Raw genomic sequence first — 57671 nt, forward strand, 5'->3', positions numbered from 1 at the left:
GAGCGATGTCCGTTCCAATACAACGGGGCATTGCTATCTGGAATTTGTGCAGAAAGATCCTCGTAGTAATAATCTCGTAGCCAAAGCACGGGGGATGATTTGGAATAATATCTACCGCCTGCTAAAACCCTATTTTGAGGAAAGCACCGGACAGCTATTTACCTCCGGTATTAAAGTGCTGGTGAAAGTAACTGTCCAGTTTCACGAATTATACGGGTACAGTCTGACGGTGCTTGATATTGATCCTGCTTACACGTTGGGAGATATGGCTCGTCGTCGTCGGGAAATATTATTGCAGTTGGAAGAAGAGGGAGTCTTGACGTTGAATAAAGAACTTGAAATGCCGGTTCTTCCTCAACGTGTTGCCGTCATTTCTTCGGCTACTGCGGCCGGATATGGAGATTTCTGCCATCAGTTGCAACACAATCCGGGGGGATTCTATTTTTATACAGAACTTTTTCCGGCTTTAATGCAAGGCAATCAAGTTGAAGAGTCTGTATTGGCGGCTTTAGACCGTATCAATGCCCGCGTCAATGAATTTGACGTAGTGGTCATTATTCGTGGCGGTGGGGCTACTTCCGATTTATCTGGTTTTGATACTTATCTATTAGCAGCTGCATGTGCACAATTTCCATTACCTATCATTACCGGTATTGGTCATGAACGCGATGATACAGTGCTTGACTCTGTGGCTCATACCCGGGTAAAGACTCCTACGGCTGCTGCCGAGCTTCTGATTCATCAGGTAACGGAAGTAGCAGAGCATCTGGAGGAATTATCTGTACGTCTTCAACAGGGAGCTTATATGCTTCTTGATCAGGAACAACGAAGGTTGGAGGCGCTCCAAATCCGTATTCCCAGTCTTGTTCACCGCAAACTAGCGGACGCTCGTTTTTCTTTGCTGGCAGCAAAGAAAGATTTATCGCAAGTGACAAAAGCATTGTTGGCCCGTCAGTCTCACCGGTTGGAACTTTTGCAACAACGAATAGCAGATGCCTCTCCGGATAAACTCTTGAGCCGGGGATACAGTATTACAATCAAAGACGGGAAAGCGGTGACGGATGCATCTTCGCTGAAATCGGGAGATCGCTTGATAACCCGGTTGCTGAAAGGAGAAGTGCAATCTGTGGTGGAAAAGTAACTATCCGTCGACTGTGTATTTGTAAGAACATTCATCATTAACCATTAAATATCAATCATCGTGGCAGCAAAAAAAGAAACATATTCCCAAGCAATGGAACGTCTCGAAAAGATCGTTCGCCAGATAGATAATAACGAACTGGATATCGATATTTTGAGTGAGAAAATAAAAGAAGCCAATGAGATTATTGCCTTTTGCAAGGATAAACTGACAAAAGCCGACCGGGAAGTCGAAAAATTATTGCAAGAAAAGAGGCTATCTGAAGAATAAAAGTTATTTTTGCGTTTCAATGCAATAGAAAATAAACTAATACATAACAATATGAAAGAAATAGACTGGGCGAATCTGTCGTTTGGATACATGAAGACAGATTACAATGTGAGAATCAACTTCCGTAATGGTGCATGGGGAGAATTAGAGGTTAGTAGTGACGAACACCTCAATTTGCACATGGCGGCAACCTGTTTGCACTATGGTCAGGAAGCCTTTGAAGGACTGAAAGCATTCCGTGGAAAAGATGGTAAAGTACGTATTTTCCGTTTGGAAGAGAACGCTGCCCGTTTGCAATCTACTTGCCAGGGAATTCTGATGGCAGAACTTCCGACAGAACGATTCAAAGAAGCAATTTTGAAAGTCGTAAAACTGAATGAACGTTTTATTCCTCCTTATGAAACCGGTGCTTCTCTTTACATTCGTCCGCTGTTGATCGGAACAAGTGCCCAGGTAGGTGTACATCCTGCTGAAGAGTATATGTTTGTTGTGTTCGTAACTCCGGTAGGTCCATATTTCAAAGGTGGTTTCTCTACCAATCCGTACGTTATCATTCGTGAGTTCGATCGTGCCGCTCCTCATGGAACAGGTATTTATAAAGTGGGTGGCAACTATGCAGCCAGTCTTCGTGCTAACAAGAAAGCACACGATCTGGGTTATTCCTGCGAGTTCTATCTTGATGCGAAAGAAAAGAAATATATCGATGAATGTGGTGCTGCCAACTTCTTCGGTATTAAGGATAATACTTATATCACTCCGAAATCATCTTCTATCCTGCCTTCTATTACCAATAAGAGTTTGATGCAGTTGGCAGAAGATATGGGTATCAAGGTGGAACGCCGTCCGATACCGGAGGAAGAATTGGAAACATTTGAAGAAGCAGGTGCTTGTGGTACTGCCGCAGTAATCAGCCCGATTCAGCGTATCGATGATTTGGAAAACGGAAAATCATACGTTATCTCTAAAGACGGTAAGCCGGGACCTATCTGTACAAAATTGTACAATAAGCTGCGTGGAATCCAGTATGGCGACGAACCGGATACACATGGCTGGGTGACGATTGTAGAATAACTATATATAATGAAATAACACATTTATCAATTAATATTATTCACTATGTTAAAACTAAATTCAGAACTACGTGCTCAGGCACGTGAGGCACTTCGAGGAAAGTGGCCTATGGCAGCCGTTGCTGCACTTATTTATTCAGTTATTGCCGGTGGATTATCTGCTATTCCTGTGATTGGCGGATTATGCTCATTGTTTGTCGGACTTCCGGTTGCATACGGCTTTGCTATCGTGATGCTTGGTGTATTCAAAGGCAAAGAAATTGATTTCGGAGTGTTATTTGAAGGCTTCCAGGACTATGGACGTATTTTTGTAACGAAGTTGCTTCAGGGTATCTATACCGCTTTGTGGATGTTGCTGTTGGTTGTACCAGGAATTATCAAGCACTATTCTTATGCAATGACCGACTATATCTTGAAAGAAGAACCCGAAATGAAAAACAATGCAGCTATTGAGAAAAGTATGGCTATGATGGAAAACAACAAGATGAAACTGTTCATGCTTGATTTGAGCTTTATCGGTTGGGCTATCCTTTCTCTCTTTACTTTCGGTATCGGATTCTTTTTCCTGCAACCTTATGTGCAGGTTGCTCATGCAGCTTTCTATGAAGATTTGAAAGCACAACAAGGTGGAAATGTAGAAGTAAACGTTGAGGTGAATGTTGAGATTTAATAACACGAATCATTCAATATTATAGAAGAATGGAGCATGGAGAAATCTGTGCTCCATTTCTTTTTGTCGGTTGCGTCAAAATCAGTACCTTTGCGGCCTAATCAGGATTGATATGGGAAAGAATAAATTAGAAAAGTTTGCCGATATGGCGAGTTATCCACACGTGTTCGAATATCCTTATTCGGCAGTAGATAACGTGCCTTTTGACATGAAGGGAAAATGGCATAAGGAGTTTTTTAAGAACGATCATCCGATTGTGCTCGAACTAGGCTGCGGACGTGGTGAGTATACCGTCGGCCTGGGTAAGATGTTTCCCGAAAAGAACTTTATAGCAGTTGATATAAAAGGTGCCCGTATGTGGACGGGAGCAACGGAGTCATTACAGGCCGGAATGAAGAATGTCGCTTTCCTGCGTACCAATATTGAAATCATTGAGCGTTTTTTTGCCGAAGGCGAAGTAAGTGAAATATGGCTTACCTTCTCTGATCCGCAGATGAAGAAAGCAACCAAGCGGTTGACTTCTACCTATTTTATGGAACGGTACCGTAAATTTTTGCAGCCGAATGGCATTATCCACCTGAAAACGGACAGCAATTTCATGTTTACCTATACTAAATACATGATTGAAGCGAATCGTCTTCCAGTTGAGTTTATGACCGAAGACTTATATCATTCCGATTTGGTAGATGATATTCTCGGTATCAAGACTTATTATGAACAACAATGGCTCGAGCGTGGTTTAGATATTAAGTATATCAAATTCCGGCTTCCGCAGGAAGGTCAATTGCAAGAACCGGATGTTGAAATAGAACTCGATCCTTATCGTAGCTACAATCGTAGCAAACGTAGCGGATTAAGTACAAGTAAATAGTTTTGTGCAGGAACAATCGCCTTAAAAGTGAACTGACACTTAATCGAATGGTGATTTTAAATAGTAAATAGTAAATCGTCAAATAGTAAATAAAATGACTCTCTATCCTAAATTGATATTAGATGCATTGGCAACGGTGCGTTATCCCGGTACGGGAAAGAATCTGGTGGAAGCGGAGATGGTTGCCGATAATCTTCGTATTGATGGCATGACTGTCAGCTTTTCATTGATCTTTGAGAAACCGACTGATCCGTTTATGAAATCAATGTTGAAAGCTGCGGAAACAGCTATTCATACGTATGTCTCTCCTGATGTGCAGGTAACGATTACAGCGGAAAGTAAGCAAGCTGCCCGTCCGGAAGTTGGCAAGCTTCTTCCACAAGTGAAGAATATAGTCGGCATATCTTCCGGTAAAGGTGGAGTAGGCAAGTCTACAGTGTCTGCTAATTTAGCCGTTGCTTTGGCTAAATTAGGTTATAAAGTCGGTTTGCTTGATGCCGATATTTTTGGTCCTTCTATGCCGAAGATGTTTCAGGTGGAAGATGCACGCCCTTATGCTGAACGTATCGACGGTCGTGATATGATTATTCCGGTAGAAAAATATGGAGTGAAATTATTATCTATCGGTTTCTTTGTCGATCCGGATCAGGCAACTTTGTGGCGTGGTGGAATGGCTAGTAATGCGTTGAAACAGTTGATTGCTGATGCAGCTTGGGGAGAACTGGATTATTTTCTGATAGATCTTCCACCCGGAACCAGTGATATTCATTTGACAGTTGTTCAAACACTGGCCATGACAGGGGCGATTGTTGTCAGCACTCCGCAGGCAGTAGCTTTGGCAGATGCCCGTAAGGGAATCAATATGTTTACCAACGATAAGGTAAATGTGCCTATCCTTGGTTTAGTTGAAAATATGGCTTGGTTTACTCCTGCCGAACTACCTGAAAATAAATACTATATCTTCGGAAAAGAAGGCGCAAAGAAGTTGGCTGAGGAAATGAATGTTCCTTTGTTGGGACAGATACCTATCGTACAAAGCATTTGCGAAGGGGGAGATAATGGTACACCTGTTGCGTTGGATGAAGATTCCGTGACCGGACGTGCTTTCTTATCCCTGGCTGCCAGTGTCGTTCGTCAAGTAGATAGACGGAATGTAGAGATGGCTCCGACTCAAATCGTGGAAATGCATAAATAAGTGGAATCTGGAGTTGGATAGCTTTGCAGTAAGTTATCCATAGGATATAAAACGAGCTTCTGTAGTCTTCTCAAAAACTATGGAGGCTCGTTTATTTATTGGGATCATATAGAATTCGTTGTTGGCGGATTCTCTTCTACAAAATAGTGACGCTATCCAATACAAATAGTGACGGTATATGACAACGATACCGTCACTATCCTAAGCATATACCGTCACTATTTTTTTCTATATCAATCAGGAACCTTGCGTTCATTTATGGCGTCTGTCGGCAACGATTTCTGTTTGGTCCATTTTTAACTTTGAATTACTTATTCAAAGCTTTCATAAGCTCTTTTTTCATGGTGTCTATTCCAGGAAATCCAGTTTGTTTGAAGGTGATATTACCTTCCGGATCAACAATGAAATAAGTGGGAACTCCCCGGATATTGAAGCTGGACATCAGAAAACTCCATTGTTCATTTGTCACACGGAAATGCTCACCATGAATGTCGGTAATCATATTTTCCCAGGTGCCTTTGGGTGAAGTTTCGCCTGTGATGTAGAGGTAGATAATATCCTTGTTTTTTAATTCCTCTTTCATTGGAGTGATGGCTTTATTGGCTGTGCGACAAGGGCCACACCAGGTTGCCCAAAAATCAACTAACAGCGTATGTCCCCGGAATTTAGAGATAATAGATGGGAATAAGTCCTCATTGGAGACTTGTCCCGTCTCGTTTACAGTGAAGCCTGTCTTTCTTTTATTTAATTCTATTTTCTTTATTATTTCTTTGTTCGTTTGAGTAAGCATCTCTGCATATGCCGGGGAAGAAAAAGTTTTTAGTTCGGCATTCTGCTCTGCCGTTAACGGGGTAAAATCCTTTATGGACTGATACAGCTTATTAAATTTAATGTTATCGAATAAGGGTCCTTGTCCCGTTCCCAATGTCTCTTTAAGTACATCTGAAGAATTTGGCAGAAAACTTATCAGGTATATTGTTGATGCGTAATATTTACCGTATAGGGCTTTCAGAGTGTTGATAGAAGTGAACTCTTTCAATATGTCATAGTATCCTGCAGGAATATCGATACGGGTATTGTAGAAATACTCGTCAGTCTGTTCCTTATTCAGTTTATTAACAGCGATATATGCTGATTTTAGTTCTCTCTCTGTTAAGGCGATCTTACCTGTTGCAGCCAGATCTACCTGAATATTTAATAGCTCTTTACATGCATTGCTGTATGAGGATTGTGCAATTTTTTTTCGAATGGATGGAAGATGCTCCAGTACATAAGCCTTGTATTCATCTGCGCTTTTCCCGGCAATGTCGTTGTACATGTCCATGTAATAAACGCTTTTTAATACAATATCTATATTTACGGAAGCTAATTCTTGTTGTAGGCTAGCCAGATAGCCATTAAAGTATATAGGTTCTCCATACGTTTTATCCTTTCTTTGCAGATGCGCCTGTCTACGGCATAGTTCCTTTGTATTGATGATGAGTGATGTCTCTTCGTTGGGAGCTATCAGACACTCGATCCAACCAAAAGGAAGTTCTAATGCTACACTTGTAACGGACGCTACTTTGACCTCCGCCTGAAAAGTGCCGTCTTCTTTGATCTTTATGATATTCTGTTCATTGTGGACATTCAATGCAGGACTTTCTATATGCATCTTCACTTGCTTTATCATATCTTTCTGATAGTCCAGCATTTTCCCTTTGAGTGTAGCAGTCCCATAAACTAACTTAGGAGTAGGCAATATCGCTTTCTTGTTTATTTTGTGTACGACTGCTTCTTTGGGAAGTTTTTGTTTATAGAATGTATCTTTGTCTAATTGTATTCCCCATATCTTATAGGCCCCGTCGAAGTCCCCTTCCGAAAAATCCAGGCTGGTTACATTTTCAGGTATTGGGGGAAATAAGAGTTGAAATTCCGCTTCTCCCGATTCCGGCATCCAGAATTCCTTATCCAATGTGATTCCAACTCCCTTTCGGATGGGATAAAGTATCCCGTTATTATCTTTCAGAAAACTGCCTGTTGCTATTTTAATCCAGTATTTAGGACGATAAAAAGCCTTTATATACACTGTTGTCACTGTATCACTCATGACAATTTTATCAATCTCAATACTATTGGAACTCCATGCTAGAAAAGGAGGCCGCTCGATAACTCTGTCTTTGGCTTGTATGGTGCAGATTGTGCAGAATATTAAACCGATAATCCATGCGAATCTTTTCATGTGAATCATGTTTTATTACACGAACAAATATAAGGATCTTTTTATAACTATCCTTGTGAAAATCGGAAAAAGAAATGACTTTTTTCAGCACCGGGGAAAGATACGTCCGGCACCGGGGAGGAGAGAGTTCCCCACCGATGAACGCCCCTTTCCTCACCGATGAGGAAAGGGAGCGGTATCGGGAAAGTTATTTATTGTAACCGGAATGTGATAGGGAGGGTATACTTAACCGGGACTGCCTGTCCTTTTTGTATTCCCGGTTCCCATTTAGGCATGTTGCCCACTACACGAATGGCTTCTGCATCCAGTGACGGAGATACGCTGCGTAATACTTTTACGTTTGACAAATTACCGTTTACTCCGATAATCATTTGTATGATCACTCTGCCTTGTTCTTTGTTTTTTTGAGCAATGACAGGATATTTGATACTTTTAGCAAGATAATGCATCAATCCGCCTTGTCCTCCCGGAAATTTGGGCATTGTTTCTACTACCGTGAAAACTTGGTCTGCGTTTTCTCCTTTCACGCCCACTGCTCCCGGAGTTGAATCTTCCTGTGGTTCATATCCCACTACAACTACTTCATCCAGATCAGATTGTTTGATTTCTTCCGCCTTGGGTGGTTCAGGATCGGATAGTCTGAAAGCAACGGGAACTGTAAACCTTACATTTACTGCTTCCCCTCTTTGTTTGCCAGGTTGCCATTTAGGCATGGCGGCAATGACACGCATAGCTTCTTTGTCGAGATACGGATTGACACTTCGTTCTACTTTTGTGTCGGCTATACTTCCGTCCTTTTTAACAGTAAAGCTTACAATTACACGTCCTTGTGCGCCGATTGCATGTGCTTCAACCGGATATTTGACATTCTTCGACAAGTAATCCATCAATGCCTTCATCCCTCCCGGGAAATCCGGCATTTCTTCTACAACCTGAAAGACAACGGAATCCGGTACACTTTTAATTTGAGTTTCCGTTATTTTCTTTTCTTTTGTACCCTGCGGAAGAGTGATTTCTTTTGCAAATTTTTCAGTAGTACGTGCTACCATTTCGATGTTACTGACAATCATCAAGATGGCAGCCAAGGGAAGCAACATCAGATATTTTGTTCTTCCTATTTCTTTCGTTCTTCGTTTATTCATCATTTTAATACGATTTTTGAGTGGTAAAACATTGAAACTATTTGATAAATTTGCTGCAGCCTTGTGATGTGCCAGTCCCAATAAGTGGTACTGGTATGATTTACTATCATGTCCCGTCTCCAATACACGATGGTCTGCCATGTATTCGAGGTTTCCTCTGACTTCCCGTTTCATTAACCAGATAAATGGGTTGAACCAGCAGAATATGCACATTATTTCGCTGAAAAGCACATCCACCGAATGGTATTGACGGGCATGTGTCTCTTCATGCGTAATGATTTCACTGATTTCAGATTCCGTATGTGATTGCGGGTGTATGAATATCCAGTGGAAGAAAGAAAAAGGACCTGTTTCTTTCTTTAATAGATGTACGCGTACTCCTTGTATATTGTTTTTTGAGCATTGGAAATGCAATCGGATGATGCTACCCAGTTGTATGAAGAAACGCGCGGCAAGTAATAACATTCCGCTCCAATAAATAATTTTTGCGAACTGTATGATAACCTCTTGCCAATTTATGACAGTTTCTTGTGAAGGAGTAACAACTTGCTCCGGAAGCAGGATGGTTGCATAAAGATCTGCCATTGCCACCATCGGTTCGTGGGCTTTTATCCATCCCTGAATATTCAATAGGGGGTAAAGCAAAGAGATGGCAAAGAAACATAACAAAGCCATTCTGCGCCAGTGGAAGAAGGTGTCTTTATGGAAAAACAACCGATAGAATGCGTAGAACAGAGCTATCGCTACATTTATCTTTAGAAAATAAGCTAGTTCCGGAGTCATGATGATGAATGTTTTCTATTAATCTTCTTTTCCTTTTTCAATAAGATCGATAATGTCTTTGAGATCATCGGTCGAAATCTTCTGGTCTTTGGCAAAGAAAGAAACCATTTCTTTGTAAGAGTTCTCAAAGTAGTTACGAACTACACTACTCATGAAATGACGTTTATATTCATTTTCACGAATGGCGGGAGTATATTGGTAGGTGTTACCCACACGTTTCGGTGTGACATATCCTTTCCGCTCCAGGTTCTTTACGATAGATGCTACTGTGGTATAAGGAGGTGCCGGTTGCGTATACTTTGCAACAATGTCTTTTACGAAACAGCATTGTAACTCCCAAATGTAGATCATTACTTCTTCTTCTTGTATAGTTAACTTTTCCATGGAGATGTTGTTTAATTACGAATACTTCGCAAATCTACGAATATTTCGTAAACATGCAATAGTTAGTCGGTTAATAATTGTAAATGTATAAATCTTGCAAGAATATTTTGATTGTGATATTATCCTGAAAATATTTAGGCATAAAAACAGACTGGATGAGCATTATTTTTGCCTAAATAGTCACACTTTAATAACATTTATGTAATAAATATAATATCTAGAATTTTTTTATATAAAATAAATGAAATATATTTGCGGCTACAAAATATACGTTAAATATGGAAGGGTGCGTTTCAATGCTTTAACCGGTTGCGAATAATTCCCCGCACTTAAAACAAAACTATTAACTAACAATGCTGACCAAAGGGAAGAGGAAGGCAACTAAAAAATGAATGATATGAAAAAAGGTTTGATTTTTGTGCTATTTGCACTTGTTTCTATCGTTTCTTATTCTCAGATTTCTTGGAATGCCAAAGTAGGTATGAATATGAGTAATCTTACAGGTTTGGAAGAAAACTCTATGAAAGTAGGCTTTAATGTTGGTGTTGGAATGGAATATCAATTCACTGAAATGTGGTCTATTCAGCCATCTTTGATGTTTTCTACTAAAGGTACAAAGCAAGATTTTAGTGAGGACGGATATAAAGATGAATACACTTATAATCCAATGTATTTAGAATTGCCTATCATGGCTGCTGCAAGATTTGCTATTGCAGATAACCAGAATATTGTAGTAAAAGCTGGTCCATATCTTGCATACGGTATTGGTGGTAAGGTTAAAAATAGCTGGTCTGATGGCGATGAAAGTGGAGAAGATAAATATGATATCTTCAAAGATGTTAAAGATGAAGATGGTGACATTGTAAATAAGGCTGCTAAGAAGTTCGATTTTGGTATTGGAGTTGGTGTTGCTTACGAAATCAACAAGTTCTTTGTTGACCTAACTGGTAGCTTTGGATTGACTAAACTTTCAGATGGCATTAATGCTAAAGGCGAAAAGACAAGTGTAAAGAACATGAACTTCTCTATCGGTGTAGGTTACAAGTTCTAAACTTATTATACTCTCTTTATAATATCTCTAAAATCCCTCGTTCTATACTCTCTTGGAACGGGGGATTTTTATGTTCTTATTCGAAAAAAAACGGCATACCCTCTATGGAAAGTTTACACCGTAAACTCTCTCTCTTGTAATTTTCACTCATTAATCACTTATCTGCTTGGATAAGTTTTCTTTCTCTTTTAATTCTTTGTATCGCTCTATTGCATGTTTGCGGCTCATTAGTATTTGCCAGCGGTATACCCAACAGGTGGTAAGGAAATAAATGCCGGCTTGCAACCATAAAGCTTTATATTCAAAAGCTACTTCACTAAGAGTAGCTCCCATATTATTGATTTTTACAAAGCCGTTAATTCCAAAGGTAGAGGGGAAGATGTAAGATACATACTTCCAAAACGGGGGAATAGCTGCTCCCGGCCAAGAGATTCCGGAAATAAATAACAAGGGGACTGACGTGAATACAAAAATCAGCATGCACGTCTCCCGGTTGCGGATAGCAATGGAAGCTGTCATGGCAAAGAAAATACAAGCCGCAAGGTAGGGGACAACAAATAATACTAATGAACTGGGTTGTCCGATCTGGTTGAGGCTAAACAATCTTGGAACCACATAAAGTACATAGAAAGCTACCAATATATAAACCAAGAAATAACTCAAGCCTTTTCCTAATACAATTCGTAGCGTTCCGTTGTAATGGCGGTTAATAGGTACAAGGTCTTTAAACCTGTTGTTTTCACGTGCTGTTCCCGCAGCGAGACCGATGCCGAGTAATAATGTTTGTTGGATAATCAATACTAGCACGGCAGGAATCAGGAAAGCGGCGAATCCGGCAGTCGGGTTGAAGATGGAAATCTCTTCATATTCGATCGGATAAGCGGTGATTTCATCCTGTCGGTCGGTTGTATTTCCACTGCGTGCAATCTTGATATCCTTATTCATATTCAGAGAAACCGCCGTGTTGGCAAGAAGCATCGATTTATAATACAACAACCCGCTCATGTCGCAATAGATGCTCACTTGTGTCTGTTTCCCTTTGGCGATATTGTCACTAAAATCCGAAGGGATATAAATGATGCCGTATGCACGTCGGTTTTTCAGCATTTGTTTGGCCTCTTCCATATCGGCACAGTAAGAGACGATTTGAATATCGGGCGTAGCATCTACCTTACGCAGATATTCGCGGCTAAGAGATGAATGTGAATCGTCTACAACAACAGCAGGAACTTCACGCACTACTTCATTATCATAGATGAAGCTATATAGCAACGGATAACCTAATGGGACGAGTATAAAGAATATCAGTACCCCCTGGTCGCGGAAAGTTGTCTGAAACTCCCGTTTCCAGATATAAAACAGGTCATTGATGCCTTGAGCTATCTTATCTTTTAATTTTATATCTTTCATTTAGGGTATATATTTATAGTAAACCAATGCTTCCTTCAGGCGGTGAACCACAAAGAAGGGGAGCATCATAAATATTAATAGTGCCATATAGTTGGTCCATGAGTAAGCCATACTGTACCCGTTAAGCGCCTGGTCGACATAAATAAGGAAATAGTGCCGCAACGGGAATAGATTGCTCAAAGCCTGTAAAACAGGATGCATAGCCATGACCGGGAATGAAAAACCGGAAATGGAGAACGATATGACTCCCCACAGGGAAGCAAAGCTTAATCCGAGTCGTAGAGTAGGCAGGGTTCCTATCATGACAATACCACAACATTGGGATGCCAGTACGAGACACAGCGTGGCAAATATCATTGGAAATATACCGCTGTTGCAAGGAAAATGCAGGAATCCATACAGGTATACATTATAAAATATCCCCATGATGAAAAAGACTACAGTGTGGGGAAGCAACTTTCCGGCCAATGCAATATAAATGGAGTTGTTACTCATTCGTAACCATTCGCGAGCCGTACGGTCTTTGATTTCTACGCCGATTGAATAAACAGTTACCATAAATATTAATAGCATGAGTACTCCCGGTATCAGTGTATTGCATAAGTATACCGAATAGTTCAGCCACGGATTATTCAGTGGGTGCGTGTCGATAACAATTGGTTGCAAATACGCCATAGCTTGATCCTCTGTTGCACCTTTGGCGTACAACATGGTCCTTGCAGCGGCTCCCGAAGTGAGTTCTCCCATCATTTTCATGTCTCTGAACAATAGAGAACCTGCGATCAGGTAGGAGTAATTGGTGTAGAAGGAGATTGTCGGTTGACGTTGGCTCTGTGCCTCTGCCGATAAACCTTTGGGAAGGTAAAAGAATCCATAGATTTTCCCCTCCTGCATGGCAATACGTGCATCTGTCACATTACTGTAATGAGCTACAATCCCTGTTTGTGAAAAAGCATCCAGGTTGCGGACAATATTACGGGAAGTAGACGAATCATCCATGTCTACTACTCCTGCTGGAAGATCCTTAGGAAGTCCTGAATCCATTAAGGTAGTGAAAAATATATAGCAAAACAGTGGCGCGATGACCATACAGAAGAGGTAGAGCGGGCGTGATACCAATCGCCGGCACTCTCTTTGCATGACCTGCCACAGGGCTATATATTTCTTTTCTCTCTCTTTCATGATTACTTGTCAATGATAACAGACATACCCGGACGGAGATTTTCTACCTTCTCTATCGGAAAAGCTTTCACTTCGAATGTTTTCAGGTCGAACTGTCCGGTTGTTTTGGTCGCTTTCCAGGCGGCATAAGTGCCTAAGTCTTTCAGATAATATACTTTGAGATTGATCTTTTTGTTATCCAAAGCAGGAATGACTGCCTCGAACTCCGACCCCATTGTTAGATTTTTGAGCAGATCCTCGCGTACATTGAATGTTATCCACATATCGTCGAGTTCAGCAATATTCATGATAGGAGCGCCGGTACCCACCAGTTCGCCTACTTTCGGGAAAATCTCTGAAACTTCTCCCGCAGCTGGAGCAATAAGATAAGTCTCCTTAATATATGATTCAACTTCGGCAACAGCACCTTTTGCCCGGTTTACCAAAGCTTCCGCAGCCATCTTATCTTCACGTTCCGCTCCGTTCTTTGCCATGGTGTATTGCGCTTTGGCTGCTTTTTCTGTAGCAATGCTTGCATCCCGTTGCGCAGTGACTTCATCCAATTTCTGTGCAGGCATTACTCCCTGCTCATAGAGATTCTTTATGCGTTGATATGATTTCTCGGCAATGGTGACGCCTGCTTGGGCTTTTTGCCACATTTCATAAGCTGCCTGGATTTGTTCCTGACGCGCGCCCTTGATTGCTTTTGCGTTTTGTGCCTGTGCGGCAGCTTCGGCAGCACGTGCCTGTTCCATTTTTGCCACTACGTCAGGAGCTTCCAAAATGGCCAGCGTATCTCCTGCATTGACACTTTGCCCTTCTTTCACGCGAAATTCCAATATACGTCCCGGAACTTTGCTCGAAACGCGATACTCGGTAACTTCAGCCTGCCCCTGTATGATTTCAGGACCTTTGCGAAGCATGAAGAAGCCAACGACTGCAACGATTGCAATAACTCCCAGTAGAGTAAGGAATGCAAGCAGCATATTGCTGTTTTGTGATTTTATAGGTGCCATATGATTTATGAATTATGATTTATGTTTTATGATTTATAGATTGTGAGTTGGTTAGGGATTGGGGTGTCTCTGATTGGGTCCTTAACTTTATTTTTTCGAATCTTATTTATTTCAGTGTTCCCAAAGACTTCTTCAGATAGATTTCTGTTAATTTCACATCTATTTGTGCGTCAATCTTTTCTGAATGGGCGGACAGCCATGCCGTTTGTGCTTCGAGAACATTACTGGTGGCAATCACTCCCTCTTTAAAACCAAGCGTTGCATAGCGCAGATTCTCTTCCGCTTTTTCCATGTTTTTGGAAGACATTACCAGTTTCTTTCCAGCCTCCTTTACCTTGAAAGCGGCTTGATTGACCTGCAACTCTATTTTTTCGCGTGCGTCCTGAAGCTGGTATTGTGCAATGCGGGCTTCGGCTTTTGCCGCTCTGGTTTTATAAATACCTTCTCCCCAGTGCCATATAGGTATCTGTACCATCACTCCCACATTCCACATGCCTTTGAATTTGTTTTCAAAGCTGTTGAAGACAGAAGGATTGGTTACCATATAATTCCCCATCAATGCGATGGAGGGAAGATGTTCGGCACGGGTTACGTTTACTTTCTGTTTATAAATCTGTGTCGCTAATTCGAGACTACGTATTTCCGGACGATTCTCATAAGCGGTAGATAAATCGAAATGAGGGTCTGTTGTCAGTAATGGAATATCTTCCATATTTTCATCTGCCAGAGTGATGGGTGAGCTAAGATCAATGCCACATAGTTGACACAACAACATTCGGGCAAGGCTCAATCCGTCTTCCACTTTGGTGAGTGTCATTTCCGCTTCATTAACCTTGACGCGTACAGATAAACCATCCGCTTTGGTGGCTACTCCTTCATTAATCATTTTTTCCACATCACCGTCCAGCTGTTGCAAGAGCTTTAAATAGCCTTCTGCCAACTTCTTCTTATTAACCAGTGAAATAACTTGCCAATAAGCCTGATCTGTACTCATGATTACTTCCTGCATGCCACCGTGGTGTTGTTCTTGAGCCAACTCTTCGGCATACTTTGTTATTTTGTTGTACGCCCGGATTTTTCCACCCATGTATAAAGGCTGCGTTAATGTAATGGCACCGGCATAAACATTTCTCGTATCTGTGCGGAGCGCATCCACTAGAGAGTTTCCTGCTTGGTCAAGAGCAGGCAGAACCGCCCCTAATTTTCCGCTTAAGGAGGAAATTAGTGGTGCCAAATCAGGATGTGCTGTTGCGATCTCGGTTGCGGCCTGTTGGATAGGGCCTGCCAGATTAGTTCCTAATCCTGAAAGCGCAGCTTTCTGGTCATTGTTCAGTAATGAAAACTCTTTCTGGTTTCTCATGTACGCTCCGGTTGCCGAGAAGTTGGGCAAATAATTCGTAAATGCGGCTTTCCGTTGATAATGGGCAGCATTTATTTTCTCATTGCTTATCAACAAATCTTTGTTGTTGGCAAGAGCTAATGCGCGGCAACTATCCAGACTTAGGAAGCTCTGCGCTTTTACTATAAAAGTGAAACTTAGCAGAATTGTCAGAAGAAATACTTTTTTCATCGCATCTTGCATATTAATAAGGTGATACTTCTATTTTAAATAACCCGATTCTCATGTAATTTGTTTATTGAAGTAGTCTGTTTTTTTGAACTTGTTTACTTAAACAATAATTGCATAAACAACGATGCAAATGTATGAGCTTTACTTGAAAGCGCAAAATGAATTAGCTTTTTTTAAAATATAGTGGGGTAGGATTCTGTAGAAAAGAAAGAAGGCTGTTCCTCGTAGTGAAGAACAGCCTTTCTTGATATATAAAGTAAGGGGATTAATTACAGAGCACCTACTTCTTTCAAAGCAGCGTTCGTTCCGTGAACAGCTTTTGCGCTAGCTGCGAACTTAGCTTTTTCATCTTCGTTCAGGTTCAGTTCAACGATCTTTTCGATACCGTTTTTGCCAAGAATAACAGGGACACCGATGCAAAGATCTGATTCACCATATTCACCTTCCAATAATACAGAACAAGGAACCATCTTCTTTTGGTCGTGAAGGATAGATTCAACTACGAATGCTCCTGCCGCACCCGGTGCATACCATGCAGAAGTACCCAGCAATTTAGTCAGCGTAGCACCACCTACCATAGTAGCAGCAGCAACTTCTTCCAGCTTCTCTGCAGAGATGAAATTAGCTACAGGCATACCTTTGTAAGTAGCGAAACGAGTCAAAGGAATCATAGTAGTATCACCGTGACCACCGATAACCATACCTTCTACTTCATTAGCATTGCAGCCGATAGCTTGAGACAAGAAATATTTGAAACGAGAGCTATCCAAAGCACCACCCATACCGATCACACGATTTTTCGGCAAGCCCAGAGCCTTCAATGCCAAATAAGTCATTGTATCCATCGGGTTAGAAATAACAACGATGATAGCGTTAGGAGAATATTTCAACAGGTTTTCTGCTACCGATTTAACGATACCAGCGTTCACACCGATCAATTCTTCACGAGTCATACCCGGTTTACGAGGAATACCTGAAGTAATCACAACAACGTCAGAGTTAGCGGTCTGAGCATAGTCGTTAGTGCAGCCTACCAATGTAGTGTCGAAACCCAACAATTGAGCTGTCTGCATCATATCCATTGCTTTACCTTCTGAAACGCCTTCTTTAACGTCCAGCATTACTACTTCGTCTGCTACTTCATTAAAAGCAAGTACATTTGCACATGTAGCACCTACGTTACCTGCGCCTACTACGGTTACTTTTGACATAATACTATATATTTAAAAAGTTGATAATTTGTTTTATCTTTTAGCGCGACAAAATTACAACGATAATCCTGATTAAAGAAATTTTTCCGTAATAATTTTAGTTAAAGGTCTAACTTCCCCATAATATAATAAGTATGGTGGGAAGTTGTTTTGGGTATGGTTATAAACCGAATGTAGTCATGGTAAGAATGTACTATTATGGCAAATGATTTATTCTGGTGTTTTTTATAATTGCTTGCCTATCCGGATTTACTTTGTTCGCTACTCTTACTTCGTTCCACTATAGTTACCCTTGCGTTCCACTATAGTCTCCTTTGCGTTACACTATAGTGGAACGCAAGGGTAACTATAGTAGAACGAAATAAGTGTGGGTAATGAAATTAATAATATTAGGCAACGACAGAAGTTTAACTGGTATCTTGGCGAAAAAAAGTGTTTGAGCGCTTTGTATCTGCTGATCTGAATAAGTTAGCAAGTAAATAAGTTAAAATTGTATGGATTAGCAGAGGGTTATGAAAAAACTCTCTGCTTTTCTGCTTGACTTCTGTTGCGAAATGATTACTTTTGCGCACGTTATCAATTCACAACTGAAACTATGAGTAAAAAAAGCCTTCTTATTGCGGCCGTGGCTGTCTTAGTGATAGCTATTATTGGTATTACTTATTTATTGTTTACCGAGAAACAAGCTAACCGGGAGTTAGTGCAGGAATTTCAATTAGACAAGGAAGAACTGGAAAACGAATATAGTCAGTTTATGCAAAGGTATGATGAGTTGAAGTTTACAGTTACTAATGACTCTTTATCACAATTGCTGGAACAGGAACAATTGAAGACACAGCGTCTTTTGGAAGAGCTCCGCACGGTAAAGAGCTCGAATGCGACAGAAATTCGTCGTCTGAAGAAAGAGTTGGCTACTTTGCGTAAAGTATTAGTAGGCTATATCAATCAGATTGATTCATTGGATAGGATTAATAAACAGCAGAAGCAAGTCATTGCAGAAGTAACACAGAAATATAATCAGGCTTCACAGCAAATCAGTAATCTTTCCGAAGAAAAGAAAAATCTGGATAAGAAAGTGACATTGGCGGCACAGCTTGATGCAACTAATATTCGTATCGAACCGCGCAATAAACGCGGCAAAGTGGCGAAGAAAGTGAAAGACGTGGTGAAATTGGCTATCAGTTTCACGGTCGTGAAGAATATAACAGCTGAAAACGGGGAGCGCACCATTTATGTACGTATAACCAAACCGGATAATGATGTGCTGACCAAAAGTGCATCCAATACTTTCCCTTATGAAAATCGTACACTGGTCTATTCTATCAAAAAGTATATCGAATACAATGGCGAAGAACAGAATATAAATGTATTCTGGGATGTAGAAGAATTCTTGTATGCCGGCAACTATCGTGTTGATATTTTTGAAGGTGGTAATCTGATAGGTTCTCAGACGTTTACGTTAAATTAATCTGTAATATATAATTAATGTAGGCTAACTGTCGAAATTTTCAGTTTATGACTATGTTAATATGAATGTCAGAAGAATTTACGCTTATTCTGCTATAGCTTGTTGTTATATATGACTGCTTTATCGGTTTAATGGTCGAGAAGCTATTTGCTGTGAATAGTTCTCTCCTTTTTATTTACCGTCTGCCGTCTGCCCCCCACATCATTTTGCTGCGGAGTGTATCGAAAAAGATATGATTAAAGCGTTTTACTACTTTTACGCTATAATCTGCCCGGCGGATAGTGAGTTGAGTTGTTTCTTTACAGGTTTCGCTCCGTCCGTCAATGGCAACGAGGAAGTTATGGCTCCGGCTTTCCACATCCAATGTGATTTCCCAGTCGTCACGGATAACGATAGGACGGACGTTGAGGCTATGCGGAGCTACTGGAGTAATGACAACGGTATTGGAATGAGGAACCATAATTGGACCGCCTACGCTCAACGAGTAAGCGGTAGAGCCAGTAGGAGTCGCAATCACCAGCCCGTCAGCCTGATAAGTGTTCAGATAGGCACCATTGATTGCTGTGCGAATACTAATCATTGATGAACTGTCCCGTTTGAGAATAGCAATTTCATTGAGAGCATAAGGAGAATCTTGAAGACGTTTCTCGTCACAGATAAGTTGGAGCACGCTTCGTTCCTCCACACTGTATCTTCCGGCTTGGATTTCATCGAACGTTTCTTCCATTTCCTCAGGAGAAATATCTGCCAGAAAGCCCAAACGGCCTGTATTAATTCCCAAAATAGGAATTCCTTTTCTCCCTACGCGACGGGCAGCTTTCAGGAATGTTCCGTCGCCTCCAATACTGATTACCATATCAGCGTCAAAATCATTTCCGTCAAACAAGTGATCGGCATGAATGTCCATTTTGAGCTCTGTAGTCAGGAATTGATAAAAGTCCCTGCACATACAGATTTCTGCTTTCTGTCTTCTCAATAGTTGGAACAGTCTTAGCGCATGAGAGGATTTTTTAGCCTGATAAGTATTTCCGAAAATGGCGAATTTCATAAGCAATATCATTAGTTCAGGATGCAAATTTGGCATTTTTTCTTGGATTTCTACTTTAAATAACCAAAAAAGAACCCATAATGCGTTTCGTATTATTAGGCAACTAATAATAATATTTGTATTTTTGCGGCAAATATAACGTAGAACTATGACTAAATTAAGTGTAAACATAAACAAGATTGCTACGCTCAGGAATGCTCGCGGAGGAAATGTCCCCGATGTAGTAAAGGTGGCGCTTGATTGTGAATCTTTTGGTGCAGACGGTATTACTGTTCATCCTCGTCCCGATGAACGCCACATTCGTCGTTCAGATGTATATGATTTGCGGCCTTTGTTGCGTACGGAATTTAATATCGAAGGTTATCCCGCTCCGGAATTTATTGACCTGGTGTTGAAAGTTAAACCTCATCAGGTAACTTTGGTCCCCGACGATCCTTCACAGATTACTTCCAATTCTGGTTGGGACACCAAAGCAAATCTGGAATTCCTGACTGAAGTTCTCGATCAGTTTAACAGTGCCGGTATTCGTACTTCCGTTTTTGTGGCAGCCGATCCTGAAATGGTGGAATATGCAGCAAAAGCAGGGGCGGATCGCGTTGAACTGTATACTGAACCTTATGCAACGAATTATCCGAAGAATCCGGAAGCTGCCATCGCTCCTTTTATCGAAGCCGCGAAGACTGCCCGTAAACTGGGTATCGGATTGAACGCCGGACACGACTTGAGTCTGGTTAATTTAAATTATTTCTATAAAAACATTCCTTGGGTGGATGAAGTCTCCATCGGACATGCGTTGATTAGCGATGCGTTGTATCTGGGACTCGAACGTACCATTCAGGAATATAAAAACTGTCTACGCTCATGAATGCAATGATCTTGTTAGCCCAAGGGGCTATGAATATGGCCGACTCGCTGGCTACTGCCAACCCCGTATTGACGGAGGTGAACGCTCCTGAAATGAACATGCTTGATATGGCTATCAAGGGTGGATGGATTATGATTGTGCTGGGTGTATTGTCAGTGATCTGTTTCTATATCCTGTTTGAACGTAACTATATGATTCGCAAGGCGGGAAAGGAAGATCCGATGTTTATGGAGCGGATTAAGGACTATATCCATAGTGGTGAGATCAAAGCGGCTATAAACTATTGCCGTACGATAAACACTCCTTCGGCACGTATGATAGAAAAAGGTATCAGCCGTTTAGGACGTCCTATTAACGATGTACAGGTAGCTATTGAAAATGTAGGTAATATTGAGGTTGCGAAACTGGAAAAAGGATTGACTGTAATGGCAACTATTTCCGGAGGTGCTCCGATGCTCGGATTCCTCGGTACGGTGACCGGTATGGTACGTGCATTCTACGAAATGGCGAATGCCGGAAGCGGAAACATTGATATCACTTTGCTTTCCGGTGGTATCTATGAAGCTATGATTACTACGGTCGGTGGTCTGATTGTCGGTATCATTGCTATGTTTGCCTACAATTATTTGGTGATGCTGGTAGACCGTGTGGTAAATAAAATGGAGTCTCGTACAATGGAGTTTATGGACTTGTTGAACGAGCCGGCAAAATAATAGGCTGATGGGATTAAAAAGAAGAAATAGAGTATCGCCCAATTTTAGCATGGCTTCCATGACGGACGTCATCTTCCTGTTGCTGATATTCTTTATGATAACCTCTACGGTAGTGTCGCCTAATGCTATCAAAGTCTTGTTGCCGCAAGGTAAGCAGCAGACTTCGGCCAAACCGCTGACAAGAGTGGTTATCGATAAAGACTTGAATTTTTATGCCGCTTTCGGCAATGAAAAAGAGCAGCCGGTGGCACTGAATGATCTGACTTCATTCTTGCAAAGTTGCGCGGAGAAGGAACCGGAAATGTACGTGGCATTGTATGCGGATGAATCGGTACCTTACCGTGAGATCGTAAGGGTATTGAACATTGCAAACGAGAATCATTTTAAGATGGTGTTGGCTACACGCCCGCCTGAAAACAAATAAGGAACAATGGACAGAAGAAAAAAGGGTGAATACATAGGAGCGCTGGGTGCACTGTTGGTGCATGTGGCAGTGATTGCTCTTTTGATTCTGGTGAGCTTTACTGTCCCCCAACCGGATGAAGATGCAGGCGGAGTGCCTGTGATGATGGGAAATGTAGACGCAGCAAGTGGTTTCGATGATCCCTCTCTGGTAGACGTGGATATCATGGATGAAGATGCGGCAGCACCTGCGGAAACAGTACCGGAACTTCCTTCGGAACAGGATTTATTGACGCAGACCGAAGAGGAAACAGTAACTCTGAAACCTAAGACGGAAGAGCCGAAAAAAGAAACGGTGAAACCTAAAGAGGTAGTCAAGCCGAAAGAACCGGTGAAGAAGCCCGAAAAAACGGAAGCGGAAAAAGCCGCGGAGGCGAAACGACTGGCAGAAGAAAAAGCGGAGCGTGAACGTAAGGCTGCCGAAGAAGCTGCCAAAAAGAGAGTGTCCGGTGCGTTTGGAAAGGGAGCGCAAATGACAGGAAATAAAGGAACAGCAGCCAGTGGCACGGGAACCGAAGGTAGCAAGGAGGGTAACTCTTCTACCGGAGCGAAGACCGGAACCGGAGGTTATGGAACATTTGATCTTGGCGGACGTTCTTTAGGTACGGGCAGTTTGCCGAAGCCTGCATATAATGTGCAGGAAGAAGGACGTGTAGTGGTGAATATCACCGTGAATCCTGCAGGGCAAGTGATATCGACCAGCATTAACCCTCAAACGAATACGGTAAATTCCTCTTTGCGTAAGGCAGCGGAGGACGCAGCGAAAAAAGCCCGTTTTAATACGATAGATGGGGTGAATAACCAGACAGGGACAATTACCTATTATTTTAACTTGAGATAGTATCATTAACCAAATATATTAAGCATTATGGGAACTGTATACGCTTTTTTTGCAGATGGTTTTGAAGAAATTGAAGCCTTTACTGCTATTGACACGTTGAGACGTGCCGGACTTAATGTAGAAATCGTATCCGTTACGCCGGATGAAATTGTAGTGGGGGCACATGACGTATCCGTCCTTTGCGATATCAACTTCGAGAATTGCGATTTCTTCGATGCTGAACTATTGTTGTTGCCGGGAGGAATGCCGGGAGCTGCCACACTTGACAAGCACGAAGGGTTACGTAAATTGATCCTTGATTTTGCCGCAAAAGGTAAACCTATTGCTGCCATTTGTGCTGCTCCGATGGTGTTGGGTAAGCTGGGACTGCTGAAAGGAAAAAAGGCTACCTGTTATCCGAGTTTTGAACAATATCTGGATGGTGCAGAATGTGTAAATGAACACGTTGTACGTGATGGAAACATCATTACCGGTATGGGACCGGGTGCTGCCATGGAATTTGCTTTGACAATCGTTGACCTGTTGGTAGGTAAAGAAAAAGTGGACGAACTGGTAGAAGCGATGTGCGTTAAACGCTAAACCGCCCATGAAGAAATATGTAATCATTGTTGCCGGTGGAAAGGGCTTGCGAATGGGAAGTGACCTCCCGAAACAATTCCTTCCCATGGGTGATAAACCTGTATTGATGCATACCCTGGAAGTATTCAGGAGATATGACGAAACACTCCGAATCATAGTAGTGCTTCCGCGGGAACAGCAGGACTTTTGGAAGCAACTTTGTCAAAAACACAGCTTTGCGGTGGAACATACCCTTGCCGATGGAGGTGAAACACGTTTCCATTCTGTAAAGAATGGTCTGACACTGGTGCAAGGGCCGGGGCTCGTAGGAGTACATGATGGTGTACGTCCGTTTGTGTCGGTAGAGGTGATTCGCCGTTGTTATGACTTGGCAAACGTGCAGAAAGCGGTGATTCCTGTGGTGGATGTGGTAGAGACACTTCGTCATCTGACAGATGCCGGTAGTGAAACGGTCAGCCGGAATGATTACAAGCTGGTGCAAACTCCGCAGGTATTCGATGTAGAGTTGTTGAAACAAGCCTATGCGCAAGAATTTACTCCTTTCTTTACAGATGACGCTTCCGTTGTCGAAGCAATGGGAATGCCTGTGTATCTGGCAGAAGGTAACCGTGAAAATATAAAAATAACGACCCCTTTCGATTTAAAAGTAGGGAGTGCTCTTTTATAAATGTTTGATTTAGCCACACGCGACATAAAATTTATCTCCGGTGTAGGTCCTCAAAAAGCCGCTGTATTAAATAAGGAGTTGGAAATCTACTCCTTGCACGATTTAATTTATTATTTCCCTTATAAATATATTGACCGGAGCCGCATCTATTACATTCACGAAATAGATGGCAATATGCCGTATATCCAGTTGAAAGGAGAAATTCTCGGTTTCGAAACCATTGGCGAAGGACGTCAACGTCGTTTGACGGCTCATTTTTCGGATGGTACAGGAGTCGTGGATTTGGTGTGGTTTCAAGGCATTAAGTATATCTTAGGTAAGTATAAACTACACGAGGAATATATCATCTTCGGTAAACCGACAGTTTTCAACGGACGTATCAATGTGGCGCATCCCGATATAGACAAGCCGGAAGATTTGAAACTTTCTTCGGTGGGATTGCAACCTTATTATAATACAACGGAGAAGATGAAGCGCAGTTTCCTCAACTCTCATACGATTGAGAAGATGATGGCAACAGTGATTCAGCAAATACAGGATCCTCTGCCTGAAACACTTTCTTCCAAATTGTTGGCGGAACATCATCTGATGCCTTTGACGGAAGCTCTCCGGAATATCCACTTCCCGACCAATCCCGATGTACTTCGCAGAGCGCAATATCGCCTTAAGTTCGAAGAGCTGTTTTATGTTCAACTGAATATCCTCCGCTACGCCAAAGACAGACAAAAAAGATATCGTGGATACATCTTTGAAAAAGTGGGAGATGTATTCAATACATTTTATGCAAAGAATCTTCCTTTTCAACTGACAGGTGCACAGAAACGGGTATTGAAGGAGATACGGAACGATGTCGGCAGTGGCAGGCAGATGAACCGCCTTTTGCAGGGAGATGTAGGAAGTGGGAAAACACTGGTTGCCCTGATGAGCATGCTATTGGCGTTGGATAATGGTTACCAGGCTTGCATGATGGCGCCCACTGAAATCTTGGCGAACCAGCATTATGAAACGATCAAAGAACTGCTCTTTGGCATGGATATCCGTGTCGAACTGCTGACGGGTTCTATTAAAGGCAAAAGGCGGGAAGCGATTCTGACCGGATTGCTGACCGGAGATGTGAAGATATTAATAGGAACGCATGCTGTTATTGAAGATACTGTCAATTTCTCTTCTTTAGGTTTCGTTGTTATCGACGAACAGCATCGCTTTGGTGTGGCACAACGCGCCCGCCTTTGGAGTAAGAATGTTCAACCTCCACATGTACTCGTGATGACTGCTACCCCGATCCCACGCACTTTGGCAATGACATTGTATGGTGATTTGGATGTGTCTATTATTGACGAACTCCCACCCGGAAGAAAACCGATTACTACCATCCATCAATTTGATAACCGCCGGGAAAGTATGTACCGTTCGGTGCACAAACAAATCGAAGAAGGGCGTCAGGTCTATATTGTCTATCCCCTGATTAAAGAGAGCGAAAAGATTGATCTGAAGAATCTTGAAGAGGGATATCAACATATTCTGGAAGAGTTTCCGAAATGCACGGTTTGTAAAGTGCATGGCAAAATGAAACCGGCCGAGAAGGATGAGCAAATGCAGCTTTTTGCTTCGGGTAAAGCGCAGATCATGGTTGCTACTACCGTCATTGAAGTCGGAGTAAACGTTCCGAATGCTTCGGTGATGATTATTGAAAATGCAGAACGTTTCGGGCTTTCGCAGTTACATCAGTTGCGTGGTCGGGTAGGACGTGGGGCGGAACAGTCTTATTGTATTCTGGTGACGAATTATAAATTGACGGAGGACACCCGGAAACGATTGGAAATCATGGTGCGCACCAATGATGGTTTCGAAATAGCGGAGGCTGATTTGAAATTGCGTGGTCCCGGTGATCTTGAAGGTACACAGCAAAGCGGTATCGCTTTCGATTTGAAGATTGCGGATATTGTTCGCGACGGGCAACTGTTGCAATACGTTCGTGCCATAGCTGAAAGTATTGTGGAACAAGACCCTGCGGCACAGAATCCCGAGAATGAAATCTTGTGGAGACAGCTTAAAGCCTTGCGGAAAACGAATGTTAACTGGGCTGCCATAAGTTGAAAAACGGTTAAACATGCAGTTTATTTGCGTAAATGTGTTGCAAAACATGTTTCGCCTCTATTCTCCCTATTTATAGGAGTTTAACGCCTCAATTGCCCCCTCTTCTCGTACTAAGCATCTGAAAAATAGTTAATGACTCTCTTGCCATTTCATAGGAAAATACTACCTTTGGAGGAATTTTTTTAGTAAATGTATTGTTTAACCATTTGCAAAGTCGAGTATTATGCTTGAAAAAACGCTGGTCATTTTAAAACCGTGTACCCTTCAACGGGGATTGGTTGGTGAGATTACTCATCGCTTTGAACGTAAAGGATTGCGGTTGGCTGGCATGAAGATGATGCAACTGACTGATGAATTGTTAAGTGAACATTATGCCCACCTTAGCGGCAAACCTTTCTTTCAGCGTGTGAAAGATTCGATGATGACAACTCCTGTCATTGTTTGTTGTTTCGAAGGTGTGGATGCTATTCAAACAGTCCGTACGTTGGCGGGACCAACTAATGGACGTTTAGCTGCCCCAGGCACCATTCGTGGGGATTACAGTATGAGCTTTCAAGAGAATATCGTTCATACTTCCGATTCTCCGGAGACCGCAGCTATTGAATTAACGAGATTTTTTAAACCGGGAGAAATATTCGATTACAAGCAGGCTACATTCGATTACCTGTATGCAAACGACGAATATTAATTGAATTGACAAAGAAGGAATGAATTTTAGCATTATTAAAACAGGATTGGTCGCTGTTGCGGCTATGGTCAGTCTGAGCTCTTTCTCGCAAGACCTGATTGCCCGCCAAGCACCGATAGACAAAAAATTAAAATCAGTAGACTCTTTGGCATTGCAGAAGCAAATCCGTGCCGAACAGTCCGAATATCCCGCCCTAAGTCTTTATCCGAACTGGAACAACCAGTATGTGCATGCTTACGGAAATGCTATTATCCCCGAAACGTATACAATCGACCTGACAGGTTTCCATATGCCAACTCCAAGTACTAAAATTACTTCACCTTTCGGTCCTCGTTGGAGAAGAATGCATAATGGATTGGACTTGAAAGTGAACATAGGTGATACTATTGTAGCAGCTTTTGACGGTAAAGTACGTATCGTAAAATATGAGCGTAGAGGATATGGAAAATATGTCGTTATCCGTCATGATAATGGATTGGAAACTGTGTATGGTCATTTATCAAAACAATTGGTTGAAGAAAACCAATTAGTGAAAGCCGGAGAGGTAATCGGATTGGGTGGTAACACCGGACGTTCTACTGGTTCGCATCTGCATTTTGAAACCCGCTTCTTGGGAATTGCAATTAATCCGATTTATATGTTCGACTTCCCGAAACAAGATATCGTTGCCGATACTTATACGTTCCGCAAAGCAAAAGGCGTGAATCGTGCAGGTTCTCATGATACTCAAGTGGCTGACGGCGCAATCCGTTATCATAAGGTGAAGAGTGGCGATACATTGTCCCGCATTGCTAAATTGCGTGGCGTATCAGTTAGTACACTTTGCAAGCTGAACCGTATTAAACCGACTACTACCTTGCGCATCGGACAGGTTTTGCGTTGTTCATAAAACAATATAGCTTATAAAACAGTAATACAATATCTTTAGAAGAGGGCACTTTAATATAATTTAGAGTGCCCTCTTTCTGTTTTTACTTAATTATTGTTACCTTTGCGCACTATTTGGAAGAAGATGAAAGATACCAAACAACAATTTGAACATGTCATCGCTTTATGCCGTGACTTATTTTCCAAGAAGCTGCACGATTACGGTCCTGCATGGCGTATCCTGCGTCCGGCTTCGGTGACTGACCAGATTTTTATTAAAGCCAATCGGATTCGTAGTATTGAAACCAAAGGAGTGACCCTGATTGACGAGGGAATCCGTGCAGAGTTTATTGCGATTGTCAATTATGGCATTGTCGGGCTTATCCAGTTGGAACTGGGTTATGCCGAATCTGCCGACATCAGTAATGAAGAAGCGATGGCTTTATACGATAAGTATGCAAAAGAGGCATTAGAGCTGATGCTTGCCAAGAACCATGATTATGATGAAGCCTGGCGGAGCATGCGTGTCAGCTCTTACACGGACTTGATCTTGATGAAGATCTACCGTACCAAGCAGATTGAGAGCCTGGCCGGCAATACATTGGTGTCAGAGGGAATTGATGCCAATTATATGGATATGATTAATTACTCTGTTTTCGGACTGATTAAGATAGAATTTGAAGGATAAGAACTTACATATCATTCAGGAGGTGGTGGCGAATACGTGTCGCTTTCTTTTGGCGGCATCGTTCATCTTTTCCGGATTTGTAAAGGCAGTTGATCCGCTGGGTTTCCAGTATAAGATACAGGATTATCTGACTGCATTCGGAATGGCTTCCTGGTTCCCTTCATTTTTCCCTTTATTGGGAGGTATCATTTTATCCGCCGTTGAGTTTTTTATAGGTATCTCTTTGTTTTTTGCAACGAGAAGAACATTGGCTACCTCATTGGCTTTGATGCTGATGATTTTCATGACACCACTGACTTTGTATCTTGCCATCTTTGATCCGGTTTCGGACTGCGGTTGTTTTGGTGATGCTTGGGTGTTGACGAATTGGGAAACATTTGGAAAGAACATCATTTTGCTGTTTGCGGCAATAATGGCTTTTCGTCACAGAAGGATGCTGATTCGTTTTATCAGTGTGAAGATGGAGTGGCTGGTTTCTCTCTATACGCTATTTTTCGTGTTTACTTTGTCGTTCTATTGTCTGGACCGTTTGCCTGTTTTAGACTTTCGTCCTTACAAGATCGGAAAGAATATTCTGGAAGGAATGACAGTGCCCGAAGGAGCCAAACCAAGCGTATATGAAAGCATCTTTATCTTGGAGAAGAACGGTGAGAAGAAAGAATTTACGTTGGATAACTATCCGGATAGTACCTGGACATTTATCGATACACGTACCGTCCTTAAGGAAAAAGGGTATGAACCGGCTATTCATGATTTCTCTATGATAGATCTGAATACGGGGGAAGATATCACAAACGATGTATTGACAGATATAGGATATACTTTCCTGTTGGTTGCCCATCGCATTGAAGAGGCGGATGATAGCAACATTGATTTGATTAATGAGATATATGACTATTCGGTGGAGCATGGCTACAAATTTTATTGCCTCACTTCTTCACCGGAGGAACAGATAGAATTGTGGAAGGACAAGACAGGAGCCGAATACCCTTTCTGCCAAATGGATGATATTACTTTGAAGACGATGGTTCGTTCCAACCCGGGATTGATATTGATTAAGAACGGAACAATTCTGAATAAATGGAGCGATGAGGATATACCGGATGAATACGTACTGACGGACAAACTGGAGAATCTGCCGCTAGGAAAGCAGGAAGTGAGCAGTGACGCTCATACGGTAGGATATGTCTTCCTGTGGTTTGTTATTCCGTTGTTGTTAGTGCTTGGGGTGGATGTTTTAGTCGTTCGCCGCCGAGAACGGAAAACCGCGAAGCGGAAGCAACAAGAAGAGATGAAAAGCAAAGAACCGGAAACAAAGAATCAAGGAATAGAAGAACAAGAATAAGAATAAGAATAAGAAATAAATGATAACGAGCGACCCTCTGTAACGAACACTAACCTGAATCGTTCAATCGTCAATCGTCCAATCGTAAATTTATTAACCCTTTAAAATAAAAAACAAAATGAGAAAGAACATTGTTGCAGGAAACTGGAAAATGAACAAAACCCTTCAAGAGGGTATCGCTTTGGCTAAAGAGCTGAATGAAGCATTGGCTAATGAAAAGCCTAACTGTGATGTTATCATCTGTACTCCGTTTATCCACCTGGCTTCTGTTACTCCGTTGGTAGACGCAGCTAAGATCGGTGTAGGTGCTGAAAACTGTGCAGACAAAGCATCAGGTGCTTATACTGGTGAAGTTTCTGCTGAAATGGTTGCTTCTACTGGTGCAAAATATGTAATTCTGGGACACTCTGAACGTCGTGCATACTACGGTGAAACAGTTGCTATCCTTGAAGAAAAAGTAAAATTGGCTTTGGCTAACGGTCTGACTCCGATTTTCTGTATCGGTGAAGTGTTGGAAGAACGCGAAGCTAACAAGCAAAACGAAGTAGTAGCTGCACAGATGGAATCTGTATTCTCTTTGTCGGCTGAAGATTTCTCTAAGATTGTATTGGCTTACGAACCGGTTTGGGCTATCGGTACAGGTAAAACTGCTTCTCCTGAACAAGCACAGGAAATCCATGCTTTCATCCGTTCTATCGTAGCCAACAAGTATGGCAAAGAAATCGCAGACAATACTTCTATCCTTTACGGTGGTAGCTGCAAACCTTCTAACGCTAAAGAACTGTTCGCTAACCCGGACGTTGATGGTGGTTTGATTGGTGGTGCTGCTCTGAAAGTATCTGATTTCAAAGGTATCATTGATGCTTTTAATTAATTGATAGTTGAATAAATGATAGTTGATAGCTGTTATACAGTATAGCTTGGCTATCAACTATCGTTTATCATTCTCAATTATCATTTTCCAATTGCCATTTATCAATCATCAACTATTAACTATAATGAAGGTTTTACTTACCCTATTGTTTGTCTTGGCAGCTACCTTTGTGCAAGCGCAAAGTATCGTCAAGAGTCTGGAACGTAACGTTCCGGGACAAGGAAAGGTGACTATCCATCAAGATCCTCGCATTGAGGCTTTGATAGGTATGGAACGTCCTGCAACAGGTGAACGGAAAGTAATAAAGACTTCCGGATTCAGAATACAGGCGTATGCCGGTAACAATACTCGTCAGGCTAAGAATGATGCTTATCATGTAGCATCACGCGTTAAAGAGTATTTTCCTGAATTAACGGTATATACTTCGTTCAATCCACCTCGTTGGCTTTGTCGTGTAGGTGATTTCCGGAGCATTGAAGAGGCGGACGCAATGATGCGTCGGTTGAAGTCTACCGGTGTGTTCAAAGAGGTTTCTATCGTAAGAGACCAGATCAATATTCCTTTATAATTGTATCATGTTAGAAAAAGAAGAAATTGTTTCTCCGAATCTGGAGGAGTTGAAGAGTCATTATCGTAGTATTATAACTTTGTTGGGTGAAGATGCCGAACGGGAAGGGTTGCTGAAAACTCCGGAACGGGTGGCTAAAGCAATGTTAAGCTTGACGAAAGGGTATCACATGGATCCTCATGAAGTGCTTCGCTCAGCTAAATTCCAAGAAGAATACAGTCAGATGGTGATTGTGAAAGATATCGATTTCTTCTCTCTTTGTGAACATCACATGTTGCCGTTCTACGGGAAGGCACACGTGGCTTATATTCCTAATGGCTATATCACCGGGTTGAGCAAGATAGCCCGTGTAGTCGATATATTCTCTCATCGCCTGCAAGTGCAGGAACGCATGACGCTGCAAATCAAAGAGTGTATTCAGGAAACACTGAATCCGTTGGGTGTAATGGTGGTAGTGGAAGCCAAACACATGTGTATGCAGATGCGTGGTGTAGAAAAACAAAACTCTATTACTACTACTTCAGACTTTACTGGGGCTTTTAATCAGGCAAAGACTCGCGAAGAGTTTATGAATCTGATTCAACACGGGACTTTGTAGAGAAAAACTTGTAAGAAACGCTATTTTGTTCCGGTACCGGGGAAGGTAGGCTTCAGCACCGATGAAGACATCTCTCGGCACCGATGAGGAATCATCGCAAAACAACCCTGTCTCCCAAACGTTTTGCCATGATGCTTTGTACGGTTTTCAACTCATTAAAGCGTTTCATAAGCGAGTCGCATTTTTCATTATTATGGGCGAGAGCTGGGTCTTGCAGAGCATAAAGCATGTGCTTCAATTCCTCTGTTACGATTGCGTATTTAAAATTAATCATTAACATCGGAACCATTTCGTAGAGGCGCTCTTCATCCGTCACGATCTTTTGGGATTTGGAGTGGTATTTACTAAGCTGATAACGCACATTAATCAAATCTACACTCAATTTGCTGATTATCGGATCAGGATGTGCCAGGAAATAACGTTCAGCTATGAAATTGGAATCGTGCATGTGTGCAGCAGCTTCTGATAGCATTTGGCGGTGCAGCGGATTATGAAAGGCTAACTCATCTTCCTTCAAATCATTAATCACATATTCTATAACGGTTACCGGAATTTCGTTTCCTTCTTCGTCCGTCAGGTTACACATGATTTTTTCTCCATACCGGACTACCGCCTGTAATATCAGGCGTTCGAACTTGTAAAATTCCTGTCCTTCCTTTCCTTCCTGGGGGATAAAAGAAGCATAGTTGTCTTCCTGCAAAGCGGGAGGAACTTCTGTATATCCGTTATCTACTTCAGGGGACAACGGAATGTCTCCATTAGACATGGGCATATCTTCAGAAGGAGTAGCTCCTTGAGACATCATAGCTGTTCTTTCGGCCATCCGGCGTTCCCGTTCCGTCTGTTCAGCTCGTTTCTCCGCTTGAGTTTCCCGTCTTTTGGCAACTTCCGATACCAGTAACTTATCTTCTACATGAAGTAGCTGGGCACATTCTTTGATGTAGACATCTCTGACAATTGCTTCCGGAATGACGGAAATACTTTGTACCAAGTTACCAATCAGTTCCGCACGCTTGATGGGATCTTTTCCTGCATCTTCCAGCAGCAAGTTCGTTTTGAAGCGGATAAAATCCGTTTCATGTTCCGAGATGAAAGCCTGAAATTCTGTTGAGTTATGTTTGCGGGCGAAAGAGTCCGGGTCGTCCCCATCGGGAAGAAGACAGACTTTGATATTCATACCTTCCTCCAATAACATATCAATTCCCCGGATAGAAGCCTTGATACCTGCTGCGTCACCGTCGTAAAGCACAGTCATGTTGTTGGTGAACCGGTGAATCATACGGATTTGTCCCGGTGTAAGGGCTGTTCCTGAAGAAGCAACCACATTCTCTATGCCGGACTGATGCATGGAGATTACATCCGTGTAACCTTCAACCAAAAAGCAACGGTCTTGTTTTACAATAGCCTGCTTGGCGAAATATATACCGTATAGCTCGTTACTTTTATGATAGATTTCCGATTCGGGCGAATTGACGTATTTTACTTTGATTCCTTTCGTTGCACTGGCAAGTACACGTCCGCCAAAAGCCACTACTTTACCGGAAAGCGTATGGACAGGGAAAATAACACGTCCCCAAAAACGATCCCGTAACCGATGGTCATCCGTTTCGTAGCAAAGCCCGGTCTTTACCAAATACTCTTTCTTATATCCTTTTTGGATTGCCTCTTTAGCGAAAGCGTCGTGACTTTCAGTACAGTAACCTAATTGGAATTTCTCAATAATGTCATCACGAAAGCCACGGTTGCGGAAATAGGCCATACCGATGCTACGTCCGTCTATATGATTCTTTAGTATGTTTTGGAAATAGTCGCGCGCAAAGTTGTTGACGATAAACAGACTTTCGCGTTCGCTTTGCACAAACTTCTCTTCATCGCTTAATTCCCGCTCCTTGATTTCAATATTGTATTTCTTGGCAAGGTATTTCAGTGCTTCCGGATAAGACATCTGCTCGTGCTCCATAATGAAATGGACTGCGTTTCCGCCTTTTCCACAAGCAAAACATTTGCATAATCCTTTGGCGGGAGAGACATAAAAAGAAGGGGTTTTATCACTATGAAACGGACACAAACCGACGTAATTGACACCACGTTTGCGCAGGGTGACAAAATCCGAAACGACATCTATGATTTGTGCCGCATCCAATATCCGGTCTATGGTAATTTGATCTATCATTCTTTCTCCTGTGAATCCGTTTTTGCGGATACAAAGGTACACATAAAAAAATCCCCTGCAAAGAACTTTTTTACAGGGGATCGTTAAATCTTATCTATGTCGGTACGGATTATTTGATCTTCTCCCGAATCTTTGTCAGATACTTTTTCATTCCTTCCGCATCCTTGTTCTCGATAATTTCGAGAAGGTTCTTCAACTCTGTCCGGATATTAGTCACTTGTCCCGGAGTGCGTGGGTTAAACAGAATTTCCTGAAGCAGGTAGTCGTCTTCGCTTAATAGACCTTTGGCAATTGCCATGTGTTTTTTGAACGTAGTTCCCGGAGCTTCCTGATGTTTCATTACGGCAGCAAATACAAAAGTCGATACGAACGGAATAGAAAGCGAGTAGGCTACTGTTTCATCGTGTTCGTCGAACGTATATTCGAAGATGTTCAAACGCAATGTCTGATAGAGGTCTTTGAAGAATATTTTTCCCAAGTGGTCGCCTTCACTGATGATGATGGCATTCTCGCTGCTCAGATTGCTAAGACTAGCAAAAGTAGGGCCAAACATCGGGTGGCTGGAGACATAACGGAAACCACTTTCTTCATAGAACTTCTTTAGTCCTGTTTTTACAGAGGCAATGTCACTAATGATACAGTCTTTCGGCAACACAGGCAACACCTTATGAAAGGCATCCAGCGTGTACTTCACTGTAACGGCATTAATAACCAGTTCCGGTTCAAATTCCTTAATCTCCTCCAATGTGGTGAAACGATACGTGTTATAGACAAAACGCAACTGGTGCGGGTTGACGTCGAACACGGCCGTCTCATGTTGAAAGCTTAATATATCAGTAAAGAAAGAGCCCATTTTACCGGCTCCAAGGATTAATATTCTCATAATGTTTATTTAATAATCTTTTCTCTAACCCTCTTCCAAGGAGAACAGACTGAAAGTTACTCTTGTCAATATGAACAGGAGATTGCTTTCTTTCCTCTCTTTGGAAGAGGGTTGGGGAGAGGCTGCTTTTTATTTATTAATAATTTCCATCTGTTGACGAACCGATTCTTCATGGATGGCTTCGAAAATCTTCTTCATAAACTCGCTGTCCATACCGCATTGTTCGCCCTGTGCGCCACGTTTTTCCAAGATTTCATTGTAACGTCCGGCTTGGAGAACGGTGATTCCATGTTCCTTTTTGTAGGTACCGATTTCGCGGGCTACGCGCATTCTTTTTGATAGTTCCTGAATGATATTGTCGTCACATTCGTCAATTTGTTTACGGAGTTGTGCCAGACTTTCGGTAGATTGCGTTTCAGTACGGATTACCAACAGATTGAGGATATAGTCGAGTACGTCCGGAGTAACTTGTTGAGAAGCATCACTCCAGGCACAATCCGGGTTACAGTGGCTTTCTACGATCAGACCGTCGAAGTTCAAGTCCATCGCCTGTTGGCAAAGTGGAGCTACTAATTCACGTTTTCCACCGATATGGCTCGGATCACAGAAAATCGGAAGATTAGGGATGCGACGACGCAGTTCGATAGGAATATGCCATTGGGGAAGATTACGGTAGATCTTCTTGTCATAGCTGCTGAAACCACGATGGATAGCACCTAGGCGTTTCAAACCAGCGTTGTTGATACGTTCCAATGCTCCGATCCATAATTCGAGATCCGGATTCACCGGGTTCTTAACCAATACGGGGATATCAACACCTTTCAGTGCATCAGCGATTTCCTGTACGGCGAAAGGATTAGCAGTGGTACGCGCACCTACCCAAAGAATATCGATACCTGCTTTCAGGCATTCGTAAACATGTTTGGCTGTTGCTACTTCCGTAGAAACATACATTCCTGTTTCTTTCTTTACCTCTTTCAACCAGGCAAGACCTTCTACACCGATACCTTCGAAACCTCCCGGTTTTGTACGCGGTTTCCAAATTCCGGCACGATATATTTTCTGTCCTTTAGCAGCCAGTTGTTTGGCTGTATCCATTACTTGTTCTTCTGTTTCTGCGCTGCAAGGGCCGGCAATGACAATTGGTCTTTTAGTTTCAATGCCCGGTAATAAAATTGATTCGAGTTCCATATTCTTATTTGTTTTTTATTCTTTTAATAACTTGTTTTCGTTGAAATTATTCTTTCCAATGCCTCCGCTAACTTGTTGTCTTTGCAACAAAGAGAGATACGAATATACCTTGCTCCGTTACTGCCGAAAATAAATCCCGGAGTGATAAACACTCTTGCTTCATGCAACACCTTTTCCGTCAGTTCCTCTACATCCTTGCAGGAGGCGGGAATCTTTCCCCAAAGGAACATTCCTACTTGTTTTTCGTCATAGGTGCATCCCAATGTTTTCATAATTTCACCGGCGAGGTGACGGCGGTTGCGATAGTTTTCGTTATTGCCTTCATACCAGTCTGCTTCTGCTTCAAGAGCAGTTGCTGCAGCCAGTTGCATGGCACGGAACATACCGCTGTCGATATTACTTTTCACTTTCAATATCCATTGCACGAACTCCGCGTTCGATGCCAGCATACCGATACGCCATCCGGGCATGTTGTGGCTCTTGCTCATAGAGTTAAACTCGATGCAACAGTCTTTGGCTCCCGGTACACTCAGAATACTGATAGGCTTATCGTTCAGGATAAAGCTGTACGGATTGTCGTTCACAATCACGATATTCTTTCGGCGTGCAAAATCAACGAGACGTTCATATAATTCCGGGGTAGCATTGGCTCCTGTCGGCATGTTGGGATAGTTGGTCCACATCAGTTTTACGCGGCTAAGATCCATCTTTTCCAGTGCTTCAAAGTCAGGCATCCAACCGTCTTCTTCTTTCAGGTCATAGTTGATAACTTCCGCGCCAAGTATTTTACTCAAAGAAGTATAGGTGGGGTACCCCGGATTTGGGACTAACACCTGATCACCCGGATTGACAAATGCCAGCGTAACATGGAGGATTCCTTCTTTCGAACCGATCAATGGTTGTATTTCTGTATTCGGATTCAGTTCCACTCCGTACCAGCGTTGATACCAATTGGCGAAACCTCTGCGCAGTTCAGGGATACCTACATACGGTTGATAACCGTGTCCGTTGGGATCATGAGCATTGTTACACAATGTTTCGATGGTTTTCCTAGAAGGAGGCATATCAGGACTGCCGATGCCCAGACTGATGACATCTTTTCCTTCAGCATTCATCTGTGCTACTTCTTTGAGTTTCTTTGAGAAGTAGTATTCGCTAACACTTGCCAATCTGTCGGCAGGAGCGATTTTATACGTTTGATTTTCCTTCTGCATATTCGCCTAATAATTTAAGTTCTTTGGTTAATGGAGTGATTGCGGCAATAGATTGCTTGTATCTTAGATAATCGTTGAAAGCTACATCTACGTAAAATTGGTATTCCCATTCCCGTCCGATGATTGGCAACGATTGGATTTTTGTCAGATTGATATTATAGAACGATAGAATAGACAAAACCTGCGACAGACTGCCTTCCGTGTGCGGGAGAGTGAATACCATACTCGCCTTGTTGGTTGCATTGACATGATGTTGACGGAGTTCATCTACTTGCCAGGGATCGGCAACTACCAGAAAACGGGTGAAATTGTGTTTGTTCGTTTCAATGCCTTCCTGAAGGATCTTCATGCCATAACGTTCGGCTGCAGCTTTGGAGCAGATGGCGGCGTGCCCTTTCAGGTTTTCATTCTTGATGATTTCCGCGCTACGGGCAGTATCTTCACCTTCCACTACTTTCAACTGTGGATGTTGATTCAGAAATTCGCGACATTGCATCAGGGCGATAGGGTGAGAGTTGACTTCAGTCAGATCTTCCCAGTTCTCATCAGGGAGACAGACGAAGCTGTGTGAGATTCGCAGTTTGTATTCACCAATGATCTGTGTGCCGCTTTGTCGCAGTAACTCATTGTTGTGCAGCAAGCTTCCCGCAATCGTATTCTCGATGGCTAGCATTCCGATAACCTGGCTGTCTTTTCGTATCGAGGTAAACACGTCTTCGAAGTTGGCACAACAGATTAACTCTATTTCTTCTCCCTCGAAGTACTTGTGTGCGGCGATATCATGATATGAGCCGAGTGTTCCTTGAATTGCTATCTTTTTCATTGTTCTAAATGTATTATATAAAAAAATCCCGCGTCCATATTGGAGCGGGATTCATATGATTGATTTCTCTATTCAGTCCTTAAGCATCATGTCACTTGATACATACAAACTCCCGCTCTACTTTCTGGCTAAAGTAAAAGTAAAAAAAGAAGTAATATGCATAAGAAAATGATTTCATTCGAATCTTTGTTTTTTGCTTTGGTTTCTAATTCTGGGGCAAAAGTAATAATTTTCTGTTAGATGCAAACAAAAAACGATATTTTTTTTGTTTTTTCATCAAAAACAAATGAAAAGGTTATTCAGTATTACATTTGCACTTCTGTTTTAAGTGATACTTGCTTCTTGGTTTCCAGTATTTAGAAGATACCCGGAAGTGCCTCCGGTTTTGGTCCCAAATTTTTGAATTCTCCGTTCAGACCAGCTTCTTCTTTCGGATTCAATTCCAGAGATTTCTTCATGTCTTCTACGGAGCCATCCTTATCACCATTCAGCAATTTAGCACGTCCGCGTTCTTTGTAGGCTTCTGCAAAGTTCGGATTCAGTTCGATGGCTTCATCAAACAGCCCGATGGCTTCCACCAACTTCTTCTGATTGATATAAAGTTGTCCTAAATAAAGGTAAGCCTGTTCGTTGAACGGGTTTATTTCCGTTACCAGTTTGTAATCCTCTTCCGCTTCCTCGTCCTGACCGTTGGCTTCTTTCACTTTTCCACGTAGGAGCATGGCAGTTTCTTCTTCCGGATTTTGGGCAAGTACAGCATCTATATCTTCCATCATTTCTTTATACTGTTTCAGATTTAACAAGGCTTCCGCACGTAACAGACGGGCTTCGATGAAATCGTCTTTCAAAGTGATCGCTTTGGTGAGATGGGCAATAGTCATCAGATCGTCGTTCTGTCCCTTGCGGGCTTTTCCTAACAGAAAATGAGCTACGGCATTTCCCTCTTCGATGGCAATCGCTTTATTGGCAGCCTCTTCCATAGCTTGATAATCTTCCTGGATGAAGCATACATTTGCTAGTGTCAGGAAAGTACTCGTGACATGAGGCTCCATTGCAGCCATTTTCTCCAACAGTTCGCGGGCTTTTGCCGTTTCTTCCATGTGGATGTAGAGTTGGCTAAGATAGCCCATTGTTTCAAACTCTTCCTGGATGGCAAGAGCTTCAGTAAAACATTTTACTGCATAATCCGGACGTCCCATGCGTTGTGCACGTAAACCGTCGTATTTGAAAATCTCGAAATTTTTCTGATCGTTTTTCTGTTTTTCACTTTCCGGAGTTTCTGATTTACCGGAGAAGAATGATTTAAAAAAGTTCGGCATGGTTGTGTTATTTTTGAGTTACCTCGCAAAGGTAGTAACTTATTTTGAAATATGTATCATTCCGTCCTGCATCTTCCACTCGCCTTCTTCCAATAAATATTGGATGACTTCACTGATTTTCTCTGTCTCCGCTTCTATTTTCTCGGTTATTTCTGCCGGTGTATGCGGCTTTTGAGTAAGTAATTCGGCTATTCTCTTTTTCAGTTCTTCAAGAGATTCCCCGGTCAGTGTATCTGTTACACGGTGACTAAGGCAAACATCACATTGTCCGCAGTTATGCTCGTTTTTCTCTCCGAAGTAGCGGAGCAGCATCCGGCTTCGGCACACATTCTCCGAAGTGACATATTCTTCCATCGCCTTGATGCGAGCTTCATATCGGGCTTTGCGCTCTTCGTAGACAGCAGGGGGAATGTGCACAAAACGAAGTTCCTGCCGTTCGCGCGTATATATAATATAAGGAGTCTTTTTGTGCGGAATATAATCCACGATGCGACGTTTGGTAAGCGTGACCAATATGTTATAAATCTGTTCGCGGGTCAGTCCGGTACGTACGGAAAGGGTGGCTTCGCTGATATAGGCATAATCGGTAAACACTCCGGTGTAAGAACGGAGAATCATCTGTATCAGTGCTTCAGCTTCCGTTCCCATTTCCCGCAGTTTGTACAATTCGTCCCGGCGAATCGTAAAAAGGATGCGTGAGGCGTTGTCCTGTTCGTCCGTATATTCCAGATAACCGGCTTGAGTCAGTATTTTCAGTGCACTGTCTACCGGAACCGGGAAGTATTTGAACTTCCGGCAAAACTCTTCCAGGTTAAATTCACGGACACATTGGAAACCGTCGCCCATTGCCATCTGATAGTAATATTGCAGATGTTCATACACATTGAGAATGTAGTCTTTATCGGGAAAAGTATCCACTACACGCTTGTGTAACGTCGTTCTGTCCGTTTTAGTATATAAGATTACGGCATACGCTTTCTCACCGTCTCTTCCTGCACGTCCGGCTTCTTGAAAGTAGGCTTCGAGAGAATCGGGGAGATCAAGATGTAATACGATACGCACGTCGGGCTTATCGATCCCCATTCCAAAGGCATTTGTTGCTACCATTACACGAACTTCGCCGCTTTGCCAGCGTTTTTGACGCAGGTCCTTTACGGCATTATCCAGTCCGGCGTGATAAAAGTCGGCGGTAATATCTTCGTTTACCAGTAATTCAGTGATTTCTTTGGTCCGTCTTCTGTTGCGGACATAGATAATGGCGCTGCCCGGTACCTTTCGTAAGATATGCAGCAACTCTTGAGTCTTGTTATCCGTTTGTCGGACCATATACGCCAGGTTTTTCCGCTCGAAACTCATGCGGAAAACATTCTCTTCACGGAAATCCAAGCGGGTTTGAATATCTTTCACCACTTCCGGAGTGGCGGTGGCGGTCAGTGCCAGTACTGGAATTCCCGGTAACAGTGCCCGTATCTCGGCAATTTTCAGGTAAGCGGGGCGGAAGTCATATCCCCACTGTGAGATACAGTGACTTTCGTCAACTGTAATCATGGAGACTTTCATCGACCGCAGTTTGGTGCGGAATATTTCCGTGTCCAGACGTTCAGGAGAAATATAGAGGAATTTGTAATCACCGAAGATGCAATTTTCCAGTGCCGTGAGAATTTCCTGCCGCGTCATGCCGGAGTATACGGCAAGAGCTTTGATGCCGCGTTTGCGCAGATTCTGCACCTGGTCTTTCATCAGGGCAATGAGCGGAGTAATGACAATGCAAATCCCTTCCTGGGCGAGAGCAGGCACTTGAAAGGTGATGGACTTACCGCCTCCGGTGGGCATGAGCCCCAGTGTATCTTTGCCTTCGCCGATACTGGTGATGATCTCCTCCTGCAAGTCGCGGAAGGAGTCATATCCCCAATATTGTTTTAAAATCTCCTGATACTTATTCAATCGGTTTTATATCCTCAATTTGAAGTTGAACTTCGCCACGCTTATGCGTGTTTTCTTCAATAGTGTAACAGATGTCGAACGAACGTTTTGTTTTGATATAGCGCACATGCGAACTCTGTCCGAACGCAATGCCGTTCATTACATTATTCGATTTGTTATCAACCAATTCGAGCTTGATATGTTCCTGATCGCGTCCCACCACTTTACTCGTTCCATAATCATAAACGTGATGAGTGCAGAAAATGGGTTTCGTGTTGTCGGGACCGAAAGGATTAAACTTCTTCAGGTCGTTGAAGAACTTGGACGAAATATCCCTGAAGTCGATTTCAGCATCAATTTCGATGACGGCACTGGTTTGTTCCGGCAGGATATGCCGTGAAACGTAGTCTTCGAACCGTTTGGTAAAAGCATCCACATTCTCCACTTTCATTGATAGTCCGGCGGCGTATGTATGTCCTCCGAAGTTTTCCAGCAGGTCGCGGCAATGCTCGATTGCTTTATATACGTCGAAACCGGAAACAGAACGTGCGGAACCAGTTGCCATGTCATCCGTCCGTGTCAGTACCACGGCAGGGCGGTAGTACACTTCCGTCAGGCGGGAAGCTACGATACCGATCACTCCTTTGTGCCATTCTTCGTTGTAGAGCACAATAGAGCGGCGGTCGGCTAATCCTTCCAGATTAGCAACGATGTTGTTTGCTTCCTCCGTCATACTCTTGTCGAGGTCTTTCCGGGTTTCGTTGTACAGGTTGATTTGTCCGGCTTTCTCAAGTGCCGCCGAGAAGTCTTTTTCCGTCAGCAGGTCTACTGCTTCTTTCCCATTCTGAATACGTCCCGATGCATTGATGCGCGGTCCGATTTTAAACACAATATCGCTGACAGTAATTTCTTTTTCAGAAAGTCCGCATACATCGATAATGGCCTTCATACCGATACTCGGGTTACTGTTCAGTTGTTTCAGACCGTGGTAGGCGAGAATACGGTTTTCACCCATAATCGGAACGATGTCCGATGCGATACTAACGGCTACGATGTCGAGCAACGGAATCAGGTGATGAAATTCGATGCCGTTACTAATGGCGAATGCCTGCATAAACTTGAAACCGACTCCACAACCGGAAAGGTGGGTGTACGGGTACGTGTTGTCCAGGCGTTTGGCGTTCAGGATAGCTACGGCAGGCGGAAGAATATCATCCGGCACGTGATGGTCACAGATGATAAAGTCAATCCCTTTCTCTTTGGCATACGTGATTTCCTCTACTGCTTTTATTCCGCAATCAAGTACAATAATCAATCCTACACCGGTTTCAGCGGCGTAGTCCACTCCTTTTTTAGAAATGCCATACCCTTCGTTGTATCGGTCGGGTATGTAGTAATCAAGGTTCGAATAGAACTGTTGAATAAACTTGTAGACCAATGCCACGGCAGTAGTACCGTCTACGTCATAATCTCCATAAATTAGAATACGTTCTTTCTTTCCCATCGCCCTGTTCAGACGTTCTACTGCAATATCCATATCCTTCATCAGGAACGGATCGTGCAGGTCGGGCAACTGCGGGCGGAAAAACTTCTTGGCATCTGCTGCCTTCGTAATTCCCCGCTGTACCAAAAGTTGTCCAAGGATCGGGCTAATCCCTAATTCCTGGGCCAATGTCTGGCTTGTCTCTGCCTGTTCGGGTGTAATGGGTCGATAATTCCATTTGTGATTCATTTTATATATTGTTTTTTCTTTTTTTGTTCTCGAGGGTTGGAAAGGCACTTCTTCCCAACAAGGGGTAAAAGTACGAAAAAAAGCGGAAGTGTATAGTAGATAAGACGAAAATATTTCAAGGGCAGTGGAAAACCGGAAGTTTGATATGGGGTGTCTTTTAGTTTTTATAGTTGATTTTTGAAAGATAACTTTTTTGGTTTATCTTTGCTCCACCAATAAGAATCTGATAAATGAGAAAGCCGGGTAACGTCACAGACTACAATATGACATTTGATAATATCTATTCAGAGTATTATCAACGTTGCTTTCTATTCGCCAAATCCTATCTCCATGATGAAATGCTGTCGAAAGATATAGCTTCCGAAGCGATGATTACCTTATGGACTACGATGAAAACGGAAGAAGTGGATAATATCCGTGCTTTCTTGATGACCGTAGTAAAGAACCAATCGTTGAATCATCTGCGAAACGAACATCTGCGGATGGAAGCTCGTGAGAATATCCTGAATGACGAACTCTATGAGCTTGACTTCCGCATCTCTTCTTTGGACGCCTGCAATCCGACGGATATTTTCTCGGAAGAGATTAACAGGATTGTCAATCGGACATTGGATACATTGCCGCTGCAAACCCGGAATGTTTTCAGAATGAGCCGCTATGAGAACAAATCTATAAAAGAAATAGCCGATACGTTGAATATCAGCGTCAAAGGTGTCGATTATCATATAGGTAAGGCGTTGAAAGCCTTACGTGTTAATCTGAAAGATTATCTTTATCTCTTCTTCATTTAATAAAGTACTGCTTTATTCCCAGTCTATTAATAGATAACTTCTTTTGTATTAAGTCTAAACTTGTATTTCATTAGTTGCAAACTTCTTTTTGATTACTTTCAAACTATAAACGCAAGTTCTGTTTTTATAAATGCAAGCTTTGATTATAAAAATGCAAGCTTCGTTTTTATAATCAAAGCTTGCATTTATAGTTTACAGTTAGGCAAGTGCAACTTTACTATTGGATAAGAGGAAGTTTATACCTAATAGACAGCAACTTTTCTATTAATATATAAGGAGTGAAGAAGTACTGTCCTAAGCATTAATAACCTGTTGATTGAAGAATAACTCACTTTTTCATCTTTTCAACTAGTGAACTTCTTTCCTGGTGTGTCTATTATGTACAGGGCGGATAAATGCTTTGGATAATAGAACGCTATATGGACATAAGACTACTTAATAAATATATTGCCGGTGACGTACTTCCTGAAGAAAAGAAAGAAGTGATACGCTGGATGAAAGAGAGCGAAGAACATCGTGAACAACTGATGCAGTTACATCGCATTTATAACGCAACCCTTTGGAACGGAAACGTTGACGGACAGAATACGAAGAATACGGAAAAGAAGAAGCCTGTAATGCGGTATCTCTGGACGTCGATGAAGATAGCCGCGGTAGTTGCCATGCTCGCTTTCATCATCCATAAGGAATATCAGGGCTATCGGTTGGAGCATTCTACCGACATGCAGACTGTGACCGTTCCAGCAGGACAGCGTGCCAATCTGATATTGGCTGACGGGACAACAGTTTGGTTGAACTCCAACTCCACATTGAAATACCCCGCTAACGGCTTCCACTCTAAAAACAGAAAAGTGGCTTTGGAAGGAGAAGGATACTTTGAAGTGGCGCATGACGAGAAACACCCTTTCATTGTTGAAACGCAGAAATATGATATCCGGGTATTGGGAACCACCTTCAACGTATCCGCCTATCCGAATTCCGATATGTTTGAAACGTCTCTGATAGAAGGAAAAGTAACCGTCTACCAGCCGGATACGCAAAACGAAATAGTGCTGAAACCGTATGAGAAAGTAGAAGCGAGAGACGGTAAACTTTATAAAGAGGCATTCACTTCGGACAACGATTTCCTCTGGCGGATGGGAATCTATTCCTTTAAGAATGAACCTTTGGAAACGGTATTCAAGAAATTGGAGCAATATTATGAAGTGAAGATTATCAACAATAATCAAGAGATAGCTTCCCGTCCGTGTACAGGTAAGTTCCGGCAGAAAGAAGGTATTGAACACGTGATGAAGGTATTGCAGAAGTACGTTAAATTTAACTATATGCAGGATGATGAGAAGAATCAGATTATCATCTATTGATAAAGAAGTATGAATCCTAAAATGAAAAACATGAGAACAAGAGCACCTGTCTGTTTAAAACGAAAATATCGGTAAATGCTGCAACATTTACCGATATGTGAGAAGTCAATAAAAAGACTCGACTTTCATTCCAAATCTTTATGTATTAACTTAATAACTCTAGGCAAAGATATGAAAAATAATCTTTGGTGTGGACGTATTGTCCATAGAAAAACACACTCTACTCAAATTTTAAGAATTATGAGGTTAACTGTCTTTTTCCTGTTATTCATTATTTTTGAGACGTATGCCCTGGATGGCTATTCTCAGAATCAAAAAGTTACGATGAATAAAGGATCCGCAACATTCGCCGAAATCATCAGGCAGATTGAAAAACAAACAGACTATTTGTTTATCTATAATGAACACGAGATTGCTTTGGACAAACAAATAGCAGTATCTACTCGGGAAACCACGGTTGCCGAAATTCTTAATAGAGTTTTGCAAGGAACAGGTTTCTCGTATACGATGGAAGGCAACCATATTATTCTGGTGAAAAGTATGGAGAAAATGAAAAACGTAACTCTCGGTCGGAAGATAACAGGAACTGTGAAAGATGATTTGGGAGAGGCTATTGTCGGTTGTAATGTAGCTGTTAAAGGTGAGAAAATAGGAGCCATCACCGATATGGATGGAAGATATACTATCGAGGTTCCGGACAATAGTATATTGGTTTTCTCATTTTTAGGTTATAAGAGCGTTGAATCTCCAGTCAAGAATAATTCGGTTATCAATATAACCATGCAAGAAGACTCCAGATCTTTGGAAGAAGTGGTGGTTGTAGGTTATGGAACACAGAAGAAAGTCAATTTGACAGGTGCCGTGTCTGTGGTTGAGGGGGATCAATTGGCAGGGCGTTCTGCTTCGACTATGTCTCAATTACTGCAAGGAGCAGTTCCTAACATGACTGTCTCTTTTTCTTCCGGTCGTGCAGGAGATGGAGGTTCGTTTAATATCAGAGGTGTGAATTCCATTAGTGGTTCTGCCAAACCGTTGGTCCTTATTGATGGAGTGGAGGGAGATGTGAATCGTGTCAATCCGAATGATGTCGCCTCTGTTTCGGTCTTAAAAGATGCGTCGTCTGCGGCAATTTATGGAGCACGTGCCGCCTATGGAGTTATTCTGGTAACTACAAAAACGGGAGAAAAAGGCAAAGTCACTCTTAATTATAACGGACGATATAGCTTTAGTGATGTAACTACGTCGACAGATTATGAAACCCGTGGATATTATGCGGCCGGTATTAGTGATATGTTTTTCTCTACCTGGCAAGGGACACCATTGCTCACATATACGGAAAAGGATTATCATGAGTTGTGGATCAGGAGAAATGATAAGACGGAACAACCCGAACGGCCCTGGGTAGTAACTGAAAACGGACAGTATAAATACTATGGGAATTTTGATTGGTATAATTATTTATATGACCATAAACGTCCGACGCATGAACATAATGTAAGCATTTCCGGTGGAAGTGAACATTTGAAGTTCAGGCTTTCCGGAGGATATTATAATCAGAAAGGAGTTCTTAAAATACAACCGGACAAGTATGAACGCTATAACTTCAAATCAAGGCTGGAAGCCAAAGTGACTCCATGGTTATCCGTCAGTAATAATACCTCTTATTTCAAATCGAATTACTCCTATCCGGGACTTGGTGGAGTGAATACAATATTTAAGAATGCAAGCTATCGTGCCTTGCCTATATTAGTGCCTGTACATCCTGACGGTACACTGGTGTATGAAACTAATATAATGAACTATACTTTGGCGGGTACCACCGTTGCATTATCTAATAAGAAACATAATAATAAAGATGAGATAGACGAGTTTATGACCACATTTGAAGTCGTTATAAATCCGGTAAAACATGTTGAAATCATAGGGAATTACACATATTCGAAATATGACAAGAAATGTACCAATAGAAGTGTAGACATGCAATACTCCAAGGTACCGGGTGTTACGATTACCATGCCCGAGAGTACAAGCGGAGGGAATAAACTGACTGTGTTGAATACAAAAAATCTGTATTATGCATATAATGCTTACGGAACTTATGGTAACTTGTTTGCCGGCTCTCATAATGTGAAACTGACAGGCGGTATCAACTATGAGACAAAATCTTATGAAGATCTGACTGTGAGTAAAGATGGACTGTTATCTGATGAATTGAATGACTTTAATCTGGCTAAGGGAGAAAATACAGTAGTCACCGGAGGAAAGAATAAATATGCTTTATTTGGCGTCTTTTATAGGGCAAACTATGATTATAAAGGAAGATACCTGTTTGAGGCGAGCGGAAGATACGATGGCAGTTCCCGGTTTAAAAAAGGCCATCGGTACGGCTTCTTCCCATCGTTCTCCGCCGGATGGCGCATTAGCGAAGAGCCTTTTTATGGAGCATTGAAAAATACAGTAGATAACCTAAAGTTACGACTGTCTTATGGAACTTTGGGCAATCAGCAAGTTGGTTATTATGATTATCTGCAGCAAATAGAAACAGGAAAAGTTCTTAATTATTCGTTTGGTGATAAAGAAAAAGCCTCGTATGCCTATGAAACCGCTCCTAATGCTTCCGACTTGACATGGGAAACCGTAGTTACTAAAAATATTGGTCTTGATATCGGTATCTTCAATAATAGATTGAATGTTTCGGCAGATGCTTATATAAGGGATACAAAAGACATGCTAATGCCCGGCAAAGCATTACCGTCTGTCTATGGCGCAAAATCTCCTAATATGAATGCTGCTGACTTAAGGACCAAAGGTTGGGAATTGGTCGTTGCCTGGAATGACCGTTTTAATGTAATGGACAAACCTTTTAACTATGGTGTTTCGTTTGGAATCGGGGATAATGTCTCCAAGATTACGAAATATGATAACCCTAATAAAGAAATCAGCTCTCCTTATGTCGGTCAGAGACTGGGAGATATATGGGGGTATATGGTTGATGGCTATTTTGCGACAGATGAAGAGGCAGCTAATTATGGAGTAGACCAGAGTGTCGTAAACTATATCATCAATAATGCCGTTGTCGATAGAGGACTGCATGCTGGAGACATGAAATATCTCGATCTTGATGGCAATAATAAGATCGAACAAACTGTCAGTGCTAATGATATTAAGGACCAACGGATTATAGGTAATTCTCTTCCGCGCTATACGTATAGTATCAGACTTAATGCAGAATGGAATGGCATTGACTTTTCCGTGTTCTTTCAGGGAGTGGGGAAACAAGACTGGTACCCATCCAGTGATGCATTTGCCTTTTGGGGACCGTATAGTTCACCAGCACCAAGTTTCATTCCGAAGGATTTTCTGGCAGACGTATGGAGCGTAGACAATCCTGATGCTTATTTCCCCCGCCCCAGAGGATATATCGCATGGACTGATGGCCGTTCCTTGTCATCGGTTAATAACAGATACTTGCAAAGTCTTGCCTATTGCCGACTGAAAAACCTGACCGTAGGATATACGTTACCTGTTAAATGGTTATCAAAGATACATGTACAGAAAGCCCGTCTCTATTTCAGTGGTGAGAATCTGCTCACATTAGACAGGCTGGATACGGATTATATTGATCCGGAAGCGGCTGCTGCCGGAACAAATTGGAAAACAGGTAAGACTAATGCACTCTCTTATCCGTTCTCAAAGACTTATTCTTTTGGTATTGATATTACATTCTGATAATAACTAATATATCTATATATGAAAACCAAGTTTTGTATCATATTTATGTGGTTGTTTACCATTCTTTTTATATCGTGTGATAAACTGGACCTTTATCCTGAAGACAGTTTGTCTCCAACCACCTATTTCAAGAATGAAAACGAACTTCAACTGTATAGTAATCAGTTTTACTATAATATACTGCCTACGGCAGCAGATATTTATAAAGATAATGCAGATGTATTGATTGTTTCTCCGTTGGATGATGAGGTAACTGGGCAACGGATCATTCCATCGACGGGTGGAGGATGGAATTGGGAGGCATTGAGAAGTCTTAATTTCTTGTTAGAGAATTCTCATAATTGTGAAGATCAAGATGTACGTAATAAGTACGATGCAATCACCCGTTTTTTCAGGGCTTATTTTTACTTTAAGAAAGTACAGCGATTTGGAGATGTCCCCTGGTATGATAAAGTACTGGATTCGTCTGATGCTGAACTGTTGTATAAACCCCGGGATTCCAGAGAGTTTGTGATGCAGAAAATCATTGAAGATTTGGATTTTGCTATTACTACTTTATCCAAAGATAAAGAACTTTACAGAGTCAGTAAATGGGCTGCATTGGCACTGAAGTCAAGAGTTTGTTTGTTTGAAGGCACTTTCCGTAAGTATCATGGGATAGCAGACTGCGAAAAATATTTGGATGCGTGTATTACTGCTTCCGATGACTTTATGAAGAATAGTGGATATAGCTTGTATAAAACAGGCAGTACTCCTTATCAGACTCTTTTTTCTTCCTTGAATGCCATTCAGCAGGAAATTGTTTTGGCTAGAGACTATAATGGGACACTGAATATCCGTCACGACGTGCAAGGTTTTGAAAATACAGCTTCGAAAGGCAGACCCGGATTATCGAAAAAGATTGTAAATATGTATTTGAATAAGAACGGTTCCCGTTTTACGGACATGCAAGGATATGCCACTAAGGTATTCTTTGATGAATGTCAGAACAGAGATCCTCGTTTGGCACAGACCATCCGTACTCCCGGATATATACGTCCGGGAGAAACGAAACAGTCGGGTCCTAATTTCTCTTCGGCAATGACTGGGTATCATTTAATTAAATATTCGGGTGCCACCAAATATGATGTAGGTGACACGTCTGAAAATGATTTTCCTATTTTCAGGACGGCGGAGGTTTTTTTGAATTATGTGGAAGCCAAAGCGGAAAGGGGAACGTTGGAACAGAATGATATTGACAGGACGATTAAATTAATAAGGGATAGGGTAGGAATGCCGAACCTGAATATGAGTGACGCTAATACGGACCCCGATCCTTATCTGCTGAATGTCTATCCTAATGTCTCTGAAACGAATAAAGGAGTCATACTGGAAATCCGTCGTGAAAGAGTCATAGAATTGTTAATGGAAGGCTTCCGTTATTATGATTTAATGCGTTGGAAAGCGGGGAGTTGTATGGATGATGAGTTTTTGGGAATGTATTTCCCCGGTCCGGGTAATTATGACCTGAATCATGACGGGACTATTGATGTCTGTCTGTATAAAGGAGCAAAGCCTGGTGGTGTCAATGCGCTTGAATATCTGGAGATTGGAGTTACGGTAGAACTGACAGAAGGAGAATCCGGGAATGTGATTTGCTATAAAGATGTTCCTCGCCAGTGGAATGAAGAACGGGACTATTTATACCCGATTCCAAGGCAGGACCGTATTTTGACAAATGGAGCTCTGACACAGAATCCGGGATGGAATGATAATTTAAACTTTTAATTTGATTGGTCATGAAAGAATATAGAATAATGATATTACTAGTTTCTACACTTTTTATAATAGCTATCAGCTGCTCCAGCCAACTGGACAATGAAGATTTCAGCGATATGATAGGAAAGGGACAGAATTATACTCCTCCTCCTATCCCGGTTGAAGAACCGACATTGAAGGACAAAGATGGCTGGAAAATAGATTCTATTGACGGAAAGAGTTTTATATGGTACTCCTATAATAAAGGGGCTTTCAATGCCCAACAACAAATAAATGTGCTTGAAATCGACCTGTCGAGTCCTGATTACGAATTGGAGTTTGTTTCGGCTCCTCAACTCGATTCTTTGTCAAGCGTTGCTCTGAAACATGATGCGGTAGCCGGAATTAATGGTACGTATGAACTTGAAGCCTCTTTCGTAAAAGTCAATGGCTCAATAATTTCACCGATCACTCTTCCCGAAGGTCATTTAAGATATTGGAAACATGAAGGGGCCATAGCTTATGACGGCTATAAGGTTGAAATTGGATATGGAACAAAGGAATCATATTCCTATAATTCAATGCCTAACATATTCTCGGGAGCACCAGTCTTGATAGATAATTATCAACCGGTAGGTGAAACATTTATTGGAGATATAACCGGAATCAACCTGAATTCCCTGGATGGAGAGGATTACCGAAGACATCAGGGAGTACGTCATCCCCGTACCGCTGTGGCTTTGACAGAACAGAATAAACTTTTGTTGGTAACAGTGGACGGTCGTGCGGATTTGGCGGCAGGAATGACTGCCAAAGAGCTTACCTCCTTTATAAACCAGTATTTTAAACCACAGCATGCCTTGAACGTAGACGGGGGAGGGTCTACAACGATGTATATACGCGACAGTAATCTTTCAGCCACAGATGTAGTCAACTATCCGTGTGATAATAAAAAGTTCGATCATTACGGACAACGCAGTGTCAGGACTTTCATCTTGGTAAAGAAGCATAGCAACGGGCAGTTGTTTGACTCTGGTGACGGTTCGGAGGATAATCCTTATATTATAAAAACGGCGAGACATATGCAGGATATGCATAAGGTCAATTATTCTAAAGGAATGGTTTATTTCAGAATGGAGGCCGATGTGAATATGTCAGGGATTGATTGGCAGGCTTTGAATGTGAGTGAGCCTTATGACAGACTCGTCCATTTTGACGGAAACGGGCATGTTATAAAAGGCTTGAAATCGCAAGGTAACTATGCCAGCTTGTTCGGGGTGTTATGTGGAGTCTGCAAGAATTTGGGAATTGTGGATGCAGATATTGTGGCACAAAATGGAGGCGGAATATTAGCCGGTTATGTAGGGATAAAAATCCCGACTTCGGACGTATTTACCGGAAGTGTAGAAAATTGTTATACGAGCGGAAAGGTATCGGGATTTGATATAATTGGCGGTATTTCCGGTAATATCGGTAAACCGAGCGGCTCTGTGTATTCGTCCATTAAGAATTGTTATTCTACTGCTACGGTTACAGCGAAGAATGAAACAGGAAATTCACGTGCCGGGGGGATAGTAGGTATTGTCTGGGCTGGTGGTATATTGGAGAATTGCTATGCGGCAGGTGAAGTTATTTCAATGAATTCCGGAGCAGCAGGTATCGGAGCTTATTTTGATACTGCACCTAAAAGATGCGTTGCTTTGAATAAATTAGTGGAAAATAAGAAAAATGGTGTAAATTTGGGGCGTATTGCCGCCTTCATGGGAGCAGCTAATATGACGGTTGTTGATTGTTGGGCAACAGACGATATGAAGATTTTGAATGCCGGAGTACCTAAAACCGAATTTTCCGGTGAATTAGTCGGTGTGAAGCAACCCCACGATGGGGAAACTAAGTCGAAGGAGTTCTTATCGAATATGCAGAACTACCTTGATGCAGGATGGGGAAACTCATGGTATTACAAGGTAAATGCGAAAGGATATCCTATTCTGTTATGGCAATATAATCGGGAAGATTATAATACGGACATTACTGGTCATTAAGACTAATATATATTATACTTAACACATTTATTCGTTAGTTTATGAAGAAAAACTTGTTAATCGTCGTTATCCTGGCTGTGTGCTCCATTGAAATGGTAAAAGGGCAGACAGTAGCGGATTCATTGGCAATTGTATCTGCTTGTTGGAAGATAGAAAATCCTCAAAAAGGAATTGTATATAAGTATGCTTCTATCCCTCAATTATATCAAGGTCCCCAATCTATCAGCCTGATAGAAATTGATCCTGTTGCAGGTTTGAAAGTCGGTGTTGCCGTTTCGGATAAAATGAAAGAAACAAGTAAGATTGCTTCTGAATATAACGCCATTGCAGCCATTAATGGCTCCTATTTTGACATGAAACGGGGAAACTCGGTCTGCTTCCTGAAGACGGATCGCCAGGTTATTGATACAACGATGCAGAGTGAGTTTAAACTGCGTGTTACAGGAGCTATTAATGTGCGCAAAGGGAAGATAAAGTTAATCCCTTGGAGCAAACAGATAGAAAAGGAATATGAAGGGGAAACAGGTATAGTACTTGCTTCCGGTCCGCTGATGCTGAAAGACGGACAGATTTGCGATTGGAATTCATGTGGCACGAATTTTATCCGAACCAAGCATCCTCGTAGTGCTGTTGCCACCACTAAGGAGGGGAAAATATTGTTGATAACCGTAGACGGACGTTTCCCGGAGCAAGCCGAAGGAGTGAATATTCCGGAACTGGCACATTTGATTCGTATTTTAGGAGGTGAGGATGCGTTAAATTTGGATGGAGGCGGGTCTACTACCCTTTGGCTGTCCGGTGCATCGGATGATGGAGTTGTTAATTATCCTTGTGATAATGGGCGGTTTGACCATGCTGGGGAGCGTAAGGTGCCTAATATTCTTTGTATACATTAATACTACTCTTTAATGAGAGTATTTATTTAGCTCAATAACGGATGGGAGAGTGCTTCATCCAACTGTTTTACAGTTATGAGCATAATCGTGATATATTCTTTCCTCCATAAAGTTGAAAAAACATAGAAGTATCTGCCGCAGGTATCTGTAACGCTCCAACTGTTTGTCAGCTAGCGTATTACGCGCTTTTTGTTGCAGGTGGCAGATACTTCTATGTTTATTCAACTTTATAGTAGGCAAATGTGGTTCAAGCCAGTTAGTCTTTTATCTTGCGTAACTTCGCCTTTTTGATAAAGAACTTGGCTAATTCTCTTCCTGCTTTGGCATACGTTTCCTGAACGCGATACCCGGAAGTGAAATCAGTACCCCAAAAGTTGTTGGCAGAAGCATTACGGATTCTGATAGAGGCTACTTGCTCACCTGTTTCAATCTTCTTCACTTTGCAGCTTAGGTCGACAGATGCATTCTGACGCATGACACCCACATTCCAACCCGGCTCGGTGAAGTCTGTATTGATTTCGATTCGATATTGAGCACCTTCCGTACCTGCTGTGATACCAACTTCGCTCATATATTTATCGAAAAGTTCCAAGAACTTTGGCTCAAATCGTTCTTTACGGTCGCCATACCAGGCAGCTTTCCATTGATCTCCTTTGCCCTCTTCTTTTGCATTATATTCGGAGCTTTTTTTATCTACATATTCGCTTTCTGTCAGTTTTCCTACCAGCATTTCGTCATAAGAGAAAGTGAATTGTATCACTTGTTGGTCCTTGATGAAGTCGATAGTTCCTGAAGTCATAACAATGCTTTGCGCAAATGAAAATGCAGTAATGCAGCTCAATAGTAGAAGTGTTGTGATAGTCTTTTTCATGGTTCGAATTTGATTTATTGTTTGTTTGTTGTTAAAAGGTACAGACAAACAGTAGATTTAGAATTCAAAACCGAATCTGACTCCTACTCCGTGTAACTCCCATGTATCATCCCAGCTGTCATGATAATAATGACCTCCATAACTGTAACTATAATCAGTTGTGGTGTCATAATCTTGGAAATTGTACATCAAAGCTAAATTCAAGGCCTTTTTCCCTTTTAAAGAAAAACGTACTCCTACTCCTATCGAAGCATACGCTCCTTCTATGTCTCCTACAGCATATCCGGTTTTTACATCGGCAAAAGGCGTCACTCTTTTGTTGATGAAGTTAGCCCTGAAGTTAGCATAGATTGGCGCTGCAACAAGATCAGCATCCGTATAGTAGTTGAGAGCAACACCACCACCAACGAAGAAATAATTATTGAATTGATAACCGTGTGAGGTTGATAATTCAATTTTGGAGGCATTGTAGTCGCTGACATCACCGATGTATGCAAAGTCCACGAAACCTTTATAGCCTTTTAATGTATTTCTTGCGGCTTTGCGGTTGTTGGCCTCTTTGCGGTAATCTCTTGTATACCGTTCTTCTTTAGTGATTTTCTCCACATCACTCATCTGACAGATGAGGAGGCTGCCATCACTTGTTTTAATTTTTAAGGAAACATTGGGTACTTGCTCAATGATAACCCCTTTGATAATGCTGCCATTCTTTAAATACACTACTTCTGTGTAATTTTGTGCTGCGACATAAGTACTGATACTTAACAGTAAAGTCAGCAATAATAGTAGTTTTCTCATGTTTATATATATTATTGGTTTATAATTTCTTGAGTGCGCTATAAATAGAGCCTGCCCAGTAGTTGCGCAATCCGAAACCACGTGCTTTTCCATCTGTTATCCATTCTTCAATGATCTCCTTTGTTTCAGTATTGAAGAATACGACTTCATACGTACCTCTGGCGTTTGATTTATCCAGGAACTGTGCGATAAATACCATACCTATGCCCGGCGTTTTCTGAATAGGTAATGCTTTGATAGCCGCTTTGATTTGTTCTTTACTAAGGCTATATTCTCTTTTGGTAGTCATCAGTTCCGCCACGTTGATGTTTTCGTTCACTTGATTGACTGCATCCAGTGAGATTTCCGTTACTTCTTTTTTCAACTGTTTTCCTACGTTATACTTTTTTGCTTCTGTGATGAACAGCTCATTGATACGTCTGAAAGCATCTTTGAATTGTATCGGTGATTCATCTGCACCGAAAACTTTAGCTTGGGAGTAGTCCACTCCATAGAACTTGATAGACTGAATGTCTTTCAATGCACTCTTGCCTTGTCCAAAACAGAACAGGCTCGTACTTAAGAATAAGAATAGAATAAGTTTTTTCATATACGTTAATGTTAAAGTGATATAGTTGGTTTACTAACTTCCAAAAGTAGGGAAAAATTATCGTAAATCAATGAATTTTATCGTTTTTCGACTCATTGGAGGCATTTGAATTTTTGCGATGTATTCTGCCGACTCAAAATTAATGCTTGGAGCCACTCTGACTTTCGAACGAAACAGGTCTTTTATCTCCTTGGCAAAACCTTCGCTGCGGTTTTCACTTCCGATACGGATCAGAATTTCATCCGTCCCCAATTCGTTGGTGTAGACTTCAATGATGTAATTCTTTACCGAAGGGATATTGTCCAGAATGTCGAACAATGCAGGTGGATACAAAGTAGTCCCTTTATATTTAATCATTTGCCCTTTTCGTCCGAGAATGGAACTAAGGCGAATCGTATTTCTTCCGCAGGCACAAGGCTCGGTATGATGGTAACAAATATCACCAGTCTTGAAGCGGAGCAGCGGCATACCTTCTACTCCGAGCGTCGTGATCGTCACTTCGCCAGCTTCTCCCTCTGCGACAGGACGATTATTGTCATCCAAAAACTCTACGATGATAAGCTCCGGTTGCAAATGCCCGCCGTGGAATTCGCTACATTCGGTAAAAGACGACTGCATTTCGGTGGAAGCATAGGTGGAATATAGCTGTAAGGCAGGCCATTTGTCATGTATCTTCTGTCCGAGCGTATTTAACTGAAACTCCTGATTGCGCAAAGCCTCACCGATACAGATACATTTCTGCATCGAGCACGCATTATGGTCGATATGATTCTTCTCGGCAAACTCTATCAGTTTGATAAGGAAAGAAGGGACGACCATTCCACAAGTCGGATGAATCCGGCGAATCGTGTCCCATTGCAGTTCGGGGATGCCGTTACCTACCCGGATCACTCCCATGCCGAGTTCGCGTGCTCCCATATAATAGGCAAGTCCTGCCATGAAGCGGCGGTCGATGGTAGTCATGAGTTGCAGAATATCCTTTTTACTGCATCCGGTGGTGGTGAAAGACAGGTACTCGTTGTAAGATAAACGGTCCAGGTCCTCGGAAGTGAGAACGAAAGTCACCGGATCTCCCAGTGTGCCGGAAGTCGTTACATAGTCAATGATTTGCTCCTTGTCTACACAGATGAAGTCGTCGTTATGAAGTTGCAAGTCTGTCTTGGTGGTGACAGGTATTTGTTGCAGGTCTTCAATCTTCTTTATCTGATTGATGTCAATGTGGTGTTCTTCGAACATTCGTTGGTAGAACTTGGAGTGTGCTTGCAGGTAGGTCAACGTTTGGGTTAACCGTTCTTCCTGATAGCATTTGATCTCTTCCGGTGAGCGGAACTGAATTTCAGGATTCTTTTCCATCTTTGGATTGTTTTTGAATTTTCTGTTGGATACGTTCTTTCTCTTGCAACTTGGGAATCGGTTTCTTTAATGCTTTTTGCCAGTATACGATGGCTTGTTGCGGTTGCTGCATAGCCTCGTAATAATTTCCCATCACTTCATATACATAATATAGAGAAGGATTAGAGGCTTCGTATGTTTTTAAAACATGCTCTTCTATTTTCTCCTTTTTTCTGATCTTCTTCAATAGGAGCGGAGTTAACTTCTTATAGGTAAGAAGATGCTGGAACTCCGGTGTTTCGGCGAATTCATCTGCCGGAATGGTCAGGTTAGAACTGTATATTTCGTGTTGCAAGTTAATCGTGTCGTTAAATATCTTATTCAGGTCATAAGCTACATACTTTCCACATTGCCAGGGAGAGGTAGATACCCACATCAATCGTTTTTCCGGTTGGAAGATAACGGAATGATGAGCAATGAATTGATTGATAGCCATTTCGTTAGCCAGTCCCAAGTCCGCATCTTGCAAACCCTTGTGGTTGCGCAGGATGGAGGCGGCTTTAGAAGCATCTATCGGCAGATTCTCATTGATGAGTTCTTTCAATCGTGCAAAACGGTATGGACTGTCCGAAGTACGGATATTTTCCATGTTTCGTTCATCCTTACTGAATTCCTTCGATTGGTAATGATTGGTGCAGATGAGCCGGTCGGCTTCTTTTCCTTTAAA

Annotated in this window: 50 protein-coding genes (2 of these 50 cut by a window edge); 28 read left to right on the forward strand and 22 right to left on the reverse strand. The window is 42.0% G+C overall.

Features of this window, described 5'->3' with window-relative positions; all coding sequences use genetic code 11:
- The 6 genes from xseA to GD631_RS08355 all read left to right on the forward strand — a co-directional run.
- Positions 1-1141: the 3' portion of an exodeoxyribonuclease VII large subunit gene (gene xseA / locus GD631_RS08330; protein ID WP_370511917.1), read on the forward strand. 149 nt of this gene lie to the left of the window's left edge; the window shows 1141 of its 1290 coding nt (coding positions 150-1290); its start codon lies beyond the left edge, outside the window; the stop codon is at positions 1139-1141.
- Positions 1142-1201: 60 nt separating this feature from the next.
- Positions 1202-1411, forward strand: coding sequence for an exodeoxyribonuclease VII small subunit (gene xseB / locus GD631_RS08335; protein WP_004314727.1), 210 nt, complete (start codon positions 1202-1204; stop codon positions 1409-1411).
- A gap of 51 nt (positions 1412-1462) precedes the next feature.
- Positions 1463-2482, forward strand: a complete 1020-nt coding sequence (locus tag GD631_RS08340; RefSeq protein ID WP_004305537.1) for a branched-chain amino acid aminotransferase — start codon at positions 1463-1465, stop codon at positions 2480-2482.
- A 45-nt stretch (positions 2483-2527) separates the two neighbouring features.
- Complete coding sequence (locus GD631_RS08345) at positions 2528-3151, forward strand: DUF975 family protein (protein WP_009038989.1); 624 nt, start codon at positions 2528-2530, stop codon at positions 3149-3151.
- Positions 3152-3263: 112 nt separating this feature from the next.
- The gene (trmB, locus tag GD631_RS08350) at positions 3264-4022 is read left to right on the forward strand and encodes a tRNA (guanosine(46)-N7)-methyltransferase TrmB (RefSeq protein ID WP_143259022.1); all 759 of its coding nucleotides are present in this window, start codon (positions 3264-3266) and stop codon (positions 4020-4022) included.
- A gap of 94 nt (positions 4023-4116) precedes the next feature.
- On the forward strand, positions 4117-5217 hold the full coding sequence (locus tag GD631_RS08355) for an Mrp/NBP35 family ATP-binding protein (RefSeq protein WP_004309381.1): 1101 nt from the start codon (positions 4117-4119) through the stop codon (positions 5215-5217).
- A gap of 307 nt (positions 5218-5524) precedes the next feature.
- Here GD631_RS08355 and GD631_RS08360 read toward each other — a convergent pair whose 3' ends face one another.
- The 3 genes from GD631_RS08360 to GD631_RS08370 form a co-directional block, all read right to left on the reverse strand.
- Entirely contained in the window at positions 5525-7438 is a 1914-nt protein-coding gene (locus tag GD631_RS08360; protein ID WP_143259023.1) for a TlpA family protein disulfide reductase, read from the reverse strand.
- A 191-nt stretch (positions 7439-7629) separates the two neighbouring features.
- Positions 7630-9363: a M56 family metallopeptidase gene (locus tag GD631_RS08365; protein WP_143259024.1), complete on the reverse strand. Its 1734-nt coding sequence runs from the start codon at positions 9361-9363 to the stop codon at positions 7630-7632.
- Between the two features lie 18 nt (positions 9364-9381).
- A complete protein-coding gene (locus tag GD631_RS08370) occupies positions 9382-9747 on the reverse strand; it encodes a BlaI/MecI/CopY family transcriptional regulator (protein ID WP_141408856.1) in 366 nt (121 codons plus the stop codon).
- Between the two features lie 397 nt (positions 9748-10144).
- Between GD631_RS08370 and GD631_RS08375 the strand changes: the two genes are divergently transcribed.
- Positions 10145-10798, forward strand: coding sequence for a porin family protein (locus GD631_RS08375; protein WP_143259025.1), 654 nt, complete (start codon positions 10145-10147; stop codon positions 10796-10798).
- Positions 10799-10948: 150 nt separating this feature from the next.
- Here the strand turns inward: GD631_RS08375 and GD631_RS08380 are convergent, their stop codons facing one another.
- The 5 genes from GD631_RS08380 to mdh all read right to left on the reverse strand — a co-directional run bounded on the left by GD631_RS08380 (position 10949) and on the right by mdh (position 17166).
- On the reverse strand, positions 10949-12208 hold the full coding sequence (locus GD631_RS08380; RefSeq protein WP_008020474.1) for an ABC transporter permease: 1260 nt from the start codon (positions 12206-12208) through the stop codon (positions 10949-10951).
- Positions 12209-13390: an ABC transporter permease gene (locus tag GD631_RS08385; protein ID WP_143259026.1), complete on the reverse strand. Its 1182-nt coding sequence runs from the start codon at positions 13388-13390 to the stop codon at positions 12209-12211. It abuts the gene before it with no gap.
- Between the two features lie 2 nt (positions 13391-13392).
- Positions 13393-14385: an HlyD family secretion protein gene (locus GD631_RS08390; protein WP_143259027.1), complete on the reverse strand. Its 993-nt coding sequence runs from the start codon at positions 14383-14385 to the stop codon at positions 13393-13395.
- Positions 14386-14491: 106 nt separating this feature from the next.
- Positions 14492-15955, reverse strand: coding sequence for a TolC family protein (locus GD631_RS08395; RefSeq protein ID WP_143259028.1), 1464 nt, complete (start codon positions 15953-15955; stop codon positions 14492-14494).
- A 269-nt stretch (positions 15956-16224) separates the two neighbouring features.
- A complete protein-coding gene (gene mdh, locus GD631_RS08400; RefSeq protein ID WP_004297234.1) occupies positions 16225-17166 on the reverse strand; it encodes a malate dehydrogenase in 942 nt (313 codons plus the stop codon).
- A 595-nt stretch (positions 17167-17761) separates the two neighbouring features.
- On the opposite strand from mdh, the gene GD631_RS08405 reads away from it, so the two are divergent.
- Positions 17762-18634, forward strand: a complete 873-nt coding sequence (locus GD631_RS08405) for a DUF8429 coiled-coil domain-containing protein (protein ID WP_143259029.1) — start codon at positions 17762-17764, stop codon at positions 18632-18634.
- Positions 18635-18809: 175 nt separating this feature from the next.
- On the opposite strand, the gene GD631_RS08410 is transcribed toward GD631_RS08405, so the two are convergent.
- Complete coding sequence (locus GD631_RS08410; protein WP_143259030.1) at positions 18810-19718, reverse strand: NAD kinase; 909 nt, start codon at positions 19716-19718, stop codon at positions 18810-18812.
- Between the two features lie 112 nt (positions 19719-19830).
- On the opposite strand from GD631_RS08410, the gene GD631_RS08415 reads away from it, so the two are divergent.
- The 14 genes from GD631_RS08415 to folE all read left to right on the forward strand — a co-directional run bounded on the left by GD631_RS08415 (position 19831) and on the right by folE (position 31534).
- The gene (locus tag GD631_RS08415; RefSeq protein WP_004307837.1) at positions 19831-20547 is read left to right on the forward strand and encodes a pyridoxine 5'-phosphate synthase; all 717 of its coding nucleotides are present in this window, start codon (positions 19831-19833) and stop codon (positions 20545-20547) included.
- A complete protein-coding gene (locus GD631_RS08420; RefSeq protein WP_143259031.1) occupies positions 20544-21260 on the forward strand; it encodes a MotA/TolQ/ExbB proton channel family protein in 717 nt (238 codons plus the stop codon). The genes GD631_RS08415 and GD631_RS08420 overlap by 4 nt, the downstream gene beginning before the upstream one ends.
- A 7-nt stretch (positions 21261-21267) precedes the next feature.
- Positions 21268-21684 (forward strand): ExbD/TolR family protein, encoded by a 417-nt coding sequence (locus GD631_RS08425; protein WP_004305499.1) that lies wholly within the window; start codon positions 21268-21270, stop codon positions 21682-21684.
- Between the two features lie 6 nt (positions 21685-21690).
- On the forward strand, positions 21691-22563 hold the full coding sequence (locus GD631_RS08430; protein WP_143259032.1) for a cell envelope integrity TolA family protein: 873 nt from the start codon (positions 21691-21693) through the stop codon (positions 22561-22563).
- A 27-nt stretch (positions 22564-22590) separates the two neighbouring features.
- Positions 22591-23142: a DJ-1 family glyoxalase III gene (locus tag GD631_RS08435; protein WP_004307840.1), complete on the forward strand. Its 552-nt coding sequence runs from the start codon at positions 22591-22593 to the stop codon at positions 23140-23142.
- A 7-nt stretch (positions 23143-23149) separates the two neighbouring features.
- A complete protein-coding gene (locus GD631_RS08440) occupies positions 23150-23809 on the forward strand; it encodes a 2-C-methyl-D-erythritol 4-phosphate cytidylyltransferase (RefSeq protein ID WP_143259033.1) in 660 nt (219 codons plus the stop codon).
- Complete coding sequence (gene recG / locus GD631_RS08445; protein WP_143259034.1) at positions 23810-25906, forward strand: ATP-dependent DNA helicase RecG; 2097 nt, start codon at positions 23810-23812, stop codon at positions 25904-25906. It abuts the gene before it with no gap.
- Positions 25907-26129: 223 nt separating this feature from the next.
- A complete protein-coding gene (gene ndk / locus GD631_RS08450) occupies positions 26130-26594 on the forward strand; it encodes a nucleoside-diphosphate kinase (RefSeq protein ID WP_143259035.1) in 465 nt (154 codons plus the stop codon).
- A gap of 19 nt (positions 26595-26613) precedes the next feature.
- A complete protein-coding gene (locus GD631_RS08455; RefSeq protein WP_143259036.1) occupies positions 26614-27483 on the forward strand; it encodes a peptidoglycan DD-metalloendopeptidase family protein in 870 nt (289 codons plus the stop codon).
- A 123-nt stretch (positions 27484-27606) separates the two neighbouring features.
- Positions 27607-28149: a DUF1599 domain-containing protein gene (locus tag GD631_RS08460; RefSeq protein WP_015532310.1), complete on the forward strand. Its 543-nt coding sequence runs from the start codon at positions 27607-27609 to the stop codon at positions 28147-28149.
- On the forward strand, positions 28139-29494 hold the full coding sequence (locus tag GD631_RS08465) for a BT_3928 family protein (protein WP_143259037.1): 1356 nt from the start codon (positions 28139-28141) through the stop codon (positions 29492-29494). The genes GD631_RS08460 and GD631_RS08465 overlap by 11 nt, the downstream gene beginning before the upstream one ends.
- Before the next feature lie 118 nt (positions 29495-29612).
- The gene (tpiA, locus tag GD631_RS08470; protein ID WP_004297259.1) at positions 29613-30368 is read left to right on the forward strand and encodes a triose-phosphate isomerase; all 756 of its coding nucleotides are present in this window, start codon (positions 29613-29615) and stop codon (positions 30366-30368) included.
- Positions 30369-30492: 124 nt separating this feature from the next.
- Positions 30493-30936 carry an SPOR domain-containing protein gene (locus tag GD631_RS08475; protein ID WP_143259038.1) on the forward strand — a complete coding sequence of 148 codons (444 nt, stop codon included), beginning with the start codon at positions 30493-30495 and terminating at the stop codon, positions 30934-30936.
- A gap of 7 nt (positions 30937-30943) precedes the next feature.
- Positions 30944-31534: a GTP cyclohydrolase I FolE gene (gene folE, locus GD631_RS08480; protein WP_004324710.1), complete on the forward strand. Its 591-nt coding sequence runs from the start codon at positions 30944-30946 to the stop codon at positions 31532-31534.
- Positions 31535-31625: 91 nt separating this feature from the next.
- Here the strand turns inward: folE and dnaG are convergent, their stop codons facing one another.
- The 8 genes from dnaG to recJ all read right to left on the reverse strand — a co-directional run bounded on the left by dnaG (position 31626) and on the right by recJ (position 42792).
- Complete coding sequence (dnaG, locus tag GD631_RS08485) at positions 31626-33707, reverse strand: DNA primase (protein WP_143259039.1); 2082 nt, start codon at positions 33705-33707, stop codon at positions 31626-31628.
- A gap of 109 nt (positions 33708-33816) precedes the next feature.
- On the reverse strand, positions 33817-34590 hold the full coding sequence (locus GD631_RS08490) for a prephenate dehydrogenase (RefSeq protein ID WP_143259040.1): 774 nt from the start codon (positions 34588-34590) through the stop codon (positions 33817-33819).
- 129 nt (positions 34591-34719) lie between these two features.
- Complete coding sequence (locus tag GD631_RS08495) at positions 34720-35781, reverse strand: bifunctional 3-deoxy-7-phosphoheptulonate synthase/chorismate mutase type II (RefSeq protein ID WP_143259041.1); 1062 nt, start codon at positions 35779-35781, stop codon at positions 34720-34722.
- Between the two features lie 23 nt (positions 35782-35804).
- The gene (locus GD631_RS08500) at positions 35805-36995 is read right to left on the reverse strand and encodes a pyridoxal phosphate-dependent aminotransferase (protein WP_143259042.1); all 1191 of its coding nucleotides are present in this window, start codon (positions 36993-36995) and stop codon (positions 35805-35807) included.
- Positions 36970-37818, reverse strand: a complete 849-nt coding sequence (locus GD631_RS08505) for a prephenate dehydratase (protein WP_143259043.1) — start codon at positions 37816-37818, stop codon at positions 36970-36972. The genes GD631_RS08500 and GD631_RS08505 overlap by 26 nt, the downstream gene beginning before the upstream one ends.
- Positions 37819-38174: 356 nt before the next feature.
- Positions 38175-39137, reverse strand: a complete 963-nt coding sequence (locus tag GD631_RS08510; RefSeq protein WP_143259044.1) for a tetratricopeptide repeat protein — start codon at positions 39135-39137, stop codon at positions 38175-38177.
- A gap of 39 nt (positions 39138-39176) precedes the next feature.
- Positions 39177-41081: a RecQ family ATP-dependent DNA helicase gene (locus GD631_RS08515; RefSeq protein ID WP_143259045.1), complete on the reverse strand. Its 1905-nt coding sequence runs from the start codon at positions 41079-41081 to the stop codon at positions 39177-39179.
- On the reverse strand, positions 41074-42792 hold the full coding sequence (recJ, locus tag GD631_RS08520; RefSeq protein WP_143259046.1) for a single-stranded-DNA-specific exonuclease RecJ: 1719 nt from the start codon (positions 42790-42792) through the stop codon (positions 41074-41076). Before recJ ends, GD631_RS08515 begins: the two co-directional genes overlap by 8 nt.
- A 263-nt stretch (positions 42793-43055) precedes the next feature.
- Between recJ and GD631_RS08525 the strand changes: the two genes are divergently transcribed.
- The 6 genes from GD631_RS08525 (at position 43056) to GD631_RS08550 (ending at position 53354) form a co-directional block, all read left to right on the forward strand.
- Entirely contained in the window at positions 43056-43583 is a 528-nt protein-coding gene (locus tag GD631_RS08525) for an RNA polymerase sigma-70 factor (RefSeq protein WP_032841961.1), read from the forward strand.
- 419 nt (positions 43584-44002) lie between these two features.
- Positions 44003-44947, forward strand: coding sequence for a FecR family protein (locus GD631_RS08530; RefSeq protein ID WP_143259048.1), 945 nt, complete (start codon positions 44003-44005; stop codon positions 44945-44947).
- 171 nt (positions 44948-45118) lie between these two features.
- Positions 45119-48676: a TonB-dependent receptor gene (locus tag GD631_RS08535; protein ID WP_143259049.1), complete on the forward strand. Its 3558-nt coding sequence runs from the start codon at positions 45119-45121 to the stop codon at positions 48674-48676.
- Between the two features lie 21 nt (positions 48677-48697).
- Positions 48698-50446: a RagB/SusD family nutrient uptake outer membrane protein gene (locus GD631_RS08540; protein ID WP_143259050.1), complete on the forward strand. Its 1749-nt coding sequence runs from the start codon at positions 48698-48700 to the stop codon at positions 50444-50446.
- A 29-nt stretch (positions 50447-50475) separates the two neighbouring features.
- Positions 50476-52458, forward strand: coding sequence for a phosphodiester glycosidase family protein (locus tag GD631_RS08545; protein ID WP_223225880.1), 1983 nt, complete (start codon positions 50476-50478; stop codon positions 52456-52458).
- Positions 52459-52499: 41 nt separating this feature from the next.
- Complete coding sequence (locus GD631_RS08550; RefSeq protein ID WP_143259052.1) at positions 52500-53354, forward strand: phosphodiester glycosidase family protein; 855 nt, start codon at positions 52500-52502, stop codon at positions 53352-53354.
- A gap of 256 nt (positions 53355-53610) precedes the next feature.
- Here the strand turns inward: GD631_RS08550 and GD631_RS08555 are convergent, their stop codons facing one another.
- The 5 genes in view from GD631_RS08555 to GD631_RS08575 are tightly spaced (at most 57 nt apart) and all read right to left on the reverse strand, a layout consistent with a single transcriptional unit that may run on beyond the window.
- Positions 53611-54225 carry a hypothetical protein gene (locus GD631_RS08555; protein WP_049701827.1) on the reverse strand — a complete coding sequence of 205 codons (615 nt, stop codon included), beginning with the start codon at positions 54223-54225 and terminating at the stop codon, positions 53611-53613.
- Positions 54226-54282: 57 nt separating this feature from the next.
- On the reverse strand, positions 54283-55023 hold the full coding sequence (locus tag GD631_RS08560; protein ID WP_143259053.1) for a hypothetical protein: 741 nt from the start codon (positions 55021-55023) through the stop codon (positions 54283-54285).
- 19 nt (positions 55024-55042) lie between these two features.
- Positions 55043-55612: a hypothetical protein gene (locus GD631_RS08565; protein ID WP_143259054.1), complete on the reverse strand. Its 570-nt coding sequence runs from the start codon at positions 55610-55612 to the stop codon at positions 55043-55045.
- A 57-nt stretch (positions 55613-55669) separates the two neighbouring features.
- A complete protein-coding gene (gene flxY, locus GD631_RS08570) occupies positions 55670-56965 on the reverse strand; it encodes a flexirubin biosynthesis putative acyl-CoA ligase FlxY (RefSeq protein ID WP_008641933.1) in 1296 nt (431 codons plus the stop codon).
- Positions 56949-57671: the 3' end of a C45 family autoproteolytic acyltransferase/hydrolase gene (locus GD631_RS08575; protein WP_143259055.1), read on the reverse strand. The gene runs 1014 nt beyond the window's last position; the window shows 723 of its 1737 coding nt (coding positions 1015-1737); its start codon lies beyond the right edge, outside the window; it ends in the stop codon at positions 56949-56951. Before GD631_RS08575 ends, flxY begins: the two co-directional genes overlap by 17 nt.

Origin of the sequence: Bacteroides luhongzhouii, assembly GCF_009193295.2 — a bacterium.
GTDB lineage: Bacteria > Bacteroidota > Bacteroidia > Bacteroidales > Bacteroidaceae > Bacteroides > Bacteroides luhongzhouii.

What these genes read in the sequence shown, in the direction of transcription:
- trmB (WP_143259022.1), top strand. Translation starts at nt 3,264, where the DNA reads ATGGGAAAGAATAAATTAGAAAAGTTTGCCGATATGGCGAGTTATCCA.
- dnaG (WP_143259039.1), bottom strand. Translation starts at nt 33,707, where the DNA reads ATGATAGATCAAATTACCATAGACCGGATATTGGATGCGGCACAAATC.
- GD631_RS08380 (WP_008020474.1), bottom strand. Translation starts at nt 12,208, where the DNA reads ATGAAAGATATAAAATTAAAAGATAAGATAGCTCAAGGCATCAATGAC.
- GD631_RS08555 (WP_049701827.1), bottom strand. Translation starts at nt 54,225, where the DNA reads ATGAAAAAGACTATCACAACACTTCTACTATTGAGCTGCATTACTGCA.
- GD631_RS08370 (WP_141408856.1), bottom strand. Translation starts at nt 9,747, where the DNA reads ATGGAAAAGTTAACTATACAAGAAGAAGAAGTAATGATCTACATTTGG.
- GD631_RS08525 (WP_032841961.1), top strand. Translation starts at nt 43,056, where the DNA reads ATGACATTTGATAATATCTATTCAGAGTATTATCAACGTTGCTTTCTA.
- folE (WP_004324710.1), top strand. Translation starts at nt 30,944, where the DNA reads ATGTTAGAAAAAGAAGAAATTGTTTCTCCGAATCTGGAGGAGTTGAAG.
- GD631_RS08495 (WP_143259041.1), bottom strand. Translation starts at nt 35,781, where the DNA reads ATGGAACTCGAATCAATTTTATTACCGGGCATTGAAACTAAAAGACCA.
- GD631_RS08355 (WP_004309381.1), top strand. Translation starts at nt 4,117, where the DNA reads ATGACTCTCTATCCTAAATTGATATTAGATGCATTGGCAACGGTGCGT.
- GD631_RS08565 (WP_143259054.1), bottom strand. Translation starts at nt 55,612, where the DNA reads ATGAAAAAACTTATTCTATTCTTATTCTTAAGTACGAGCCTGTTCTGT.
- recG (WP_143259034.1), top strand. Translation starts at nt 23,810, where the DNA reads ATGTTTGATTTAGCCACACGCGACATAAAATTTATCTCCGGTGTAGGT.
- GD631_RS08420 (WP_143259031.1), top strand. Translation starts at nt 20,544, where the DNA reads ATGAATGCAATGATCTTGTTAGCCCAAGGGGCTATGAATATGGCCGAC.
- GD631_RS08395 (WP_143259028.1), bottom strand. Translation starts at nt 15,955, where the DNA reads ATGAAAAAAGTATTTCTTCTGACAATTCTGCTAAGTTTCACTTTTATA.
- GD631_RS08390 (WP_143259027.1), bottom strand. Translation starts at nt 14,385, where the DNA reads ATGGCACCTATAAAATCACAAAACAGCAATATGCTGCTTGCATTCCTT.
- GD631_RS08530 (WP_143259048.1), top strand. Translation starts at nt 44,003, where the DNA reads ATGGACATAAGACTACTTAATAAATATATTGCCGGTGACGTACTTCCT.
- GD631_RS08385 (WP_143259026.1), bottom strand. Translation starts at nt 13,390, where the DNA reads ATGAAAGAGAGAGAAAAGAAATATATAGCCCTGTGGCAGGTCATGCAA.
- tpiA (WP_004297259.1), top strand. Translation starts at nt 29,613, where the DNA reads ATGAGAAAGAACATTGTTGCAGGAAACTGGAAAATGAACAAAACCCTT.
- GD631_RS08535 (WP_143259049.1), top strand. Translation starts at nt 45,119, where the DNA reads ATGAAAAATAATCTTTGGTGTGGACGTATTGTCCATAGAAAAACACAC.
- GD631_RS08410 (WP_143259030.1), bottom strand. Translation starts at nt 19,718, where the DNA reads ATGCCAAATTTGCATCCTGAACTAATGATATTGCTTATGAAATTCGCC.
- GD631_RS08430 (WP_143259032.1), top strand. Translation starts at nt 21,691, where the DNA reads ATGGACAGAAGAAAAAAGGGTGAATACATAGGAGCGCTGGGTGCACTG.
- GD631_RS08405 (WP_143259029.1), top strand. Translation starts at nt 17,762, where the DNA reads ATGAGTAAAAAAAGCCTTCTTATTGCGGCCGTGGCTGTCTTAGTGATA.
- GD631_RS08540 (WP_143259050.1), top strand. Translation starts at nt 48,698, where the DNA reads ATGAAAACCAAGTTTTGTATCATATTTATGTGGTTGTTTACCATTCTT.
- GD631_RS08340 (WP_004305537.1), top strand. Translation starts at nt 1,463, where the DNA reads ATGAAAGAAATAGACTGGGCGAATCTGTCGTTTGGATACATGAAGACA.
- GD631_RS08415 (WP_004307837.1), top strand. Translation starts at nt 19,831, where the DNA reads ATGACTAAATTAAGTGTAAACATAAACAAGATTGCTACGCTCAGGAAT.
- flxY (WP_008641933.1), bottom strand. Translation starts at nt 56,965, where the DNA reads ATGGAAAAGAATCCTGAAATTCAGTTCCGCTCACCGGAAGAGATCAAA.
- recJ (WP_143259046.1), bottom strand. Translation starts at nt 42,792, where the DNA reads ATGAATCACAAATGGAATTATCGACCCATTACACCCGAACAGGCAGAG.
- ndk (WP_143259035.1), top strand. Translation starts at nt 26,130, where the DNA reads ATGCTTGAAAAAACGCTGGTCATTTTAAAACCGTGTACCCTTCAACGG.
- GD631_RS08440 (WP_143259033.1), top strand. Translation starts at nt 23,150, where the DNA reads ATGAAGAAATATGTAATCATTGTTGCCGGTGGAAAGGGCTTGCGAATG.
- GD631_RS08510 (WP_143259044.1), bottom strand. Translation starts at nt 39,137, where the DNA reads ATGCCGAACTTTTTTAAATCATTCTTCTCCGGTAAATCAGAAACTCCG.
- GD631_RS08475 (WP_143259038.1), top strand. Translation starts at nt 30,493, where the DNA reads ATGAAGGTTTTACTTACCCTATTGTTTGTCTTGGCAGCTACCTTTGTG.
- GD631_RS08375 (WP_143259025.1), top strand. Translation starts at nt 10,145, where the DNA reads ATGAAAAAAGGTTTGATTTTTGTGCTATTTGCACTTGTTTCTATCGTT.
- GD631_RS08345 (WP_009038989.1), top strand. Translation starts at nt 2,528, where the DNA reads ATGTTAAAACTAAATTCAGAACTACGTGCTCAGGCACGTGAGGCACTT.
- GD631_RS08460 (WP_015532310.1), top strand. Translation starts at nt 27,607, where the DNA reads ATGAAAGATACCAAACAACAATTTGAACATGTCATCGCTTTATGCCGT.
- GD631_RS08435 (WP_004307840.1), top strand. Translation starts at nt 22,591, where the DNA reads ATGGGAACTGTATACGCTTTTTTTGCAGATGGTTTTGAAGAAATTGAA.
- mdh (WP_004297234.1), bottom strand. Translation starts at nt 17,166, where the DNA reads ATGTCAAAAGTAACCGTAGTAGGCGCAGGTAACGTAGGTGCTACATGT.
- GD631_RS08455 (WP_143259036.1), top strand. Translation starts at nt 26,614, where the DNA reads ATGAATTTTAGCATTATTAAAACAGGATTGGTCGCTGTTGCGGCTATG.
- GD631_RS08550 (WP_143259052.1), top strand. Translation starts at nt 52,500, where the DNA reads ATGAAGAAAAACTTGTTAATCGTCGTTATCCTGGCTGTGTGCTCCATT.
- GD631_RS08360 (WP_143259023.1), bottom strand. Translation starts at nt 7,438, where the DNA reads ATGAAAAGATTCGCATGGATTATCGGTTTAATATTCTGCACAATCTGC.
- GD631_RS08545 (WP_223225880.1), top strand. Translation starts at nt 50,476, where the DNA reads ATGATATTACTAGTTTCTACACTTTTTATAATAGCTATCAGCTGCTCC.
- GD631_RS08500 (WP_143259042.1), bottom strand. Translation starts at nt 36,995, where the DNA reads ATGCAGAAGGAAAATCAAACGTATAAAATCGCTCCTGCCGACAGATTG.
- GD631_RS08560 (WP_143259053.1), bottom strand. Translation starts at nt 55,023, where the DNA reads ATGAGAAAACTACTATTATTGCTGACTTTACTGTTAAGTATCAGTACT.
- GD631_RS08365 (WP_143259024.1), bottom strand. Translation starts at nt 9,363, where the DNA reads ATGACTCCGGAACTAGCTTATTTTCTAAAGATAAATGTAGCGATAGCT.
- GD631_RS08490 (WP_143259040.1), bottom strand. Translation starts at nt 34,590, where the DNA reads ATGAGAATATTAATCCTTGGAGCCGGTAAAATGGGCTCTTTCTTTACT.
- GD631_RS08425 (WP_004305499.1), top strand. Translation starts at nt 21,268, where the DNA reads ATGGGATTAAAAAGAAGAAATAGAGTATCGCCCAATTTTAGCATGGCT.
- GD631_RS08505 (WP_143259043.1), bottom strand. Translation starts at nt 37,818, where the DNA reads ATGAAAAAGATAGCAATTCAAGGAACACTCGGCTCATATCATGATATC.